Source organism: Thermomonospora echinospora, from assembly GCF_900108175.1.
Lineage (GTDB): Bacteria > Actinomycetota > Actinomycetes > Streptosporangiales > Streptosporangiaceae > Thermomonospora > Thermomonospora echinospora.
The window spans coordinates 57,672-115,342 of record NZ_FNVO01000021.1 but is presented as its reverse complement, the minus strand read 5'-3'; the positions used below and the strand labels follow the sequence as shown (position 1 = coordinate 115,342).

Sequence of the window (57,671 nt, the reverse complement as noted above, 5' to 3'; positions counted from 1 at the left end):
GGCCCGGCGCCGGATTGTCCGGGATCGTCCGGCGCCGCTGAGCTGAGGGCCTGGTCAGAAGACCCGTCCGATGTCCTCGCGGACGATGGTGGCCATGCTGTGCTCGGCCAGGGCGGCGATCGTCATGGACGGGTTGCAGGCACCGGTGGAGCCCGGGATGCGTGCGCCGTCCATCACGTAGAGGCCGCGGTGCCCCAGGACCCGGCCGTGCAGATCGACCGCGTCTCCCATGGGCACCCCGCCCAGGGAGTGCCAGGTCGAGGCGCCCAGGGCGTTCGTGTCGATCATCACCCCGCCGCGCACCTTGGTGAACTCCTGCACCCGGGCCTTGATGAGCTTCTGCAGGTCGGCGTCGCCGCTGGACGGCCAGGTCAGCTTGGCGTCGTCGCGGAGCACGTCGTAGGACCAGGTGCCGGCGGGCTTGTTGATCCCGAATCCGACGACGTTCATCATCGTGATGCCGCCGATCTGGATGGGCTGCCCCGCGTGGATGATGGTGTACGGGATCGGGCTGTTCGGGTCGAAGCCGCCGACGCAGGCCGGGCCGCCCTGCCGGGTCCCGAGATCGGCGTCCAGCCCGACCCACTCGTAGATCCGGTCGCCGTTGTTGCCCCACCGGGTGCCGACGGCGTCGGGCAGGTCGGGGATCAGGCGCTTGGCCCTGGCCTTGACCATGAGCCGTGTCGTACCGGGAGAGCCGGCGGCCAGGAACACCGCGTCCGCGGTGATGCGCTTCTTCTCCAGCACCTTGCCGCCGGTGTCGATGCGGTCGACGTGCAGCACCCAGCGCCCGCCCGCGCCCAGCGAGACGTCACGGACGATGTGCAGAGGCGCCACCTGGACGTTGCCGGTGCTCTCGGCGGCGGCGAGGTAGGTGACGTCGATCGAGTTCTTGCCGCCGTTGTTGACCCCGAACGCGATGTCGCTGGTGAGGTAGGTGGGCTTGTACCTGCCCTCCAGCTCACCGCGGACGAAGCTCCAGTCGATGGGCAGCGGCACCATGAACGTCTCCAGGCCCGCCTTGGGGGCGACGTCCAGGAACACCCGGGACGACTTGTACGGATCCGTGGCCAGGATGTCGTCGGGAATGGTGGACAGTCCCAGCATCCTGGCGACGGTGCGGTAGTGCGTCCGGTCCAGTTCGTCGTAGTGGTCGGCCAGCAGCGGGATCGAGGCGGCGAAGTTCGCCCGGTTCGGCTGTAGCGACATGCCGTGGTAGTTGAGCGAGCCGCCGCCGACCGCGGCGGCGCAGTTGATGGTCATGCCGTTGCCGTCGATGGCCTCGATGATGCCCGTGTAGGGCTCCCAGAACTTGATGACGCCCGGGAGGTTGCTGCGGCGGGTCAGCCAGGCGGAGCGGTTGTCGATGTTCTCGAAGCGGCAGAAGGTGTCGGCGTTGGGGCCGGTCGGCCATCGGACGCCGCGCTCCAGGACCAGCGTCCTCACCCCGGCCTGGCCCAGCCGCAGGGCGGTCACTCCCCCGCCGAAGCCGGAGCCGACGACGACGGCCCGCTCGCGCTGCTCGGTCACCGGAACCCTGGTCGGGACCGTCGTGGCCTGCGCCCTGCCGGGGCCGAGCGCGAGGCCGAGCCCGCCGAGGGCGGTCGCGCCGAGCACCTGCCGGCGGCCGACACCCGAAGCGGGCGCCGGGTCGGGGGAAGCGTTCATGGGGGGCTCCAAGTCATCCGTGGTGGGATCGGGCGGCGGCCGCGAACTCAACCGGCCGGGGCCGCCGCCCGGCGGGGCTCACCTGTGGGAGGTGGGCGCGGGGAGGGGGCGCCGGCCGAGTGCGTCGAGCAGACCGGCCATCGTGGCGACTTCCTTGTGCTGTTCGGTGGTCATGAGGGTGGCCAGCGCACGGACCTGGGGACTCGTCGCGTCGCGGGCCGCGGCGGTGGTCATGGCCAGGCCGCCCTGGTGGTGGCGGATCATGAGTTGCAGGAACCACGCGTCCGCGTCCTCGCCCGTGAGCTCGCCGAGGCGGTTCACCTCCTGCTGCGAGGCCATCCCCGGCATCACGACGTCGGCGTCGGTGGCGCGGCGGTGGCCGGAGTGACCGGCGCGGTCGGCGGCCATCCAGGTCATCGGCGGGCCGGAGGGCACCTGGGGGGCGTTCCAGAGCATCAGCCAGCCCTGCAACTGGCCGATCTCCCTGGTCTGGTTGAGCTCGATGGAGGAGGCCAGTTGGGCGACCGGCGGGCTCACCCGGCCGCGCACCGTCTGGGCCATCGTCACGGCCTGCTGGTGGTGCGCGATCATGTCCTGGCTGAACCCGACGTCGACCGGGCCGGCGGCCGGGATCGGCGCCCGGTCCGCGGCGCGGCCGGCGCCGAGCAGCAGCATCGCCGCCACGGCGCCGATCACCATGAGCCCGGCGGCCGACAGCACCCGCCCGGCGAGGTGCCGCCGGCTCATCGCAGGGGGTAGGCGTTGTTGGTGAAGCGCAGCAGCAGCGCGCCGTTGTCGTCGCACGACACCCACAGCCGGCCGCCGTCGAAGCGCGGCGGCGACATGCACCAGTCGGCGGTCATGTCCGTCTCGCCCAGGTACAGCGGCGGCTTGTCGGGATAGTCCTCGCGGATGTCGGAGAAGTGCGCGCCGAACGGGACGAACGCGTGCGCGGAGTTGACCAGGCGGCTGCGCTTGCCGACCTGGGCGGGCGGGTTGAAGTAGGCGATCTCGCGGGGCCGCTTCAGGTCGCGGATGTCGAACACCCGGATCCCCGACTGCGTCCAGCCGCAGGCCAGCGCCGTGGGGTCGGTCAGGCGGTCCAGGGAGCAGTAGTGCGCGTCGTAGCCGAAGATACCGTTGCGTTCGGTGTCGGCCCCGCGCGCCTTCCGGTGCTGGGGCCGGTTGATCTCCAGCTTGAGCTGCCGGACCGTCACCGGCCGCCGCTCGTTGGAGACGTCCAGGATCCGCACCCCGCCCGAGCCCAGCTCGTCGACCGCCACCAGGTACGGCCTGCCCCGGTCGACGAACGGGATGGCGTGCTGGGTGACCAGGCCGTCGTCCCAGCTCGTCTTGGAGATGAGGCGCAGCCGGGGGTGCGGCTTGCGGCGCTGGACGTCACTGGCGTCGTAGGTGATGATGCCGGCCGGCAGGTCGGCGACGTAGAGCCGGTTGCCGTCGCGGCTGACGCCGATGCCGTGGTTGGCTATGCCGGTCGTCCCGTTGTAGATCACCTGCGGTTTGCGCGGGTTCGTCATGTCGAGGGCGGCGATGGTGCCGCCCACCGTCCCGGTCGTCCAGTAGGTGCGCCCGTCGGGCGACCAGCCCGCCTCGTGGCCGGGGAACAGGCCCGGCATCGTCAGCTTCGTCCCGTGGATTCCGTTGAGCAGCCGGGGGCGGGCGCAGTCGGTCTTGACGTCGTACACCGAGACGAAGAACCCGCCGCTCAGCAGGCCGACCGACACCGCCGCCAGCAGCCCCCGGCCCTCGTGGACCTTGAGCGTCTCCCACGTCCCGCCGAGCGTGGCCGGGCTGACCAGGGAGTCGGTCAGCTTCGGCTTGCGCGGGTCGGACATGTCGATGACGTTGACGCCCGACCGCTTGGCCGTCACCGCGCTCGGCAGGATCGTCCCGAGGTACTGGCACTTGCCGTAGGAGGCGCCGACCGTGCCCTGGCCCTGCCCCTGGTACCGGCTGACCAGCTCCAGGTTGCACCAGTAGCCGCGCTGGCTGCGTCCGCTCTTGCGGTCGGCCAGCGGCACCTGGCCCTGCAGGCCGGTCTCCGGTGACGAGCCGGGCCCGCAGTTCGCCCGGGGCACCTTCGTGTCGACCGGTGCGACCGCCGCGGCCCGTTCGACGCCGCCGGCCACCGGGGACACGGTGACCGCGGCCACGGCCAGTGCCCCGGCCACCCGGACTCCCGTGCGCCGGCTCCACCGGGGATCTCGCTCACCGGTGCCCCGACCGCCGGCGGTGGTCGGCATTTCCGCACGGTCCACTGAGCTCATCGAACCTCCCCGAAGCCACATTTTCCGCGAGTAACATAAACGACTTATTACTTCTCGACAAGACCTTGTTCTCGAACACCCCTCCCGCCGGGACGGCTCCGGAACGACCATCGGGAGGGATGCATTAAATACACTCTGACCTGTAGAAACACGCGACCGGCCATTGCCGCCCCCAGCGGATTTCCGCAAGGGCCCACCAAGTCGCCGCTCGCCCTCACCACACCGCCCGGGGCCGTTCCCTGGGCAATGAGAAAAATGACAGCACGAAACGGCGCACGCCTTGTGGCGGCTCTCCGCCGTGGGTGAGAGCCGTCGCGGATCGGGGGTACCGATTGACGCGACTGCCGGGAGTGTAGCCGATCGGCTAGTTTCCGACTAGCCGACCAGCTAGCTCATGGCTAGCCGGTCGACTAGTTCATTTTCGGTGGCGGCGGACCTGCGCGCCTGCGGTCAGCAGTTGCCCCGGACGGGCGTGCCGGCGAAGCGGTCGGCCAGGAACCGCAGGGCGTCGGGCATGCTGCCGACCAGCCCGAGAGCGTGCTCGGCCAGCGGGTAGACCTTCCAGGTGACGTTGGCGCCCCTGGCGCACCAGTCGCGGCGCAGCCGGTCGGCCTGGGTGAGGGGGATGATCTCGTCGAAGAGCGCGTGCCCCTGGAACACCGGCACGGCGGGGGCGGCCGAACCGAGCCTGTTCTCGTTGAGCCGCCGCTGCCAGGCCGGGGTCGCCAGCGGGTCGGTGGTGGTGTAGTCGGAGATGCGCTTGAAGGCGGTCCCGAGGTAGGTGGAGATCCCGTCGGCGCTCACCAGGCACAGGCTCTGGCCCCTGGCGAGCAGCGCCCTGCCGGCGTCGTTGAGGTAGCCCGCCAGGTTCAGCTCGGGGTAGGCGGCGTCGTAGCCGACGGCGGCCGTGAAGGCCAGCCCCATGCCCAGGCCGCCGTCCAGGTAGCGCGCCACCACGATGAGGTCGGCGGGGACTCCACCGGCCGCCGCTCCCTTGAGGGACAGTTCGGGAGCGTAGGTGGGCGCGAGCTCGGCCGCCCAGCCGGTGGAGGTGCCGCCCTGGGAGTAGCCCCACAGCCCCACCGGCGTGGCGGTGGTCAGCCCAGTGCCGGGCAGCCGCTGGGCGGCGCGGGCGATGTCGAGCACCGCCTTGCCCTGGGAACGGCCCACCTCGTAGGTGTGCATTCCGGGGGTGCCCAGGCCCTCCATGTCCGTGACCGCGACGGCCCAGCCCTTCTGGAGCGCCTGGTTGATCAGTCCGCTTTCGTAGTCGAAGCCTCCGCTCAGGGTGTAGGAGGGCGCGCACTGGTCACCGATGCCGCGGGTGCCGACACCGTAGGAGACCAGCGGGCGCGGACCCGGGCCCGTCCACCGCGCGCCCGGCACCAGGACCGTCCCGGAGACCGCGATCGACGCGCCGGTGGCCGACTCGGACTTGTAGAGCACCTGCCAGGACTTCACGGTGGAGTCGGCGGAGAAGCGCGATTCCCGTGAGCGGATGACCGTGCCGGGCCCGCCCGCCGGCAGTGGCGCCGGCGGCGTGTAGAAGGGGTCTTCGGAGGGGGTGGGGGCGGCCTGCGCCGCCGTGGCGCCCGCGACGAGGCCGGTGAGCATGAGCACGGCGCTCAGCGCGGCCGCCGATGCGGCGCGCAGGGCCGGGCGCAGGCGGGAACGGCGCCGAGACGCGGTTCCGGGGGGTGGGATCTTCATTTCTCTGCGTCCCTTCCGCCGTCGTTCCTCGACGGCATGTTTCCCGCGAGTAACGTACGTTTTGATTCGGTCGCCGACAAGACCCGGATTTCATTGGGCTCGACGGCGCGGGGAAGGGACGAAAGCAGGCTCGCGCCGACCCGGAGCGCTTACCTCAGCAAGACTCTGAGCTGCTTGCACATCAAGAACAGAGAGCCCGGGCAAGGCGCGGAGCAGATTTGTTCCCGGGCAAACGAAAAACGCAGCCGATGGCTTTCCCGGGGCCTCCGCAAGACCCTTTCCACAAAGACGGCACCCGCAGAGGAACGCGGACACGCAAGAATCCGCGCGGTCCCGGGCGGCTGTCGCCCACGGCGTTCGGGAGACAGCGCCGAGGTGATCTCACGGTAGCGGGACGGCCAGCGCGCTCCTAGTAGATGGCTGACAAGTTTGCTAGCCGCTCGGCTATGTTTTCTATAGTCGAACGGCTAGCCAGGCGGGTCCCCCGGTGCACAGGCCGGCGTGCCGTCCGGGCCGCCCGCGAGAGCGTCGGTACGGGCACCGGACGTTGGTAGGGTTCCGGTGATGGTGCACCGGAAACAGCGCGCGGGAACGGCCCGGGAACGGCTGCTGACCGTCGCGCTGGACCTGTTCGCCCAGCACGGTGTCAGCGGCACCTCCCTGCAGATGATCGCCGACGAGCTCGGCGTGACCAAGGCCGCCGTCTACCACCAGTTCCGCACCAAGGACGACCTCGTCTGGGCGGTGATCGCACCGGCCCTGGACCGGCTCGCCCACATCACCGAGACGGCCGAGGGGCGGCGCCGCCGGTCCGAGCGGGTGGAGACCGTCCTGTCCGGCCTGGTCGACCTGGTCGTGGACAACCGCCGGCTGACGAGCGTCCTGCAGTCCGACCCCGCCATCATCCGGCTCGTCCGCGGCCATCCCACCCTGCAGGCGATCGAGGAGCGGATCACCCGGCTGCTGGCCGGCCCCGAGCCCGACCCCGAGGCGCTGGTCAACGCGGCCATGGTCAGCGGCCTGCTGATCATGGGCACCGACCCCCGCCTGGCCGGCCTCGACGACGGCACCCTGCGCCGCCACCTGCTCGGCACGGCCCGCCGCATCCTCCGCCTCAGAGCACCGGCGTCCGCACACCCGTGAGGAACCGGCCGTTCCCCCCGTGGAGGGAACGGCCGGTCGGTGCGGTGTGGCGGGGCCGTCAGGCGGGCTGGTCGGCCTCCTTGGGCTGCGGGCGCCAGAACGTCGCGAGCAGGCCGGCCGTTGCCACTACAGCCACGCCGAGCGCGATGCCGCCGCCCGCCCAGCCGGTCACGTCGATCCCGGCGGCGTCGTCCACCGACAGCTTCCCCGGCCCCAGCATCGCCAGCGCCAGCGAGGTCACCGCGAGCACGAGGACGTACTCGTAGCCGTCTTTGAAGACGAAGAACCCGTTCGGCCGGTGCGCGAGCAGGCCCGCGACCAGCATCACGGAGATGACCGCGGCACAGGCCAGCGGCGTGAGCAGGCCGATGATCAGCAGGGCGCCCGCGCCGATCTCGGTGACCACGCTCATCCACGCCTGCAGCTTCCCGTGCCGCAGGCCGAGCCCGCCGAACCAGCGGGCGGTGCCCTCGATGCGGCCACCACCCCGCCAGTGGTTGAGCCCGTGCGCGATCATGGTGATGCCCACGACCAGCCGTACGAGCAGCAGCGCGACGACATCGGCGTCCGCCATATCACTCTCCCGCCAATTCGATCGCCGGTGCGGGCACGTTCCCGCCGTGGCGGGTCCGTGGCAACGCGCGCCCGGGCCTCATGTGTCCGTCCTGAACAGGATCGCCCCGCTGGGGGTGAGGCCGCCACTGCTGACCACGGCGACCCGGGCGCCCGGCACCTGCCGCTCGCCGCCCTCGCCGCGCAACTGGACGATCGCCTCGTGGATCAGCCCCATGCCGTGGGTGCGCCCGTGGGAGAGCTGGCCGCCGTGGGTGTTCAGCGGCAGCAGGCCGTCGCGGGCGATGTTCTTGCCGCCGTCGAGGAAGTCCTTGGCCTCGCCGATGCCGCAGAAGCCCAGCGCCTCGATCCACGACAGGCAGTTGAAGGAGAAGCCGTCGTAGAGCTCGGCCACGTCCACGTCGGAGGGGCGCAGCGACGTGCGCGACCACAGGTGGGCGGCCTGCCCGAGGACCTGCGGCTCGTGGGTGGAGGTGCTCTGGTCCCACTCGATCCGCTCGATGATCTGGGTGCCGACCGCTTCCACCAGGACGGGCGGCTTGGCCAGGTCCCGCGCGGCGTCCACGGCCGACACGATCACGGCGATGGCCCCGTCGCAGGGCACGTCGCAGTCGTAGAGCCCGAACGGCGTGGTGATGGTCCTGGCGTTCAGGTAGTCGTCCATCGTCATCGGGTCGCGGTAGATCGCCGTCGGGTTCAGCGCCGCGTTCGCGCGCTGGTTCAGCGCGATCCAGCCCAGCGTCTCGCGGGTGGTGCCGTACCGGTGGAAGTGCCGCTGGGCGTTCATGGCCAGGGTGTGCGCCGCCGACGTCGCCCCGAAGGGCATCATCCAGCTCGGCGTACGGCCGGTGCCCGGGGTGATCTTGCCGCGCCGTATCAGCTCGCCGTGCGTGGCCTCCCACAGGGTCCGGAAGCAGAGCACGTGCCGGGCCAGCCCGCCGGCGACCGCCAGCATCGCCGCGATCAGCGAGCCGCCCGGGCCGAACGTCTCGCCGCCGCCGTTGTGCCAGGTCGGCCGGATGCCCAGGGCGGCCTCCAGCGCGGTCACTCCCCCTTCGGCGAACCCGCCGAACTGCCCGGCCCCCGGGTACGTCGCCAGGCCGTCGATGTCGTCCATGGTCAGGCCGGCGTCGGCGATCGCACGCTCGCACGCCTGCACGGTCAGCGACAGCGGCGGGACCATCAGGCGGCGCCCGAGCTGCGACATCCCGATACCGGTGACGGCGACCTTGTCCTCGAACTTGTCCGGCGTGGCCATCGGGCGCACGTGGCGCCGCATCTGGTCCGGCTCGACCTCGTCCGGCGGCAGCCCGGCCCGCTCTCCCGGTTCGCCCTGCTCGTCCTGCTCGGCGGCGGGGCGGAACAGCGGCAGCCACACGTCCTCGACCTGCTCGAAGACGACCTCCATCCGCATGCCCAGTTCGAGCCGCTCGGGGTCGCATTCGACGGCGTTGGTGGTGAGCCTGACGCGGGGGTCCTCCTCGATGGCGACCTGTGCCACGACGTAGGGCGCCGGCAGCCCGGGCAGGCTGAACCGGTGGTTGACGGTGAAGCCGACGAGCGTCGCGTATCCGGAGACGACGCGCACCCCGATCCGGGTGCCCCGGCAGTACCGGCAGACCGGCTGCGGCGGGTGGATCAGCGCCGCGCACGACTCGCACTCCTGGAAGCGCAACCGGCCGTCCGCCCCGGAGGTCCAGAAGAACTCGTTCTCCTGTGTGAGCAGCGGCAGGGGGCGTCCCGGGGGTCCGGCCACGTCGTCTCCTCGCTCCACGCCGCCGCCATGCCGGCCGGACGTGATGAGATAGTGAACCGCAGTTCAATTTTTCTAGCGTCGTTCAGTGTACTGATGGAGGGTATCCCTGTGAACAGTGAGGGGCCCGAGGCGGGACGGGCGGCGCCGAGAGCCGGGTGCGCGCGCCCTGCCGGAGTCGATCCCGAGAGGTCAGGCCCATGAGATCAATGCAGAACGTCGTCGTGGTGGGCGGCGGGGCGGCCGGTGTCGCCGCCGTGGAGTCCCTGCGCCGCGAGGGGTACGGCGACTCCCTGGTGCTGCTCGGTGAGGAGCCGGCGCTGCCCTATGACCGTCCCCCGCTGTCCAAGCAGGTCCTCACCGGCGCCTGGGACGACGAACGGACCCGGCTGCGCGAGGAGGGGCACTACGCCGACCTGGACGTCCGCCTGCTCCACGGCCGGGCCTGCGCTCTGGACGCCGAGCGTCGCCTGGTGCGCCTGGACGACGGGTCCGACCTCGCCTTCGACGGCCTGGTCATCGCCACCGGCGTGCAGCCCCGCCGCCTTCCGGAGGGGCACCGCCTGGCCGGGGTGCACGTTCTGCGCAGCCATCCGGACCTGGTCGAGCTGCGCACCGCCTTCCGGGCCTGCCGCAGGGTCGTCATCGTCGGCGCGGGGTTCCTCGGCATGGAGGTGGCGGCCTCCGCCCGCGGCATGGGGCTGGACGTCACCGTCGTCGATCCCCTCCCCCAGCCCATGATCCGCCAGGTCGGCCCCGAGGTCGCCGCCGCCGTCGCCGGGCTGCACCGCGACCGCGGCGTGGACGTACGCACCGGTGCCGGCGTCGGCGGGTTGCAAGGCGAGGACGGCCAGGTCACGGCCGTCGCCCTGTCCGACGGCACCGTCCTGCCGGCCGACTGCGTACTGGTGGCCATCGGGGCGGTGCCCGCGGTGGAGTGGCTGAGCGGCTCCGGGCTGCCGCTCGGCGACGGCGTCGAATGCGACGAGTACTGCCGGGCCGCGCCCGGCATCTACGCGGCGGGCGACGTCGCCTCCTGGATCAACCCCCGGTACGGGCGCCGGATGCGGCTGGAGCACCGGATGAACGCCACCGAGCAGGGGGCCGCCGCGGCGCACAACCTGCTGCACGGCGACGTGAAGCCGTTCTCTCCGCTGCCGTACTTCTGGACCGACCAGTACGAGGTCAAGATCCAGGCCCACGGAATCCTGCCCGAGGGCAGCGAGGTGACCGTCGAGGAGGGCTCGGTGGACGGCGGCAAGTTCGTCGCCGTGTACCGCACGGACGGCGAGATCACCGGCGTTCTCGGCTGGAACGCGCCGACGCTCATCCTCCCCTACCGCAAGCGCCTGCTCGAACAGCAGGCGGCGCAGCGCTGAGCGTCCCGTGACCGGGAGGGGACTCCCTGGCCCCCATGCGACCGGGTCCGTCGCCGGAACGTGCTCACGTCCCGGCGACGGGCCCGGTGCCCGGTCTTCCCGAGATCTCCGAGACGGATCTCAGCGCCGGTGGCCCATGAGCGCCAAGGCGGCGTCGGCGGTCTCCAGCACGGTGCCCGGCGTCGCCTTGGCCGCCTCGGCGAGATCGGCCACCAGCCGGACGTCCTTTTGCAGCAGCGGCCCGGCATGGGAGGCCATCCGCTCCAGCGTGCCGCCGGCGGCGGCGACCCGGCCCAGCGCGAAGCTCGCCCCGCTGCCGTGGGAGAGGACCTCGGCGAGGCGGCCGGGATCGACGTCGAGGTCCCGGCCGAGGGAGAGCACGCTGGCGGCGGTCGCCAGGTGAGCGGTGAACAGCAGGTTGTTGAGCACCTTGGTGAGCTGCCCGGATCCCAGATCGCCGAGGTGGACGACGGGATCGGCGTAGGTGGCGAACACCGGACGGCACCGCTCGACGGTCTCGGCGTCGCCCCCCGCCATCACCAGCAGACGGCCCTCGGCCGCCGCCGGGCCGCCGCCGCTCACCGGCGCGTCGATCAGGGAGACGCCGTGGGCGGCGGCCTGCTCGGCCAGGCTGCGGCAGGTGTCGGGGTGCACGGTGCTGTGCACGGCGATCACACCGCCCTCCCGCAGCCCGGCCAGCACGCCCCGCTCGCCGGTGACGACCTCCTGCACGTCGGCGTCGTTGACCACGCAGACGCACACGAGGTCGCTGGCGGCGGCCAGTTCGGCAGGTGAGGCGGCGACGTCCGCGGAGGTGTCGGCGAACGGTTCGAGCGAGGCGGGCCGCCGCGCCCACAACGTCATCGGGTAGCCCGCGTCGATGATCCGGCGCGCCATGGGGGCGCCCTGGCTGCCCAGGCCGATGAAACCGACGCGCATCAGCGGCCTCCCTGCCCGAGCGCCCTGCGCACGGTGACGGCCGGGGTGCCGCCGTTGGGATCGAAGGGTCCGTTCATGTCCGGTCCGCTCATGGGTCCTCCTTCTGGCGTGGGTGAACGCGAGAGCCCCGGCCCGGGGATGCGCCTCCCACGTGCCCAGCCGGCGGTACCGCGCATCGGATGGGCCGGGACATGGCTGCTACGTCGTCGGGGGATCGTGCCACGTCAGCCCCGCACCGGTGGCCGGCACACGGCGAAGGAAACCAGGTGCCGCGTCATGGAGTCAAGCAGCCCGAACCCGGCCAGGGCGCTCCTGAGGCGGCGCATCGGGCACCGTGGTCCCCACCGAACGAGCGAATCATGGTTCGATTTTATGAACAATGGTTCATTCCAATGAATGATTGCCTAAACGACTGAGTATGCGTAGCATCGCGCTGTGACCTGGGTCTCCCGGAAGGGCGAACCACCAGGTCGTCGACGTTTTTCGCGTCGCCGAGGGGGCCGGGCCGGGCCCGCACCGGGTGGGCCGGAGTGGTCGCGCGGAGTGCGAGGCGGCGGCCGCTCATGAGGAGGAATCGTGATGCGCCTCGGATTCATCGGGGCCGGGCGGATGGGCCGCCCGATGGTGCACCGGCTCATCGAGGCGGGCCACGAGGTCCGCGTGCTGGGCCGGTCGGCCGAGACGCGCGCGGCGCTCGCCCAGGAGGGCGTCCAGGCCCTCGCCGGGGTCACCGAGGTCGCCGGCGGGGCCGACGCCGTAGTGGTGTGCGTCTTCACCGACGAGCAGGTGCGGGAAGTCTGCCTCGACGGCGGGCTGCTCACCGCGATGCCGGAGGGGTCGGTCCTCGTCGTGCACACCACCGGCAGCCCCGGCACGGCCGAGACCCTCGCGGCCCGTGCCGCCTCACGCGGGGTCCACGTGGTCGACTCTCCGGTCAGCGGCGGGCCGCACGACATCGCGGCAGGCCGGCTGACCCTCTTCGTGGGGGGCGCCGACGACGCCGTGGCCAGGGTCCGGCCCGCGTTGCGCAGCTACGGCGACCCGGTGCTGCACGTCGGCCCGACGGGCGCCGGCCAGCGGGTGAAGCTGGTCAACAACGCGCTGTTCGCGGCGCAACTCGGGCTGCTGGCCGACGCGGTCCGGCTCGGCGCGCAACTGGGCGTGGATGAGGCGGCCCTCCTCGGCGCGCTCCCCCATGGCAGCTCCGCGAGCCGCGCGCTGGCCGGTGTCGCGGCAAGGGGTTCGGTCGCGGCGTTCGCCGCGGCGGTGGGCGACTTCGTCGGCAAGGACGTGGAGGTCGCCAGGAAGGTCGCCGCCGAGCTCGGCGGCGACCTCGGCGTCCTGGACGAGGCGCTCGGCACTCTGGCAGATGCGGTGCGGCCCGCCGGACGGTCCGTCCCTCAGGAAGGGACGGACCGGTGAACGCGGGCCGAGCGGCAGATCGACAGGAAAGGACATCACTGATGGGACGTGTTGCGGGAAAGGTCGCGTTCATCACGGGCGCGGGACGCGGCCAGGGCCGTAGCCACGCGGTGCGGCTGGCCGAGGAGGGCGCCGACATCATCGCGGTCGACATCTGCCAGGACTTCGAGACGGTGGGCTACCCGATGGCCACGCCCGATGACCTCAAGGAGACGGTCCGGCTGGTCGAGGAGCAGGGTCGGCGGATCGTGGCGGTGCAGGCCGACGTGCGCGACGCCGCCCAGCTACGCCAGGCGCTGGAGCAGGGCGTGCGGGAGCTGGGCAGGCTCGACATCGTGGTGGCGCAGGCCGGGATCGCCACGCTCAAGGGCCAGCCGCCGATGCAGGCCTGGTGCGATGTGATCGACGTCAACCTGATCGGGTCGATCAACGCCGTGCAGGCCGCGCTGCCGCACCTGTCGGAGGGCGCCTCGATCATCGTGACCGCCTCGGCCGCGGCGCTGATGGACCACGGCATCGTGCAGACGCCGGGCTCGGACCCCGGCGGCGCCGGCTACGCGTTCTCCAAGCGGGCGCTGGCGGACTACGCGCACGAGATCGCGCGCAACCTCGCCCCCCGGGGCATCCGGGTGAACGTGGTGCACCCGACGAACTGCAACACGCCGATGCTGCAGAGCGAGCCGATGTACCGCTCCTTCCGCCCGGACCTGGAGAAGCCGACCCGCCAGGACGCCGAGCCGGCCTTCTACGTGCAGCAGGCCATGCCGGTCCCCTACATCGAGCCGGTCGAGGTCAGCAACGCCATCGTCTTCCTCGCCTCGGAGGAGGCCCGGTACGTGACCGGCATGCAGATGCGGGTGGACGCCGGCGGCTACCTGAAGTGGCACGACTTCCACAAGTAGTCCGCAAGGAGCCCACCAGGAGCACGCGGTCGCCGCGCCGCCCGCCGCGACGGGGAGGCGGGCGGCGGGCGCGGTCCGTGCGAAGAGTTCTTCGAGACAGGAGGCAACCAGTGAAGGTGCGGGTCGATTCCGAGCGCTGCCAAGGGCACACGCTGTGCGCGATGATCGCTCCAGAGGTCTTCCGGCTGCGTGAGATCGACGGCCATTCCGAGGTCATCGACGAAGAGGTGCCCGCCGGCCAGGAGACGCAGGTCATCGAGGCCGTCAACTCCTGCCCGGAACGGGCGATCTCCACCATCGACTGAGGCGCCGGAGTCCGCGTCCTTTCCTCCGTCCGCCGACAGGAAGGCATTGCCCGTGAGCACGGAAGACGTCGTGAACGACGACGAGCGCAAGAGCAACCGCTACCACTTCGACCGGCACACGCCCGAGTACCGCCGGAAGTTCGAGGAGATCACCGAGGAGATGCAGGGCCGGTGTCCGGTCGCGTGGTCGGACACCTACGGCGGCCACTGGGTCGCCTCCGGGCACCGTGAGGTCTTCGACCTGGCCCGCTCCGCCGAGTACCTGTCCAACGACAACGACCTCAAGGGCGAGCGGCGCGGTTACAAGGGCATCTCCATCCCCACGCCGGAGCGGATGTCGACCGTTCGCGGCGGTTTCCTGGAGATGGACCCGCCCGAGCAGCGCTACTGGCGCCAGGCCCTCAACCCGTACCTGTCGCCGGCCGCGGTCAGCCGGTGGATCCCGGTGATCGACGAGGTGACGCGGGCCTGCCTGGACGAGCGGATCGAGTCCGGGCGCATCGACTTCGTCGACGACCTGGCCAACATCGTGCCCGCCGTGCTGACCCTGGCGATGATGGGCATCCCGGTCAAGGACTGGACCGTCTACAACGAGCCGGTGCACGCCGCCGTCTACACGCGGCCGAACACCCCCGAGGCGGTGCGGGTCGCGCAGCTGCACCAGGAGATGGGACGGCACCTGTACGGCCAGATGGCGGAGATCCGGGCCAACCCCCGGCCCGGGCTGGTGAACGCCGTGGTCACCACGGAGATCAACGGCCAGATCGCCGACGACATGGAGCTCCTGGGCATCCTGTCCCTGATCATCGGCGGCGGCTTCGACACCACGACGGCGCTCACCGCGCGCTCGCTGGAATGGCTGTCGGACAACCCCGCCGAACGCGAGCACCTGAGCCGGGAGCGGGACACGCTGCTGAACCCGGCGACCGAGGAGTTCCTGCGGTTCTTCACTCCGGCCGTGGGCGACGGGCGCACCATCTCCGCCGACTGTGAGATCGCCGGGACGCGGTTCAAGGAGGGCGAGCGGCTGTGGCTGTCGTGGGCGATGGCCAACCGCGACCCCTCGGTGTTCCCCGACCCCAACAAGGTCGACCTGGCCCGCAAGGGCAACCGGCACGCCAGCTTCGGGCTGGGCATCCACCGCTGCATCGGCTCCAACGTCGCGCGCACGGTGTTCAAGCGGATGGTCGTCCAGGTGCTCGACCGGATGCCGGACTACAAGTGCGATCCCGAGGGCACCGTGCACTACGACACGGTGGGCGTCATCAACGGGATGCGCCATCTCCCGGCGACCTTCACCCCGGGGCCCAGGCTCGGCGCCGGGTTGGAGGAGACCTTGGAGAAGGTCCAGCAGATCTGCGACGAGCAGCGGCTCGCCGAGCCGGTCACGGTCCGCAAGGCGCAGGCGAAGATCTCCGGCTGATCCCCGTCTCCGGGATCGGCCGAAGGGGCCGCCCGCCTCCGGGGCGGGCGGCCCCTTCCGCGGGAACCGTCAGGTCAGGGACGCGGCCTTCGGCTCGGCGGGGGCGACCTGCCGGGACGCGGAGGCAGCCGGGCGGACCGGGATGGCCAGGGTGATCAGCGCGGCGAGGAACGCGACGCCGCAGCCGATCAGCATGCCGGCGCGGAAGCCGTCCTCCGACGGCAGGGTGTACCCGCCCAGCGTGGTGGTCATCTGGGCCAGCACCACCCCGACCACCGCGGCCGACACCGCGGTGCCGATGGAGCGCATCAGGGTGTTGAAGCCGTTGGCCGCGGCGGTCTCCGAGGGCGGCACCGCGCTCATGATCAGGGCGGGCATCGTCCCGTAGGCCAGCGCGACGCCCACGCTGCAGATGCAGGTGACGATCATCAGGCCCCACGCCGACCCCATCAGGACCGTCGAGGACCCGTACCCCAGCGCGATGACCAGGCTGCCGGCGCACAGGGTGACCTTGGGGCCGCGGGCGGCCGACAGTCGCGCGCCCAGCGGCGAGACCGCCATCATCATCAGGCCCGACGGGGCCATCCACAGACCGGCGGCCAGCATCGACTGCCCCAGGCCGTACCCGGTGGCCTCGGGGAGCTGCAGCAGCTGCGGCACGATCAGCGCCTGGGCGTACATCGCAAAGCCGACCACCACCGAGGCCGCGTTGGTCAGCAGCACCTGCGGCCGTGCGGTGACGCGCAGGTCGACCAGCGGGTCGCCGGAGCGCAGCTCCCACCAGCCCCACACCATTAGGACGAGCAGCGCGGCCGCCAGCAGCCCCAGGGTGGTGCCGCTCGTCCAGCCCCAGTCGGCGCCCTTGGACACGCCCAGCAGCAGGCACACCAGCCCGGTGCCCAGGCCGAGCGCACCGACGAGGTCGAAGCGTCCGCTGGCCTGGGCGGGCGTGGGCGGCACCAGCTTCCAGATCAGCACGGCCACCAGCGCGCTCAGCGCGGCCGAGCCCCAGAACAGCGCCCGCCAGCTCGCGTTCTCGGCGACCGCCGCCGCGACCGGCAGGCCGAGCGCCCCGCCGATGCCCATGGAGGAGCTGATCAGCGCGATCGCCGAGCCCAGCCGCTGAGGCGGCAGCAGTTCTCGCAGCGCGCTGATGCCCAGCGGGACCATGCCCATGCCCACGCCCTGCAGACCACGCCCGACGATCATGGGGATCACCGAGCCGGCCAGCGCACAGACCACCGAGCCCGCGATGAGCGGCACTGAGCAGACCAGCAGCATGCGGCGCTTGCCGTAGAGGTCGCCGAGCCGCCCGATCACCGGGGTGGCGACCGCCCCTGCCAGCAGTGTGGCGGTGACCGTCCAGGACGCGTTGGAGGCGCTGGTGTGCAGCAGCCGCGGCAGTTCGCCGATCAACGGCACCACCAGCGTCTGCATGAGCGCGGCTACGATGCCGGCCACCGCCAGCACGCCGACGATTCTGCCGGAGTGCGCGGCGGACGTGGAATCCTCCACGTGGTCCCCCTCATTCTCACCGAACGAAACAACATGCATCATGCATGGCATGTGCATCATACACATCATGTGCATGATGCACATTCCCTGTGGTAAACCTGGGGTGAACGCGCAGGACGGCACGCCGGGCGCGGGGATCCGGGAGGAGGCCGGGCATGGACAAGCCCATGCACCTGATCGAGTTCGAGACCATGCTGATCGGGCGGCATCGCGACACGACCATGGTCCGCGCCATCCGCGGCGACCGCCATCTGGACCGCAGCGCCTACCTGCTGCTCAACCGCATCCAGCTGGAGGGCCCGATGTCCATCGGGCAGCTCAGCGAGGCGTTCGGCCTGGACGCCTCCACCCTCAACCGGCAGACCTCCGCCATGCTGCGCGCCGGGCTGGTCGAGCGCATCCCCGACCCCGAGGGCGGCATCGCCCGCAAGTTCCACATCACCGAGGAGGGCAGGCACCGCCTCGACAGCGAGCGCGCCGGCAACATCCGGGGCCTGGAGAAGGTGCTGGCCGACTGGGCCCCCGAGGACGCCGCCGCCTTCGCCGCCTACCTCAGGCGGTTCAACATCGACATCGAGCGCCTCACCGGGAAGCCCTGGCCCCGCCCCTGACCGCCCCACGTCCACGCCCTCCCCCACGTCCGTACGACCTGCCGTACGTCAGGGCGGTGGCCACCCGCGGTCCTCCCGGGCGAAGGGCCCGGCGCCCCAGGGCATCGTTCCGGCACCGTGCGGCCGTCAGATCAGCTACCCGGTGCCGAGGTGACGGACGATTTCCTCCCTCAGGAGGGGTACGGCGGCCTGGAGCGGATATCGACCGGGGGATCGGGGGAAGTCATGGAGCTCACGGCCACAACGACCATCCGCAAGCCCGCCGCGGAGGTGTACGCCTTCTGGCTGCGCCTGGAGAACCTGCCGATGTTCATGGCGCACCTGGAGGAGGTGCGGTCAACGGGCGACCGGACCAGCCACTGGAAGGCGAGCGCCCCGTTCGGCAGCGCGATCGAGTGGGACGCGGAGGTCATCGAGGAGGTGCCGGACGAGCTGGTCGCCTGGCGCTCGTCCGCCGACGCCGACGTGCCCAACACCGGCCGGGTGCGCCTCGTCCCGGCCCCGGACGGGGTGAGCACCGAGGTGCATGTGCTGCTGAGCTACGACATTCCAGGCGGTGACCTGGGCAAGGCGGTGGCCGAGTACTTCGGCGAGGAACCGCACCAGCAGCTCGACGACGACCTGCGGCGCCTCAAGCAGGTGATGGAGATCGGCGAGGTGATGCGCTCCGAGGGCGCCCCCTGGGGCAAACGCGCCCGCAAGGAGTTCCCGCAGCGGCCGGCGCAGCCGCTGCCGCCCGACGAGCTGGCACAGGAGGCGCGGACATGAAGGCCACCACCTGGGCCGGGCGCAACAAGGTCGAGGTCCGCGACGTGCCCGACCCCAGCATCCTCAACAGCCGGGACGCGATCGTGCGGATCACCTCGACCGCGATCTGCGGCTCGGACCTGCACCTGCTCGACGGGTACGTGCCGACGATGCAGGACGGCGACGTCATGGGTCACGAGTTCATGGGCGAGGTCGTCGAGGTCGGCCCCGGCGTGGAAGCGGGCCGGCTGCGGGTCGGCGACCGGGTGGTGGTGCCGTTCCCGATCGCCTGCGGCGTCTGCGCGGCCTGCGCCGCAGAACTGTACTCCTGCTGCGAGAACAGCAACCCCAACGCCGGTGTCGCGGAGAAGATGTTCGGCCACCCGACCGCGGGGATCTTCGGCTACTCCCATCTGACCGGCGGTTTCGCCGGAGGCCAGGCCGAGTACGCGCGGGTGCCGTTCGCCGACTTCGGCCCGCTCAAGGTCGACGGGGACCTCTCCGACGAGCAGGTCCTCTTCCTGTCCGACATCCTGCCCACCGGCTACATGGGCGCGCAGATGTGCGACATCCGGCCCACCGACGTGGTGGCGGTCTGGGGCGCCGGCCCGGTCGGGCAGTTGGCCATGGACAGCGCCCGGCTGCTGGGCGCCGCCCAGGTCATCGCGATCGACAGGGAGCCCTACCGGCTGCGCATGGCCGAAGATGCCGGCCACACCACGGTCGACTTCAGCGAGGTCGACATCCGCTCGGCGCTGCTGGAGCTGACCGGCGGGCGCGGGCCGGACAAGTGCATCGACGCGGTCGGGCTGGAGGCCACCCACGGCAGCGCCCACATCCATGTCTACGACCGGATCAAGCAGGCCGTGCGCGCGGAGACCGACCGCCCGCACGCCCTGCGGCAGGCGATCCTGGCGTGCCGCAACGGCGGGGTGGTCTCGGTCATCGGCGTGTACACCGGCCTGGTCGACAAGTTCCCGGCGGGGGCGTGGATGAACCGCTCGCTGACCCTGCGCACCGGGCAGTGCCACGTACAGCGGTACATGAAGCCGCTGCTGAAGCGCATCGAGCGGAGGGAGCTCGACCCGACCCGGATCATCACCCACACCCTGCCGCTGGACGAGGCGCCGCACGGCTACAACATCTTCAAGCGCAAGCGGGACAACTGCGAGAAGATCGTCCTCAAGCCCTGACACCAGGCACGGGTACTCCCGGGCTTTCGCCGCGTGCCGGAGACCGCCGGCACCGGCGGCCGTCTCCACGGCCGAGACCGCCTTCGCCCGTACCCCTCCGGCCACCGAGACGTGCGGCTCCCCCGCGTTTCCGGCGGCGGACCCTGTCCGGGGTCTGCCGTTTCCGGTGAATCCGTTGTGTGAGGGCCGCCGGCCCGTCACAGTCGGATCGGAGCGATGACCCGAGCGCAGGGGTCCCTGATGGACGCGCAGCCAGTACCCGAGCCGCGGTCGGCGGTGGAGCCGGACGCCACGCGGGCGGGGGAGCCGCCTGATCTACTCAGCCGCCTGCGGGCCGCCGACCGGCGGGCCGTGCCCGAGGCGGCCGACGACTGCGGCCACCAGTTGCGCGGCTTCGTGGCGCGCGGGCGTTCCCGGGTGCTGGTCGTCGTGCTGGCCCGGCTGGTCGCGGGCGGGCTGCCCGGCCCCGTGAACTGGGCGGCGGCCACGGTCTCGGTACTGGTCATGGGGGCGTGGCCGTACCTGCTCGCGCTGCTGTCGTGGGCCGTCCAAGGCACCGATCCGCTGCACGGCGGCACCGGCCACCTGTTCGCCCTGGCCACCACGCTGACCTGCGTGGCCATGCTCGCCCTGGGCTGGACGGCCTGGCAGTGGGCCCCTTCCCTGGCCGACTGCACGGCCCAGTTGCTCGCGCCCTCGCCCCAGCGGGACGACTTCATCGGCTGGCTGCGCGGCAGACTCCGGCTCCTGCCCCAGTTGTCGGCCTGCGGAGCCGGCGCCGGGGCGGCCGCCCTGCTGGTGTTCGCCCTCTCCCACCAGCACGGCGACGCGCTGCCGGCCGGCGTGTGGACCTACCTCATCGCGGCGTGGACGGGCCTGATGGGCGGCGAGGTCGTGTACTGGCTGTACACCATCGCCGAGGTCCCGTTGCGCCTGTACCGCTGCGAGGGCCTCCAGATGACCTGGATCGACCCGGCGCACACCCCGGCGGTGGTGCAGCTGTGCCGGGTCTACGCCCGGGTCGCCGTCTGCATGGCGCTCGGCGTGCTCCTGGTCGAACTGTCGACCCTGGCCGTCACCGGCGACCGGCCGGGGCCGCTGATGCAGGGCTTCGCCATCGGCCTGCCCGTCTTCGCCGCCGTCACCGCCATCCATGTCGGGATCCAGCCGTACGTCACGCTGTCCCGGCTCGTCCGCCGGCACATCGACCACATCGTCAACCCGCTGATGGCGCAGGTGACCCACCCGCCCGGCGACCTGCTGCCGCACCCGGAGCTCGACCGGGCCTTCGCGGTGTACGCCCACTTCCGCGCACTGCGCCACCTGCCGATCCGCACCGCCACCCTGCTGCAGTACGTCACCGGCATCCTCGCCTCGCTCATCGTCTTCTTCGTCCAGCGCCTGCTCGCCTGAGCCCGGACCGGAGAGGGAACATCCGTCCTGGGGACCTTCGCCCCTGCCGTCGCGATCTACCCGGCTGATGTCGTGGAGGCGGCAACGGTCCGAGACCTCGGGCCGCCTTCGCGCCCTTGGAGGCAGATGATGTCGGCTCCCATGACCGACGCCGGTGAGCACGCACTGCTGCGGGACGGCTCGATGGTCCACATCCGCCCGCTGGCGCGGTCGGATCGCACGGCGTTGCACGGTCTGGTGGACCGGCTCTCCGACCAGTCGGCGTACCTGCGTTTCTTCACCGGCGGCCTGCGCACCCCGCACGCCTACATCGACCGGCTCACCGGCGACGGCTGGCCGGGGCACGCGTTGGTCGCCCTCGTGGGAGGCCAGATGATGGGCCTGGCGGAGCTGATCCCCGCCGGCGGCGGCACCAGCGCGGAGATCGGGGTCCTGGTCGACGACCGGATGCACGGGCGGGGCCTGGGCACGCTGCTGCTGGAGCAGCTGGCGATCGAGGCGTCCGCCCACGGGATCACCGAGTTCACCGCCACGGTGCTGGCGGAGAACACGGCGATGACGACCCTGCTGGCCACGGCCGGGTTCCAGGTGCGGCGGTCCGGGAGCCGCGAGTACGACATCCGCTTCCCGCTGGCGTGCACCGGCGAGCTCACCGCCGCGATCGAGGCGCGCGAGCACACCGCCGGGGCGGCGTCGCTGCGCCGGGTGATGCGGCCGGGCTCGGTGGCGGTCATCGGCGCCGGGCGCGACCCGCGGAACGTGGGGCACCGGATCCTGCGCAACCTGCTGAACGGCGGCTACCGTGGGCCGATCTACCCGGTCAACCCGTACGCCGACAAGATCCTCGGTCTTCCCGCCTTCCCCAGTGTGTCGGCGATCCCCGGTGAGGTGGGCCTGGCGGTCGTGGCGACGCCCGCCGAGGCGGTGCCGGAGGTGGCCCGCCAATGCGCCGAGCACGGGGTGCAGGCCCTGGTCGTGGTGACCGCCGGGTTCGCCGAGACCGGCGGGGAGGGCGCCCGGCGGGAGGCCGAGCTGCTGGCCATCTGCCGCGACGCGGGCATGCGCCTGGTCGGCCCCAACTGCCTGGGCATCGTCAACACCGCCGAGGGCCTGAACGCCAGCTTCCTGCCCGCCATGCCGACGCGCGGGCGACTGGCGGTGATGTCGCAGTCGGGGGCGGTCGGCCTGGCGCTGCTGGAGCAGGCGGGCGCGACCGGTCTGGGCGTCTCCGGCTTCGTGTCCGCCGGCAACAAGGCCGACATCAGCGGCAACGATCTCCTGCAGTACTGGGAGGACGACCCCGATACCTCCGTCATCGCGCTGTACCTGGAGTCGTTCGGCAACCCGCGCAAGTTCGCCACGCTGGCCCGCCGGGTCGGCGCCCGCAAGCCCGTCGTCACGCTCAAGAGCGGCCGGTCGGACGCGGGCGGCCGTGCCGTACGGTCGCACACCGCGGCCGCGGCCACCTCCGACATCGCCGTGGACGCGCTGCTGCGCCGCGCCGGGGTGGTGCGCGCCGAGACGGTGCGGGACCTGCTCGACACCGCCCGCCTGCTGGCGCACCAGCCGCTCCCGCGGGGACGGCGGGTGGCCGTGGTGGGCAACTCCGGGGGGCCGGGCGTGCTGGCGGCCGACGCCTGCGCCGCGCTCGGCCTGGAGGTTCCCGAGCTGGCCGAGCCGATCCGGCGCGCGCTGCGCGAGGCCCTGGGCCCGTCCGCGGCGGTCGCCAACCCGGTGGACCTGACCGCCGACGGCGGCGCGGCCCAGCTCACCGAGGCGTTGCGGGTCGTGCTCGACGACCCGGGGATCGACGCGGTCATCGCCGTCTACACCCCGCCGTTCGGTTCCGGCGCCGAGGCCTCCAAGGCGGCGATCGCCGCGGCGGCGCGTGGATCGGGTAAGCCGGTGCTGGCCTGCGTCGTCGGCGAGGACTCCCTGATCGACGACGGTACCGTCCAGGTGCCCGCCTACGCCTACCCCGAGCAGGCGGTCACGGCGCTGCGGCACGCGGTGGACCAGGCCGAATGGCGGAGCCGGCCCACGGCCCCGGCGGCCGAGCCGGACGGCGTACGGCGGCGGCAGGCCCGCTCCCTCATCGAGGCGGAGCTGCGGTTCGCCCCGGCGGGCCGCTGGCTGGACCCGGAGACGACCCACCGGCTGCTGGATCACTACGGCATCACCATGGTCGAAACGATCAGCGTGGACGGGGCGGAGTGCGCCGTCGAGGCCGCCGCGCTGACCGGCTGCCCGGTCGCGCTCAAGGCCACCGGCCCGGCCCTGGTCCACAAGAGCGACGTCGGCGGCGTGCGGCTGGGCCTGCAGACGCCCGAGCAGGTCCGGGACGCCTATCGGAGCATGGCCGCCGCCCTCGGCGAGGCGATGACCGGTGCCGTCGTGCAGCGCATGGCCGGCGAGGGCGTCGAGGTCATCGTCGGCGCGCTGGAGGACCCCGCGTTCGGCCCGCTGATCATGGTGGGCATGGGCGGCACGGCGGCGGACCTGCTGGGCGACCGGGTGTTCCGCGCGGCGCCGCTCCACGCGGGAGAGGCGGGCGAAATGATCCGTTCGCTGCGCTGCGCCCCGCTGCTGTCGGGCTATCGGGGCCGTCCGCCCGCCGCCGTGTCCGCCCTGGAGGACCAGGTGACGCGGGTGGCCTGGCTGGTCGCCGACAACCCCGAGATCGCCGAACTCGACCTCAACCCGGTGATTGTCACGACCGGCGGCACGGTGACCGTCGACGCGCGCATCCGCCTCGCTCCTCCCCCACCGGCGCCATCGCCGATCGACCGTGCCCTCGGCTGAGATGTCCGCCGTCGCGGGTCTGCTCGGCTCAAGTCCGGTGCAGGGGATGCACCACGGCGACCGTGCAGGGCGAGAGCTGGAGCATCGCAAGCGTGGTCGCGCCCAGAAGCTGGGGGTGCAGGCCGCCTTCGCCGCGGTCGCCCACGACGATCAGGTCGGCGCCCTCGGCGGCGTCCAGGAGCGCCCTGCGCGGCTCCTCCATGGGCATGAACGTGCGTACGCTCACCTGCGGGCACTTCACCAGCCAGGGGGCGACGGCGCGTTGCAGCCTGGCGCCGCACACGTGCTCCAGCGTGACCTTGTCGGCGAACAGCGCTATCTCGCTGTCGGCGACGCTCGCGGGTTCCCAGCATCCGTGGACGGCGTCGAGCCGCCATCCGCGCAGCGCGGCCTCCTCGAAGGCGAACTCCAGGGCCGCCTCGCCGCCGGCCGAGCCGTCCACCCCGGCCACGACGCGCCCTTCGGTCGCCTGCGCCGGGTCGCGGACCACCATGACCGGGCAGCGGGCCCGCGCCGGTATCTGCAGGGCCGAGGACCCCACGGGCAGCTCGCTCTGCTCGTGGGAGCCGATGACGATGAGCCCGTCATCGGCGTGGTGCAGCAGCGCGGACGCGGTGGGCCCGTCCATCAGGCGGTGGCGCACCGGCACGCCCGGGGCCAGGTTTTGGGCCAGGGCCGTTCCGTGACGCAGCAGGTTCTCCCCCATCCGCTTGATGATCGCGGCGCCCTCGTAGTCGATGTAGCTGATCGGATAGGGCCAGCGCCAGGCATGGCACACGGTCAGGGGCAGCCGTCGCCGCCTGGCCTCCTCCACCGCCCACCTGAGGGCCCGCTCGCTCTCCTTCGTGCCGTCGTAGCCGACGAGCACCTGTGAATAGCGGCCCATCGCGGCCTCCTCTGTCCGCCCGTTCCCCGTCAGGCCACTCCATGCCCCGGATCGGGCGTCGCTCTTCGGGCCGTTGGCCTCCTACCTGCGGGTCTTCCGGCCCGGCAACGGGACCTCGGGCCGGGCGGCGCGCCCCGGCGGCAGCCACCACCGGCACGGTGGCCGGGCAGGACTCACACCGCTTCAGGGTCTTTGGTCTCTGCATTGGACGGTGATCCTGGGTAAGGCTCGGACGGTGAGCATGATCGCACCGAGATCCGACGCCCCGTACCGGCGGGCGGCCGCCGAGATCGTCGAGGAACTGGGCGGTGACGCCGAGCGGGGGCTGGGCGACGCGCAGGCCGCCGACCGGCTGGCCCGGCTGGGGCCCAACGAGCTGCCCGCCGCCCGGCGGCGCGGGCCGCTGCTGCGGTTCCTGCTGCAGTTCCACAATCCGCTGATCTACGTGCTGCTGGTGTCGGCGCTGGTGACGGCGCTGCTCGGGGAGCACGTCGACGCGGTGGTGATCCTCGGTGTCGTCCTGGCGAACGCCGTCGTCGGCTTCGCGCAGGAGTCACGGGCCGAGCAGGCGCTGGCCGCGCTGGCGGCGATGGCCCGGACGTCGGCCACGGTGGTCCGGGACGGCCGCCGCCTCCGGGTGCCCTCCGCCGACATCGTCGTGGGCGATCTGGTGGTGGTGGAGGCAGGCGACAAAGTGCCCGCCGACCTGCGGCTGGTGGCCGTGTCGGAGCTGCGGGTGGACGAGTCGGCGCTGACCGGCGAGTCGGCCCCGGTCGCCAAGGATCCGGCGCCGCTGGAAGAGGTGGGGCTGGCCGACCGCCGCAACATGGCCTACTCGGGGACGTTCGCCACCGCCGGGCAGGGCAGCGGGATCGTCGTCGCGGTGGGCGGGCGGACCGAGCTGGGTCTGATCCACCGGCTGGTCGGGCGGACGGCGGGCGTGCAGACCCCGCTGACCCGCAAGATCGCCCGGTTCGGCCGGGTGGTGACCGTGGCGATCCTGGCGCTGGCCGCGCTGACCTTCCTGATCGGGGTGCTGCGGGGGCGGCCGGTCGCCGAGATGCTGACCGCCGCGGTCGCGCTGGCGGTCGGGGCGATCCCCGAGGGGCTGCCGGCCGTGGTGACCGTCACGCTGGCGCTGGGCGTGGCCCGGATGGTGCGGCGCCACTCCATCGTCCGCAGGCTGCCCGCCGTGGAGACGCTCGGCAGCACCACGGTGATCTGCACCGACAAGACCGGCACCCTCACCCACAACGAGATGACCGTCACCCAGGTGGCCGCCGACGGCCGCGTCTACGAGGTCACCGGCACCGGGTACGCGCCCGAAGGCTCGATCGCCCACGCCGGAGGACCGGCCCGCCCCGGCGACCACCCGGTGCTCCACGCGTGCCTGACCGCCGGGCTGGCCTGCAACGACGCCCAGATCGTACGGGAGGGCGACCGCTGGGGCCCCGTCGGCGACCCCACGGAGGCGGCCCTGGTCGCCAGCGCCGCCAAGGCCGGGATCGACACCGTCCCCGAACGGGTCGACACGATCACGTTCACCTCCGAACGGCAGTACATGGCCACCCTGCACGCCGACGGCACCGTCTACGTCAAGGGCTCGATGGAACGCGTGTTGCGGATGTGCGGCGACCGGCTCACCGGTGACGGCGGCCGGGAGCCGATCGACCACGGCGAGCTCACCGCCCTGGCCGAGGGGCTCGCTGAGCAGGGGTTGCGGGTGCTCGCCTTCGCCCGGGCCGAGCTGGATCCCGGCACCGCCCGGTTCGATGCGGAGCCGCCCGCCCTGACCTTCCTGGGACTGCAGGCCATGCACGACCCGCCCCGCCAGGCCGCCGCCGACGCCGTGCGCGCCTGCCGGACCGCCGGGATCCAGGTCAAGATGATCACAGGCGACCATGCGGCGACCGCGCGGGCCATCGGGGAGCGGATCGGCCTGGGCGGCCCCGAACCCCTGCGGGTCATGACCGGCGCGGAGCTGGCCGCCACCGGCGACGAGGAGCTCCCGGCCGCGGCCGAGCGCGCCGAGGTGTTCGCCCGCGTCTCACCGGAACAGAAGCTCCGGCTGGTCAAGGCCCTGCAGAGCCGCTCCCACGTGGTGGCGATGACCGGCGACGGGGTCAACGACGCGCCGGCCCTCAAGCAGGCCGACATCGGCGTGGCCATGGGCCGCTCCGGCACCGAGGTCGCCAAGGAGGCGGCCGACATGATCCTGACCGACGACGACTTCGCCTCCATCGAGGCGGCCGTCGAGGAGGGCCGCGGCGTCTTCGACAACCTGGTCAAGTTCATCGTGTGGGCGCTGCCGGCCAACGTCGGGCTCGGCCTGCTCCTGATGGCGGCCGTCGTCACCGGCGGGCAACTGCCGATCCTGCCGGTCCAGGTGCTGTGGCTGAACATGACCGCGGTGCTGATCCTCGGCCTGCCGTTCGCCGTCGAGCCCCGCGACCCCGACATCATGCGCCGCCCGCCCCGCGACCCGTCCCTGCCGCTGATCACCCGGATGCGGGCGGCGCAGATCCTGCTGGTCTCGGCGATCCTGCTGGCGGGCGCGTACGGGCTGTTCCACTACGAGCACGGCGTCGCCTCCGAGGCGGTGGCCAGGACGGTGGTGGTGAACGTCTTCGCGCTGACGCTGATGACGTACATGTTCAACTGCCTGTCCCTGGACAGGCCGATACTGCTGCGCGGTGTCCGACGCAACCCGTGGGTGGCCGTCGGCGCGGTCGCGCTGATCGGCGTGCAGCTCTGCTACACGTACGCCCCGGTGATGCATGAGGTGTTCGGCTCGGCCCCGCTCGGCGGCACCGCCTGGCTCCGGGCAATCGCCGTGGCGTTGATCTCCTACGTGCTGGTCGAACTGTTCAAGGCGGCGTACCGCGATTCGACCGGCGCGGTTTCACGCACAAGAAGACCTACTCTCCCATGACGTTCGTTTGCCGATCGTGGGCTGCGCGGTGACATAGCGTCTCCGGTATGCGATGTGGCTCCCCCCAGGGTCGTTTCCGTCCGTCCGGCCGGACCGGGCTCGCATGCGGAGGACCAGATGATTTCGAGACGGGACTTCATAAAGAATTGGGCCGTATGCGGGGCGGGGGCCTTTCTGTTCACCGAGGCGACTCCGCGGCTCCGGGCGGTGCCGGCGGAGGGGATCCTGGATCCGGCGAGGATAAGGAAGTACGTCACCGAGTTGGTCGTTCCGTCCGTCATGCCGAGGGACGGCCGGGACAAGGACGTCGACCACTACACGATCGGCGTCCGGCAGTTCCGGCAGCAGGTCCTCCCTCCCGGCCTGCCGGCCACGACCGTCTGGGGCTACGGAGCCGTCACGGATCGGGGCACCTTCGGTTATCCCGCCCGCACCATCGAAGCCGAACACGGCTGGCCGGTGCGCGTGAGGTGGGTGAATCAACTGCTCGATCGAAGGGGCAGGTACCTGCCGCATCTGCTGCCCGTGGACCCCACGCTGCACTGGGCGAATCCCCCGGGCGGGGCATCGGGCAGGGACATGTGCCCCATGTTCACCTCCACGCCCGGCCCTTATACGGGCCCGGTCCCCATCGTGACCCACCTGCACGGCGGCCACAACACGGAGGAAAGCGACGGGTACGCAGAGGCGTGGTATCTGCCCGACGCACTCGACGTCCCACGGCAGCACGCCGTTGCAGGGTCCTTCTACGACGAGTTCAAGAACATATTCGAAAAGCGGTTCGGCGAGCACTGGGGGCGGGGGGACGCCGTGTTCCAGTACGCCAACGGCGACCGGGCGACGACGATGTGGTACCACGACCACGCGCTCGGCATCACCCGGTTGAACGTCTACGCCGGCATGGCGGGCTTCTACCTGCTGCGCGGGGGTCCCGCGGACTTCCCGGACGGGGTGCTTCCCGGGCCCGCGCCAAGGCCCGGCGACCCTCCCGGGAAGAGGTACTACGAGATTCCCATCCTCATCCAGGACCGGTCGTTCAAGACCGACGGAAGCCTCTTCTACCCGGCGGGCCGCACGTTCTTCGACGGGTTCAAGGGGCCGTACATCCCCCGCAGCGACATCCCGCCGATCTGGAATCCGGAGTTCTTCGGCAAAGTGATGGTGACCAACGGCAGGACCTGGCCGGTCCTGCACGTCGAGCCGCGCCGCTACCGGTTCCGGTTCCTCAACGGCTGCAACTCCCGCTTCCTGGTCCTGAAGATCGTCGCCGATCCGGCGGCCCGCAGACCGGCCGCTCCGGCGCTCGCCTTCTGGCAGCTCGGCAGCGACGGCGGTTTCCTGCCGGACCCCGTCCAGCGCGACCAGGTGCTCGCCGCGCCGGCCGAACGCGCCGACGTCATCGTCGACTTCGGCGCGGTACCGGTGGGGACCGAGCTGTACCTCATCAACGAGGGGCCCGACGCCCCGTTCCGCGGCGGAACGGCGGGCCGGGACTTCGCGCCGGCCGACCCGAAGACCAGCGGGCAGGTCATGAAGTTCGTGGTCGGCCCCCTCCGCACGGCGGACACCACGACATCGCCCGGGAGTCTCACGCTCCCCGCGTTCACGCCGCTGGGTGCGGCGACCCGCACGCGACAGGTCTCCTTGAACGAGGAGATGTCGGCCCGCCTATCGGGCGTCGGACCCAGCGCAGCGCTGCTCGGCACGCTGGACCAGAACGGAAAGCCGGTCCCGCTGCGATGGGGCGACCCCGTCACCGAGGATCCGAAGCTGAAGGCGACCGAGATCTGGGAGATCCGCAACACCACGAAGGACGCCCACCCCATCCACATTCACGAGGTGCAGTTCCAGGTCGTCGGGCGGCAGCGAGCCGGACAGACCACCCGGCCGCCCGAACCGGGTGAGAACGGCTTCAAGGACACCGTGATCGCCTACCCGAACGACATCACCAGGGTCGAGATGACGTTCGGGCAGGCGGGCCGGTACCTGTGGCACTGCCACATCCTCGAACACGAGGACAACGAGATGATGCGCCCCTACCGCGTCGTCCCCTCGTGAACCCGATCACGAGGGCGGCGCCGCCGGCCTGATCCTCGGGGAGCAGGGTGCCCCGGCCGGGCGGCCGGGGCGCGGACCGTCAGTGGGCCAGGTAGGTGCGCAGGTGCCGGGCGGTCAGGGTGTCGCCGTGGGCGACGAGGTCGTGGGGGGTGCCGGTGAAGACGATCCGGCCGCCGTCGTGACCGGCGCCCGGGCCCAGGTCGATGATCCAGTCGGCGTGGGCCATCACCGCCTGGTGGTGCTCGATGACGATCACGGTGTTGCCGTCGTCGACGAGCCGGTCCAGCAGGGCCAGAAGCTGGTCCACGTCGGCCAGGTGCAGGCCGGTGGTCGGTTCGTCCAGGATGTAGGTGGTGCCCTTGTCGGCCATCCGGATGGCCAGCTTGAGGCGCTGGCGCTCACCGCCGGACAGCGTGGTCAGCGGCTGGCCCAGGCTGAGGTAGCCCAGGCCCACGTCGTACAGCCGGTCGAGGATGTCGCGGGCCTGGCGTTCGGTGAAGAACCCGCGGGCCTCGTCCACCGGCATGGCCAGCACCTGGCTGATGTCCTTGCCGCGCAGCTTGTACGTCAGCACCTGCGGGGTGAACCGCCGGCCCTCGCACTGCTCGCAGACGGAGGCGACCCCGGCCATCATCGCCAGGTCGGTGTAGACCAGGCCGATGCCCCGGCAGCCGGGGCAGGCGCCCTCCGAATTGGCGCTGAACAACGCGGCCTTGACCCCGTTGGCCTTGGCGAAGGCGGTCCGGATCGGGTCCAGCAGCCCGGTGTAGGTGGCCGGGTTGCTGCGGCGGGAGCCGCGGATCGGCGACTGGTCGACCACCACCACGCCGTCCCGGCCGGTCAGCGAGCCGTGGATCAGTGAGCTCTTGCCGGATCCGGCGACGCCGGTGACCACCGTCAGCACGCCGAGTGGGACGTCGACGCTGACGTTGCGGAGGTTGTGCCGGTCGGCGTCCTTGATCGGCAGTTGCCCGCGGTGCGGGCGCACCCGGGGACGCAGCCCGGCCCGGTGGTCCAGGTGCCGTCCGGTGAGGGTGTCCGAGCCGCGCAGTCCCGCGACGTCGCCGGTGTAACAGATGTGCCCGCCGGCCGTGCCGGCGCCCGGCCCCAGGTCGACCACGTGGTCGGCGATCGCGATCGTCTCGGGTTTGTGCTCGACGACCAGGACCGTGTTGCCCTTGTCGCGCAGCCGCAGCAGCAGGTCGTTCATCCGCTGGATGTCGTGCGGGTGCAGCCCGGCGGTCGGCTCGTCGAAGACGTAGGTGACGTCGGTCAGGCTGGAGCCCAGATGCCGGACCATCTTCACCCGCTGCGCCTCGCCGCCGGACAGGGTGCCGGACTCGCGGTCCAGGCTCAGGTAGCCCAGCCCGATCTCGACCAGCGAGTCCAGGGTGGTGCTCAGGGTGGCCACCAGCGGCGCCACCTGCGGGTCGTCGATACCGCGGACGAACTTGGCCAGGTCGCTGATCTGCATGGCCGCGCACTCGGCGATGTTGTGGCCGTTGACCCGGGCGGCCAGCGCGGCCGGGTTCAGCCGGGCGCCGCCGCAGTCCGGGCAGGCGGCGAACACCACGGCCCGGTCCACGAACGCCCGGATGTGGGGCTGCATGGACTCGCGGTCCTTGGACAGGAACAGCCGCCGCACCTTGACCACGAGGCCTTCGTAGGTGGTGTTCATGCCGGCCAGCTTCATCTTGGTGGCGGGCTTGTGGAGGAAGTCCTGCCACTGCTGGTCGGTGTAGTCCCTGAGCTTGACGTCGGGGTCGACGAAGCCGGAGTCGGCCAGGCTCTTCCAGTACCACGAGCCCACGGCGAAGTTGGGGACGGTGATCGCGCCCTCGTTCAGTGACAGCTCTCGGTCCACGAACTGGTCGATGTCGATATCGGCCACCTTGCCGAGCCCCTCGCACCGCGGGCACATGCCCTCGGCGCTGTTGAAGCTGAAGGCGGTCGAGGTGCCCACGTGCGGGGTGCCGAGCCGGCTGAAGATGATGCGCAGCATCGTATGAGCGTCGGTCGCGGTGCCGACCGTGGAGCGGGAGTTGGCGCCCATCCGCTCCTGGTCGACGATGATCGCCGCGCTCAGGTTGCGCAGCGCGTCCACCTCCGGCCGACCGAGGCCGGGCATGAACGACTGGACGAACGCGGTGTAGGTCTCGTCGATCAGCCGCCGTGACTCCGCCGCGATGGTCCCGAAGACCAGGGAGGACTTGCCCGACCCCGACACTCCGGTGAACACGGTGAGCCGGCGTTTGGGGAGGTCCACATCGATGTCGGCCAGGTTGTTCTCCCTGGCTCCGCGGACCTCGATGACGTCGTGGGCGTCGGCGGGATGCCGTCCGGTCTGCTGGGGGGTCATGCTGCGGCTCCGATATCCTTAGGACATAAAGAGTTGATTAGTTTACGCCATAAGGAGTTGGCCTGTGGTCGTTTTCGCCGGGCAGGGCGATCCACGCCGTTCGATGAGCCTGCTGTGGCGGGCGGAGCCGGAGCGCACCCGTCCGGGGCCCAAGCCCGCGCTCAGCGTGGCGGAGATCGTGGACGCGGCCATCGCCGTCGCCGACACCGCCGGCATTGCCGCCCTGTCCATGCGCGCGGTCGGCGAACGGCTCGGCCGGACGGCCATGGCCCTTTACACGTACGTGCCCGGCAAAGGCGAGCTGATCGACTTGATGTCCGACCGCGTCCTGGCCGAACTGCCCGCCGACTATGACCTGTCGGCGGGGTGGCGGCCCGCGGTGACCGCCTGGGCGAACGACCTGTGGGTCTGCTACCTGCGCCATCCGTGGCTGCTGCAGGTGTCGCAGGCGCGCCCGGTGCTGGGCCCCGGTGAGCACACGATGCTTGAGTCGCTGCTGCGCGTGCTGCGCCCGACCGGTGTGCCGGCCCGGACGCTGTGGCGCCTGGCCGGGACGCTGTCGTGCTTCGTGCGCGGTTCGGCCCAGGCGGTCGCGGAGACCCGGCAGGCCACGGCAACGACCGGCGTCGGCGAAGACGAATGGTGGTACACCCGCTCGGCCCTGCTGGAGGAACTCGCCCCCGACTTCGACGAGCGGTTCCCGACGCTGAGCTGGATGGCCGGCCAGGAGGCGTTCCGCAACGAGGACGAAAGCGTCCCCTACCTGGAGCAGGAGGCCCGGGAGACGTTCGAGGCCGGGCTCGGCTTCCTGCTGGACGGAATCGAGGCGACCATCGCCCCCCGGTCCTGAGGCGGTGCCGCCGAGATGCCGTCCGGCCTCATGACCATGAGGTCAGATGGAGCCTGAGAAGGTGTCGCAGGCGCCCGGGTCGCCGGTCCGGTAGCCGGTGGAGAACCACCTGTGCCGCTGCGCCGACGTGCCGTGGGTGAACGAGTCGGGGTCGACGCGACCCTGGGCGCGCTCCTGGATGCGGTCGTCGCCGACGGCCTCGGCGGCGCTGATCGCCTCCTGGATGTCGGTGTCGCTGAACGGCTTGCTGTAGAAGCCGGTGTCCACCGCGTGCTTGGCCCAGACGCCGGCGTGGCAGTCGGCCTGGAGCTCCAGCCGTACGGAGCCGCTGGTGGCGCCCTTGGGGTCGGCCTGGGCCCTGGCCATGGTGCCGAGCAGGTTCTGCACGTGGTGCCCGTACTCGTGGGCGATGACGTACGCCTGCGCGAACGGGCCGCCCTCGGCGCCGAAGTCCCGCTGGAGCCGGCCGAAGAAGGTCAGGTCCAGGTAGACCCTCTGGTCCGCCGGGCAGTAGAACGGCCCCACGTCGGACGTCGCGTAGCCGCACGCCGTCTGGGTGGCCTGGCTGAACAACCGGGTCCGCGCGGGAACGTAGTCCCGGCCGTTGCGCTCGAAGACCTCGCTCCAGTACCGCTGGATGCTGTTGACCACGCCGACGACCCGGCAGTCCTCGGACTGGTCCGCGTCGCTGCCCGTACGGCACTGCGCGCTCAGGTTGCCGGCGGGCTGCGCCTGCCGCTGTGGCCCGCCGCCCCCGCCGCCGGTGATGTCCACACCGAACAACAGGGTCAGCACCAACCCGATGATGCCGACGGCGCCACCGCCGATGACGAGTCCCCCACCGGGAAAACCGCCTCCACGGGCGTCCTCGACCTGTGACGCGTCAAGCCGTGCGTTGTCTTCGAAATCCATCCGGCACTCCCTACGGCCCTTGCCGAACGGCGTGTTCCCTCCGGCTCGTTCTCTAATCACCGGGCCGCGGGGGTGGCCCGGCTCATGAGGTCGGGGGCGGTGTGGCGGGCGCGCCCGTTGCGGCGTCGGCATAGCGGCGGGCCAGGCGCGCGAAGGCATGTTTGAGCTCGGCCGGGCCGACGACCTCGATGTCGGCGTCGAACCTGCCGATGGCGGCGGCCAGACTGGGCCATGACCACGAGCCCAGGACGAGCCGGCAGCGGTTCGGGCCGAGTTCCTCGACGACTCCGTCGCGAGTGTGGCCGGACACGACGGCCGCGGGCAGGTCGAGGATCACCTCACCGCGACAGGGCCAGTCGCCGGAGCCGTCGGAGCCCCGGAACCTGCCGACCACAAAGGCGGCCACCTCACCGCCGGGCAGCTCGCGCGGGGTGAAGCGGGGCCCTGTGGGAGTGCGCGGGACGATCCGGTCGGCACGGAAGATCCGCCAGTCCTCGCGGTCGAGGTCCCAGGCGACGAGATACCAGCGCCCGCCCCAGGTGAGGAGGTGATGGGGCTGCACCCGGCGCGGTGGGCGCGGCGCGTCGTCGTCCGTCTGTGGCAGGTATGCGGGGGTGTAGTCGAAACGCAACACCTCACGGGCGTGGACGGCGGCGCTGAGCGCCATGAGCACGCTGCCGTCGGCCTGCGGGGCCGGCCGGGCCTCGGGCCGCTCGACGACGGTGACCTGGAGGGTGTCGATCCGGCTGCGCAGCCGTGCGGGCATGACCTGCCGGACGGTGTGCAACGCGCGCGCCGCGGCCTCCTCGATGCCGGCACCGGCGGTGGTGGCGATCTGGAGTGCGATGGCCAGGGCGACGGCCTGCTCATCGTCGAACAGCAACGGGGGCAGCCGAGTGCCGGCCGCAAGCCGGTACCCGCCGTCGGGCCCTTTGCAGGCCACGATGGGATAGCCGAGCTCGCGCAGGCGCTCGACATCACGGCGCACAGTGCGCGGGCTGACCTCCAGCCGCTCGGCCAGCAGCGCCCCCGGCCAGTCCCGGCGCGTCTGGAGCAACGAGAGCAACGCCAGCAGCCGTGCTGAAGTCTTCGGCATGAGCCCATAGTGCCCCGAGAAGCGGCCACTCCCTGGCCGCTTCCCCTGCGACTGTGGCTACCAAGCAGGGCCGCACGAGCCGGCCCTCGTGGTCATCACCTCATGGTCATCAAAGGAGCCAGCATGTCCATCAACGCCGTGACCCACCTGAACTTCCGGGGCGACGCCCGCGCGGCGCTCACGTTCTACCAGTCCGTGTTCGGCGGGGACGTGGTCATGGTCACCTACAAGGATGCCGGGAACGTCCAGGATCCGTCCGAGGCCGACCAGGTGATGTGGGGCCAGGTGACCGCTGCCAGCGGTTTCCGCGTGATGGCCTACGACGTGCCCTCGCGCACGCCGTGGAGCCAGGGAGAGAACGCGTTCTTCGTCTCGCTCCGCGGCGAAGCGGCCGAGGAGGTCACCTCGTACTGGGAGAGGCTCAGCGACGGCGCGACCGTCCTGCAGCCGCTGGGGCCCGCGCAGTGGGCGCCCCTGTACGGGATGCTGAAGGACCGGTTCGGCGTCACCTGGGTCGTGGACGTCGTCAGCGAGTACTCCGCGGCGTGAGCCGATGACCGTTCTCAGCATCCAGGCGCTCAACCGCGCGACGCTCGCCCGGCAGTTGCTGCTCGATCGCGCGGACATGCCGGTCCGCGACGCCATCGCGCACCTGTGCGGCCTGCAGGCGCAGGAACCGCAGGAACCGTTCGTCGGGCTCTGGTCGCGGCTGCGCGCATTCGACCCGGCGGTGCTCTCGGACCTGCTCGTCGGGCGGAGCGTGGTGCGGACCCATCTCATGCGCCGCACCGTCCACCTCCTCACCGCCGACGACGTCCTGGCCTGGCGGGCCCGCCACGACGCCATGCTGCGTCAACGGGTCCTGGGGACCTACCGCCACGAACTCGCCGGGATAGACCTCGACGAGCTCGCGGCGGCGGGCCGGGCGGTGATGGCCGACGGCCGGCCCCGCTCGATGGCCGAACTCGCGCGGGCGCTGACCGAACGCTGGCCGACGTCGGAGCCGCGGGCGCTGGGCGAGATGCTGATCGCCGCCCTCCTCCCGATGGTGCAGCTGCCGCCGCGCGGGCTGTGGCGCACAAGGGCGGGAGTGCGCAACATGCTGCTGTCCTCGTGGCTGGGGCGCGAGATCGACCCACCGTCCCCGGACGGCTCCGATCCAGTCGGTCAGGCGCTGGTACGCCGCTATCTGGCCGCGTTCGGCCCCGCCGCCACGGCCGACCTGCGCGCCTGGTGCGGCCTGGCCGGGCTGCCCGCCGCGGTGACCGCGATACGCCAGGAGCTGGTCACCTTCCGCGACGAGCGGGGCCGGGAGCTGCTGGACCTTCCCGACGCGCCGCGCCCCGACCCCGACACACCCGCCCCGGTACGGTTCCTGCCGGCGTTCGACAACGCGATCCTCGGCTACCACGACCGCAGCCGGATCATCGACGACGCCCACCGTGGCCTGTCGGTCGCCGGCGCCCGCGTCGTCCTGGTCGAGGGCCGGGTTTCCGCGACCTGGATCGTCCAGGCCGGCACCGTGGTCGTCACCCCGCTGCGTCGCTTCTCCCGAGCCGACTGCACCGCCGTGGCCGAGCAGGGGCGGGCGCTGGCGTCGTTCCTGTCCGACGACGACAGCGACCGCGTACGGATCGCCACCTCTCCTCAATGAGCGGCCCGGACGCGGGCCTGGTGGCGGGCCGCCGCGGAGAGGCCCTCACGTGGGCCTCTCCGCGGCGGGGACACCTTCCCAAGCAGGCGGGAGCCGCAGCGACAGGGCGCTGCGGCTCCCTGGACCGCACCCTTGGGTCGTCCGACTCCATTGGACAGGAACAAGGGTGCGGCCGAGCGACGGGCTACGAGGAGACGTCGCCCAGTCGGGTGGGCAACACGGCCCAGGCGCGGGTGAACAGTGATGGGATGCGCGGCAGCGTGGCCAGGTCTTCGGCCGGCTTGAGGGCGGGGCGGTCGCGGAACAGCTGGTGCAGGGTGATCTCGGCTTCCAGGCGGGCCAGGTGCGGGCCCACGCACACGTGCGGGCCGTCGCCGAAGGCCAGATGCTTGGCCTGGGGGGTGCGGGTGATGTCGAAGCGGTCGGCGTCGGGGCCGTGCTGGACGGGGTCGCGGTTGGCGGCGGCGTAGGAGATGAGGATGGCCTCTCCCGCCGGGACGGTGACGCCGTCGAGGTCGAGGTCCTGGCGGGGGTAGCGGCCGATGAAGTTGGTGATCGGCGGGTCCCAGCGCAGCGTCTCCTCCACCACCGACTTCCAGACGGCCGGATCCTCGGCGGCGAGGGCGAGGGCGAGCTGGTCGGGGTGGGCCAGCAGGGCGTGGACGGCGTTGCCGATCAGGCCGACGGTGGTCTCGTGGCCGGCGGTCAGCAGCACCCACAGCGTTCCGGCCAGTTCGCCCTCCGACAGCGAGCTGTCGCCCCGGGCACGGTCGGCGATCATGGCACTGGTCAGGTCGTCACCCGGCTCGCGGGTCCGCCAGGCGACCAGTTCGGCCAGGAAGTGCGGGATCTCGGCCTGGGTGGCGGCGACCTGCTGCGGGGTGGTGTCGGTGCGGAAGATGCTGTCGACCAGATGCCGCAGCCGTGGCCGCAGTTCGCCGGGCACACCGAGGAGTTCGCAGATGACCTGGACCGGTACCTCCACCGCCAGGTCCCGGCGCAGGTCCACCACGTCGGACTGGTCGGCGTGGTCGGGCAGCCGTGCCAGGGTGGTGGTCACGATCTGCCGGATGCGGCCGGTCAGGTCCTGCACACGGCGGTGGGTGAAGGTCTGGATGACCGGACGCCGCAGCCGCTGATGCTCGGCGCCGTCGGCGACCACCATGTTGGGCGGCACCTTGACCATCCCCACCATCGGGTTGTCGTCGGCGAGCCGCCCGTCGACGGCCGCCGTCCAGTGCCGCCAGTCCTTGCTGAGCGTCCGGTCCTGCAGCACGCGGACGGCCAGGTCATGGGTGGTGACGGCGAACGCCGGGATGTCGCCGGGCAACAGCACCCGCGCCACCGGCCCGGCGGCGCGCAGCCGGGCGACCTCGCCGTGGTGGTCGGCGCCGGTGGGGTCGAGGCGGACGAGGGGGACGTCGGCCTGGTCGAGGGTCATCGGGCTTCTCCAGGGATGCGCGGACGGGAGGGGACGGTGCTGAACGTGGTGGCGGCCAGGCCCGGATCAGGGGACGGCCGTCGCAGGTGGCCCGGGCGGTACGGCGGCAGTCCGGAGCCGGTCGGCGGCCGGGAAGACGACGTGCAGGTGGGCGGGGTGGCGGGTCCAGGGCGAGGGGATCAGCGGCACCGGCGCCTGCGGGTCGGCCAGGGTGACGCCGGGGAGTTCGTGCAGCGCGGTCTCGACGGCGACCCGGGTGATCAGCCGGGCCGGGATCTTGGCGGGGCAGGTGTGGGATCCGGCGCTGAAACCCAGGTGGGAGCGGTTGTCGATCTCCTGCCACCAGTCACCGGTATGGATGCGGGGGTCGAAGCCGGCGGCGGCCAGGCCGAGGATCAACGCGTCCCCCCGTTCGATCCGCCGGCCGTCGATCTGGCAGTCGGCCAGCGGGAACCGGGCGGGCATGTGCGTCATGGGCGGATCGAGTCTCAGCACTTCGTCGAGGGCCTCGTTGACGCCGAGGGTGCCGCCGCGGATGTTGCCCGAAAAGCGGGGATCACCGAGCATCAACAGCAGCGTCCGGGCGATCCAGATGGCAGTGGTCTCATAGCCCGCGGAGATCATCAACAGCATCTCCTGCATGACCTCGGTGTCGTTGCGCAGGTTGGGGTGGTGCAGGAACGCGGTGGTCAGGTCACCCGCGGGTGCGGCTTTGCGGGCGTGCAGGACCTCCCCCAGGATCTGCTGGACGTCCCGGTAGCCGTCCTGGGAGTCGGTGCCGGAGCCGAACAGCGCCAGCAGGCCGTCGCGGAGCCGGCGGCCGTGGTCGAGGTCGATGCCGAACATGGTGCCGGCCACGGTCAGCATCGGGATGTAGGAGGCGTACTCGGCGATCAGGTCGGCGTGCCCGCGGCCGACGAAACCGCGGGTCAGCTCGGTGCAGATGGCACGGATCCGCCGCTGCATCGCGTGCTGGTCCAGCTCGCGCAGACCCTCGTCGAGGGGGGCGCGCAGCCGCCGGTGGGTGTCCCCGTCGGCGAAGTAGGCGTTGTCGCGGGGGAACATCATCGGCCCCAGCCCGGAGTCCGGGTCGACGAGACCCTGGGCGTAGTCGCGCCAGTGGTTCGGGTCGCGGGCGAAGCGCCGTTCGTCCTGTACGACGTCCAGGATCTCCCGGTGCCCCAGCAGCAGCCAGCCGTTGATCTCACGCTGGCGGCCCTTTTCCAGCAGCACCGGCGCGACCTGGCCGTACTGCCGCCGCAGCCGCGCGTAGGCGGCGGGCAGGTCGCGGCTGGCGGTGATGTCGGCCAGGGGCGTCAGTCCGGTCATGTCCGCCAAGCGGCCGGCCGAGCGGGTCATGGGGTCCTGCCTTCCGCGGTGAGGTCGAGGGCATGCCGGACCAGGGCGATCAGGGCCTGCTTGGCCGAGTCCCGATCGATGGCGACACATGTGGTGACGGGGGTGTGCGCCGGCAGGTCCAGCTTGCTGTGCACCGTGCCCAGGTCGTGGTCGGCGGAGTCGGGAAACAGGTTCACCGCCACGACGGTCGGCAGGTGCGGGGCGCGCGTCTCCAACTGGTCGAGCACCTCGAAGCTGTCGTCCAGGCGCCGGGTGTCCACCAGCACCAGCGCACCGGCCGCGCCGGCCGCCAGCCCGTACCCCTCCCACACGTTCCAGAAGCGCTGCTGTCCCGGAGTGCCGAACAGGTACAGCGCCAGTGGCGGGGCCTTGCGGGGGGTCAAGGTGATGCGGCCGAAGTCCATCGCGACCGTGGTGGTGCTCTTGTGGTCCAGCCCGTCCAGGCGGTCGGTGCCCTTACCGAGGGTGGTCATGAGGGCCTCGGTGCACAGCGGGGGGATCTCGCTGAGCCGGGAGATGAAGGTGGTCTTGCCGACCCCGAGGGATCCGGCGACCAGCAGTTTCACCGACTGCTCGACCGTGTCGTCGATGTAGGCCGGGCGAGCGGGCGCCGGGGCGGGCGGGTGGGTGTCAGAGCTGTTGGAGACCATCGAGAAGCGCTCGCAGGAGGTGGTGGTCGGGCGATGAGGGCGACGCAGGCTGCGCGGCGGGCCGGGCGCGGACGGTCAAGTGGCCGGCGTCGATGAGGTCACTGGCCAGCACGGCGGCCACGCTGATCGGCTGGTGCAGGGCCTGGGCGGCCTCGGCCAGCGACAGCAGCCCCCGGCAGATGTCCAGGAAGGCCCGCTCCTCCCGGGTGGCCGACGGCGGCGGCCGCCGGTCCGGGTCGGTGACGATAAGCAGCGTCTCGGGCCGCAGGGTGTTGCGGGAAGGCTGCGACCGGCCACGGGTCATCACATAGGCCCGCACCGGCTGGCGGGGCGCCTCCCCGGGCGTCCCGCCGGTGCGGGGTGCACCGCCCGGGGAGGTCATGACCGGCCGGTACGGGCCGGGGCGTTCATCCCCCGCCCGATCCAGTCGACCTGCCTTTGCATCTGCCGGGCGACCAGGGCCGGGTCGATGCTCTTGTCGGCCCACACCGCCAGCACGGTGTTGTGGGCGGCGCCGCGCACGAACAGGACCGCATCCGGGTACTTCATGAACTGCTCCTGCACGGACTCCACCGGAACGGCCTGTCCGCCCGCGGCCTCGGCCGGCGCGTCGGCGGCCCGGGAGCCCGAGGCGCCGGTGAGCGCGGCCGCGAGCCCGTCCCCGAGCTGGGCGAAACCCGCGCAGGCCGCCGACAGGTGCTCGGCCTGCCAGCGTTCGGTGGAGGCCGACCAGGCCAGGGGGAGGCCGTCGCGGGAGCACACCACGGCGTGCCGGACGCCCGGCAGTTCCAGCCCCTCGAGCATCCAGCCGTTGTCCTCCGGCGCCCTGCCGATGCCCCCGCCCGTCCGGCTGCTGATCTCGGTCATCATCGCTCCTTGTGCTCGGGTGAATCGGCATCCGCATCCGTATCCGCATCGGCATCGGCGCCGCCGACGCCGGTGTCGAGGTCGCTGGGGTCGAGGTCGCCGGTGTCGAGGTCGCCGGTCGCCCCGAAGTACCGGCCGGCCCACTCGGCCGCCTCGTCAGGGGTCTCCCGCGAAACGGCCCCGGTGGCATGAGGCAGGAGGCCGGGTCCGGGACCGGACGGTGCGGACCTGTGGCGCCGGGCCCGGCGTTGCGGCAGCTCCTCGCGGGCAGGTCGTGCCGGACCGGATGTCCTGGCCGACGGGTCGCCGGGGGCCTGATTGCCTCGTTCCAACACCGGCCCGTGCTCGTCTGCCCCCGGACGGTCCGGGTACGGCGGCCGAGCCGGGGCCGGATCGCCCAGGGCGGCGGCCGGGTCGACGGTGACGGTCAGCTCGCCGGGCACCCACACCACCGCCTGGATCCCGCGGAACATCGACTCGCGCAGCTCGACCCCGAATCCATGCCGGCGGGCGTACTCCCCCACCACGGCCAGGCCCCGTTGCGGGGTCGCTCCCAGGTCCGCCAGGCCGACCGGGCGGCGGCCGGAGGCGATCTCGCGTTGCAGCATGAGCGTGTGGGGGTCCATGCCCAACCCGCAGTCGTCGATCTCCACCACCGCGCCGTCACGCACTCCCCGCACCCGCACGTCCACCATGTCGGCGGGTGTGGAGCTCTGGGTGGCGTTGGCCAGCAGCTCGGCCAGCAGATGGATCAGCGCTTCGGCGGCCACCGAGGCGATCCCCAGCAGCGGATCGCCGACGACGTGGACCCGCTCGAACGCCACGATGCGTCCCTGCGCCGCCCGTACGGCCTCCACCAGCGGCAGGTCCGGCCATTGCTGACCCGGATGCCGTCCGCACAGCACCGCCAGGCCCTGCGCCATCCGCTGCAGTTGCGCCGCGGCGTGATCGACCTTGTTGCCGGTGTCCAGCACGTCGGGGTCGGCCGAATGCCTCCGTTGCATCGCGGCGGCCTCCGCCTGCACCCGCAGCGCCCCCGCCATCAGGTCCTGTGTCGTCGCTACCACGGCGCCGGTGATGGCATCGACGCGGTTCAGCTCGCGGGTGCGCTGCCGTTCCGCCTCCGCCGCCACGAGCCGGACGACGTGTTCGAGCTGGTCCGCCAACTGCGGCTCCAGACCGGTCTCCCCCGGCGGCGGCGCCTGCTGTCCTTGCAGCACCGCTTCCAGCCGCCCGGCGAGCTGGTCCAGTGCCGCGGCGACCGTCTGCATGCGCTCCTCGTGGAAGGCCCGCCACCGGGCGTCGCGGTCACCGATCGCGGCGCTGAGCCGGGCGTCCCTCGCGTTGTGCCGCAGTATCAGCCACCAGCCCCCCACCGCGGCCACGGCCATCAGGGCCAAAGCCGCCGGCACCACCCAGCCGGCCCGCCGGTACAGGGCCGCCATCGCGGCGGCGAGCGCCAGCACACCGCCGGCCGCGAGCAGGCCGGTCGGCCGCGGCCGCCTTGTGGACGGTGGAGGTGATTCCTCTGCCGGGGGTGAGGCGCTGGCCGGGGAGGGGAGGTCCATGGTCACTTTCATGCCGAGAGAAGCCTGACTGGGGGACGAGGCGGCGCGGGCCGCAGGCGGGGGGCTGTGCCGTACGCGCCTGGGACGCGGACGTCACGATCCGCGAAAGGTCCGGTGGCGCAGCCCGTGCCGGGTCGGCCTGTGCCCGCCCAGGTTCATGTCCCCGGGCCTCGCCAGGGGCAGTCGGTGGACGACGCCGGGTGTGCAACGCCGGGGACTGGCCGAAACTCATAGTCCTCTCCACAGGAAAGCCGGTCTGCGGCTCGCATCGCGGTCAAGACCATAAATAGCAGCTTGGGGATCACGGAGGAGGGCTTATGGACTGTCCAAACCAACCGTCTTCCCGTTCGCTCTGAAGGCCCCGCCTCCGGCGCCGAAAGCCCACCGGTCACCCGCCGCGGTGATTCCGACGACAGCATCAAGATCATGAACCACTCTCCCGCGGAAGGGGCCATAACGAGATAAAGAGTCCGTCCCCTGGCGGGCCCGTCGGCGCTGGTCATCGGCGTTCTCGCTGATACGGCCGGCTTCGGCCGGCCGTCGATGGCCGCTTGCGGCCAGGCCCTGTGATATGGGCCACTGTCACGGCTTCGGCCCAGCGAGATCCCTTCGTCTCGCCCCTTCCGAAAACAAGGCGTCCACGCACCCCTTGCCAATGCAGTGGGCGTGATGGTCGGACACATTGCCGAATTACGAGGCATTGACCGTCGAACGCTGTTGTGCACATGACGGCAGGCGTCATCGATCGGCTCGCCGGCGGTCCTGCGCCACCAGTAGGCAGCCGTGGTATTGCATGACGACGGGCAGCAGGCCATAAGTTGGCGCGCACGGTTCTGAGGACCCCGGTGCGGCGATGCACCGGAGCCCCTCGGCGAGAAGACCTCCTACGAGATCAAGGCGCCGGCTCCGGCCGGTCCGGGACGTTGCACTGCAAGCGAATGTGTGGCAAGTCAGCGCACGACGCGGTACCAGTGCGCGGACTCGTCGGCCAGTGGCTCCAGCCGGACGCGCCTGCCGCCGGGGCTGTCGAACAGGCGCACTCCGTCGCCCAGGAGCACCGGGGCGATGAAGACCAGCACCTCGTCAAGAAGCCCCGCTTCGACGCACTGCCTGGCGACGTTGGCGCCCAGCAGGTTGACGTAGCGGTCCCCGGCGGCGGCCTTGGCCTTGGCGACCGCGGTCTGCAGGTCGCCGACGAACGTGACGCCCGCGACGGGCTCGGCCGGTGGCCGATGGGTCAGCACGAACACCGGCCCGTGGTACTGGCCGCCGAACGCGCCCTCCTTGTCGGTGCCCTTGTTGGGGTCATCGCCTCCGAAGGTGACGTTCCCGGCGAGGACGGCTCCGACCCGCGTGACCAGGCGGGCGGCCGTCGGGTTCGGGGTGCCCAGGTGTTCGGTCAGCCAGGACATGTCCCCGCCGGGCCCGGCGATGTAGCCGTCCAGCGACATCGTCGCCGAGTACAGAAGCTTTGCCACAGACCTTCCTTCCGTCGTCCTCGGCAAGCAAGACCGCTCCTGGAGCGGAAACTCATCGCACCACCGGAGTCGGTCCCGCCTCGGGCGGCGGGTTCACCACGATGACCTGTCCGCCCCGGCGCCCTCGAAGCTGGACGGTCGTGAGCAACGCCCGCCCGCCTATCGATCGCGGAATCCTGAGGTTACGGCGAGGGGCGCGGTGGCTCGGTGAGCGATGTGGAAGGCGGTGACTGCCCTTCCGGCTCGGCGACGATGAGGGGTCGCAGGGTGCTCGCGGCGATCCGCATGCCCTGCAGGGTCTTGTCGAGGGTGCCGCCCCATACGGGGTCTTCGTGCTCGACGGCAATGTCGCCGTCGTATCCGGCTGCGTAGAGCGCGTCGATGATCCGGTTCCAGTCGAGCTGCCCGCGACCGGGAACGCGGTAGCGCCACCACCCGACGTCGGTGGGCGAGGCTCGTCCGGCCGTCTTGCCGAAGACTCCGTAGCGAGTGCGTGCCCGTTCATCGATCTGGATGTCCTTGGCCTGGACGTGCCCGACGATGCCGGCCTGCAGGGCGTGGTCAAGGGCATCGAGCGGGTCGATGCCGAGCCAGGGCAGGTGAGAAGGGTCGTAGGTGAGGCCGAAGCCGAGGCCGGCCATCCAGTCCCACAGCTCGGGCGAGTAGGCGAGGTTGGCCGGGTAGCCGTCGGGATGCCAGCCTTCCATCGGGCAGTTCTCGGCGAGCAGCCGCACGCCGCGGTCGGCCGCGTACCGGGCCAGCGGGGGCAGGTGCCGCTCGGCCTGCTTGAGATTGTCGGCCACCGGCAGGTCGATGTCCCGGCCGATGAAGGTGGTGACATGCCGGACGCCCAGGGCCGCCGCCGCGTCGACGCAGGCTCGCAGGTGCCGGTGGATGCGGTCGCGTTCGGCGGGATCGCCGTGCAGGTTGTTGCCGCAGTAGGTCACCGCGGAGATGGTCAGGCCGTAACGGTCCATCAGGTCCCTGACACGGTCGGCGTCGCCGGCGGTGAAGCCGGCCACGTCGAGGTGAGCCGCCTGATGGATGTGCTCGCTGCCGACCGGCCAGGCCGCCACCTCCAGCGCCTCGTACCCGGCCTGGCAGGTCCAGGCGGCGACCTGTTCCAGTGACATCCGGCCGAGAGCGGCCGTCAGGAGGCCGAGCTTCATTCTCACCTCACCACCTGTTCGGGAGCCGGTCGAGCGTCCGGCGATGTGCCGCTCCGGCGCGACAACGGGATGGTCCGGCTCTGTCCTTCGCCTGTGTTCGGGAGCCGCCCCAGGTCGGGGATGTGCCCGCGGGAACGTGCCCGCTCTTGGAGACGGAAGAGCCCGTGGAGCCATGCGGTCGTGTCACGGCTCAGGGGATGGACCGGGCCGTGTCTTTCATCCTGGATGCGCAAGATCTGCACGAGGTCGTTGATCGCGTGGTGCAGAACGCGGTCGTCGCGCGGCTCCATCTGCACACGGGCCAGGTGAAGGTACTTCAGGGTCTCCAGCGTGTCGGGATGGCGATCCCCCTGGACACGCGCGCGGTCATCCGCCAGGGCTTGCAGAAGGGTGACCGCCTGTGCCCCCTCTTCGGCGAGTACGAGCATCTTCCCCTTGGAATGCCGCGCGTCAAGAGCGTCGGCGTGGTCAGCGCCCAGCTCATGGGACCGGTCGATGATGACGTCGTCATAGCCCCGCACCGATTCGTTCACCCATCCCTGTTGCCCCAGGAGCCAGGAGTATCTGCACCGGAGATGCCACAGCATCGGTGTAACGGTGCCTCGGGGCTGGGCCAGGCGGGCCTCCAGCGAGCGGAATCCCCCCTCGGCCTCCTGCGACCGGCCGCTGCCGACGAGCGTCCAGAGCAGCAGCAGCGCCGTACGCGGGTCACCAGAGCCGAACACCCGCTCTTCGTCCTCGCTCAGCCGGCGCAGCAGCTTCTCGGCCCGCCGGTACAGGCCGAGCTCGGACAGGGCCTCGGCCCGGACACGCCGCACCTCCAACACGGCCGGATGGCGGCGGCCCAGGAACTCCAGATGCGGGAACGCAGCCCGGATCAGGCGCAAAGCAGCACGCTCGTCCCGATCCGTGATCAAAGCCTGCGCCAACGCGGCCACCGCTGCCAGGACCACCGCCGAACCTTCCGCGCCCAACGCCCCGGCAGGGCATCTGCTCAGCAGTTCCTGCAGTTCCACGACCACGGCCCTGGTCTCCTCCCGGTCCCCGGGACTCGCCATCCGCAGGTCACGAGCAGACATCGCCTGCGATTCCGCGGCCTCCACGGCGCTGGTCGCGGCGCGGCCGACATCCCGGCTCTGGGCGAGAGATGCCCCGGCGCGGCAGGGAAGGACAGTGTCGGGGGGCGATGCGGGGGCGGGCGAGGCGTCGCCGCGCGACCGGCCGGCGCCGTGGGTACGGGCGGCCTCGACGATCTGCCGCCACTGCCACTCCAGCCGTTCCGGGGTGAAGTAGCGGCTGATCATGTGGTCGATGGTGTCCAGGTCGTCGACGGGCTCGTGGAGGTTGATGTCCCGTCCGGGCTCGCCGGGCAGGTCGGAGGTCTGACGGGACTCGTTCACCGGGCATCCTTCTGATCGATCTGTGACACGTCCGATCCCGCATCGCCCCGTGCGGCGACCTGGTACTCCTGTCCGACCAGGGGTCGGAGGCGCCGGCGGGCGAGCTGGTGGTTCTTGCGGACCGTGGCCGGGGTCTTGCCGAGCAGATCAGCGATCTCCCGGCCGCTGAGCCCGTCCAGGACGCACCGCATGACCTTCTGCTGGGCGGGTGGGCAGTGGGCGAGCAGCTGATCCACCCACTGCCGGCCCTCCCACTCCTCCAGCCGGAGGTCCTGCCAGGCTTCCGGGAGCGCGTATCCGCCCTTGACGGCCAGTTCGTGGCCGCGTCTGTCGCGCCTGCGGACGTCGGCGAAACGGTTGAGCACCGACTTGCGCGCGTACGGACGAGGGGAACGGATCCTCTCCCCGTCCATGACACGGCGCAGCATCTCGACGAAGGTGTCCTGAGCGGCGTCTTCGGCCTCCTGCAACGTCCCGCCCGCCGCCATCACCACCCTGGCCAGCACCCGGAACTCGGCTTTGCAGAACGGCTCGAACCAGGCGGGCAGCTCACCCGGAGACCGTGGAGAAGGCGCCGTCACCACTCCCCCTGTGGCCGTTTCCCGAGATGCCACCGGCGCTCTCCGATCGGTTGAGCCGTCCTGCCCGTTTCCCTGGAGACCGCCGAGGCGGCCCGGGTGTGAAACCGGAACCGGAGAAAGTTTTCCGGCCCCTCGCCGAGGGCGAGCGCGGGCCTGCCCTTCCCGGGACATGTCACCGCCTCCCCCCGATCAACACGCCGATCAGCCCGCCGACCAGCAGGGCGACCAGCACGGCCGCGGCACCGGCGATCGCGGTGGCCACGACGGAACGGGTGGCCGTGTAGGCGTCGGCGATGGCGGCGATGGCGGCGATCACCCCGTTGAGCAGGACCAGCGGGGCACCCGCGTCCCAGGTCGGACAGGGCCGCCGCGGGGGCTCGGCCTCGATTGGCTGATCGATTTCGTTGGCGGTCAAAGCGCGGGTCCCCCTCGTGGAATGGACGGCTGGGTTACCGTCACTGGGGAGACCCCCGACCCGGCACAAATGTGAAAATCGCAGGTCACAAGGTGAATGCGCACAAGGCGGCGGCGCGCCGCCGCTTCGCGAGGAGTTCGCGAGGAGTGTGCGAGGAGATTGTCCAGCCGTAGCGGACGCTCAAGGCAGAAGATCGAGGCAAACGATCGCAAACGATCAAGGCGCGACCGAAGCGGAGGAGAGCACCCACTCCTCTCCATTCTCAAGGTATAGCGCACCCGGGGGCTTGTGGCAAGACCCGGGTCATGCCGCAGAATCGTCGGCCGAGGCCAGCACCTACGGAAGATGGGAACCCTTGACTACCAGCGCATTCGACCTCCCCGACCACCTCGCCCCCAAGGCCGACCCGGCGCTGATCGCCGACGACGAGCGACACTTCGCGGCCATCGCGGAGAACCTCGGGCAGTCGATCGCCGCCCTGTCCGACCGCCTCGACGCCGAGCGCAGGGCGCCCGGCGGCATCGGCCAGGCGGCGATGGACCGGGACGCGGAGATCCACCGGCTGACCGCTCGACTGCGCATCCTGCGCCGCTTCGGTCTGGACCTGTGCCTCGGACGCATGGTCGTCGCAGACCACCCCGAGCCCGTGTACGTCGGACGGCTCGGCCTCACCGACAGCACGGGTCGCCGGCTACTGCTCGACTGGCGCTCCCCCGCGGCCGAACCGTTCTTCGGCGCGACCCACGCCAACCCGATGGGTCTGACAAGCCGCCGCAGGTATCGCTGGACCCGCGGCCGGATCAGCGACTACTGGGACGAGGTGTTCACCTCGGACGGGTTGGAGGGGCACGCCGCGCTCGACGACCAGTCCGCCTTCATCGCCAGCCTGGGCGGACACCGGTCGACCCGGATGCGGGACGTGCTCGGCACCATCCAGGCCGACCAGGACGCCATCATCCGCGCGGGGTCCCGCGGCGCCCTCGTCGTCGACGGCGGTCCGGGCACGGGGAAGACCGTCGTCGCCCTGCACCGCGCCGCCTACCTCCTCTACTCCGACCCTCGCCTCAGCCACCACCGAGGCGGCGTGCTGTTCGTCGGTCCGCACCAGCCCTACCTGGCCTATGTCTCCGACGTCCTGCCCAGCCTCGGAGAGGAGGGCGTGCAGACCTGCACGCTGCGGGACCTCGTCGACGAGGGCGCCACGGCGGCGATGGAGACCGACCCGGACGTGGCCCGCCTGAAGTCGTCCGCGGACATGGTGAAGGCGATCGACAAGGCCGTCAGGTTCTACGAGAATCCGCCCACCAAGGGGATGACGGTCACGACCCACTGGTCCGACGTCTGGCTCAGCCCCGAGGACTGGGCCGAGGCGTTCGAGGCACCAGAACCCGGTACCCCGCACAACGAGGCGCGTGACCAGATCCTGGAGGAGCTGGTCACGATCCTGCTGGACAAGCACGACGAGGACGTACCGGCTGCCCCGCTCCGCAAGTCGCTGCTGCAGAGCCGGGAACTGCTCATGACCCTCAACAGGGCGTGGCCGCTGCTCGAAGCGGCCGATCTCGTCGGGGACCTGTGGTCGGTGCCCGCCTACCTGCGGATGTGCGCTCCCTGGCTCGGCCCCGACGACGTTCGGAAGCTGCAGCGCGAGGACGCGCAGGCCTGGACGGTGTCCGACCTGCCGCTCCTGGACGCGGCGCGGCAGCGGCTCGGCGACCCGGAGGCGTCACGGCGCAAGCGTCGCCATGAGGCCTCCGTCGCCGCCGAACGCGAGCGCATGACCAGGGTCGTGGACGACCTCATCGCGGTCGCCGACGACGAGTACGGCACGGGCCTGGTCACGATGCTGCGCGGCGAGGACTTCCACGACGCCCTGGTCGACGAGAGCGCACTGTCCAGCGCCGCCCCGGACCTGCTCGCCGGCCCGTTCGCGCACATCATCGTGGACGAGGCCCAGGAGCTGACCGACGCGGAGTGGCAGATGCTGCTGCTGCGCTGCCCGTCCCGGAGCTTCACCATCGTCGGGGACCGTGCCCAGGCCAGGCACGGGTTCACCGAGTCGTGGCGGGAACGGCTGGAGCGGATCGGGCTCGACCGGATCAGCCTGGCCTCCCTGAGCATCAACTACCGGACGCCGGAAGAGGTCATGGCGGAAGCCGAGCCGGTCATCCGGGCCGTGCTCCCGGACGCCAACGTGCCGACCTCCATCCGCAGCGGCGGCGTCCCCGTCGTGCACGGATCGGCCTCGGAGCTGGGCTCGATCCTCGACGGCTGGCTCGCCGAGCACGCCGACGGGGTCGCCTGCGTCATCGGCGATCCCACGTTCCGGTCGACGTCCCGCGTCCGGTCGCTGACCCCGGAGCTGGCGAAGGGGCTCGAGTTCGACCTGGTCGTCCTCGTCGACCCGGAGGCGTTCGGCCAGGGCATCGAAGGAGCGGTCGACCGCTATGTCGCGATGACCCGAGCGACCCAGCGACTGGTCATCCTCACGAGCTCCTGACGTCGGCCTCTGCGGACCGGAACGGTGGCCGGCGGTACCGCGGAGGGCGCTTCGGCCGCTCCATGTACCGCGTTCGAGCTCTGGTCCGGGCCTGGGCATGCGGCCAGGGCGCATCGCCCGCCCAGGTGATCCCAGGTCATCAAATCCTCCAGCGGGGGTAAGAGCCGCAGGGCAGCCACGACCATGGGAGGAAGAATGGTGGGCGAACCATCAGTACGGGCAGTGGGCTGGGCGCGTTCCCTGCCGATGACCAGCAGGGTGAAGGACGCCAGGGACTGGGCGCGTGAGCACCTGGACTCACTGGGATGGACCACCACCGCGCCGCAGACGGTGGATGCGGTGCTGCTGACCGTCTCGGAGCTGGTCACCAACGCCCACGTGCACGCGCACAGCAACGCGCAACTGGTGCTGACCTGGGACAGCCGATGCCTGCATGTGAGCGTGCACGACTCCTCCACCGACCTGCCCGTCCCCCGTCCGGCGAGCACCGAACACGTCGGTGGCCGCGGCATGTTCCTGGTCGACGCGCTGGCCGACACCTGGCAGGCCCATCCCTGCCCGGACGGCAAAACCGTCACCGCCTGTTTCCGCCCGTCCGCCGACTCCGCCGGTTCCGACGACGCCACATGACCCTGCCGCCCCGTTCGCGCGGCAGGCTCTGGTGAGCCTGACCGGCCGGGGAAGGCCGTAGGGCGGCTCACCTGAGGGACGGCGCCTGGGCGATCTCGGTGATCGGATATTTCACCGGCCGGTACCGGTGACACGATCCGGGCGCGGTTTGGGGCGGTAACAACGTGAATGGTCTTGTCCGGCTTCGGCCACCTGGATGTCGGATCAAGGGCTTTGTCCTGGTCGGGTTGTTGTTCAGGATGAGGGCGCGGCGCGGTACGGCCTGAGGGGGCGGAGGTCGGTTCATGCCGACGTCGCCTCGGGCGCAGACCGCGAGCCGAGGGTGGACAGGTATCGGGTCACGGGCGGACCGCGCGACCGAGTTGCGGCGGAAGGCCGGAAGGGCGAGAGCCGGTGAGCGTTCCGCGCGATGACGGGATGAAGACGCGATGACCCCACCGGCGCCGCCGGACCGGCCCGACTGGAGCCTCGCCAACCGCCTTGAGGGCCTCCCCCTGGTGCTCGCCGGGCCGATCGTACGGGAGGTGACCGAGCAGTCCGTCACGGTCTGGGTGGCGATGAAGGCCGCCTATACCGCGGTGCGCCTGTCGGTGTACGAGGACCCCGAAGGCAAGAGGGCCCCTGTCGCGGCCGGTGGGCGCGACCCGGTCCGGTTGGGCGAGAACCTCTATCTGGTCGCGGTCACCGCGGCGGCCTCGCAACCGCTGCAGGCCGGCACGGTCTACTACTACGACCTCGATTTCGGCGGACGGACGCTGACGACCCGGGGCGTGGTCTCCAACGCCTCCGACCCGGCGGCCCGGTCCGCGGTCCTCGCCTACGGCGGGGACAAGCTGCCGAGCTTCGCCCTGCCGCCGGCCGATCTGGCACGGCTACGCGTCCTGCACGGATCCTGCCGCAAGACGCACGGCCCCGGGTTCGACGCGATGCCGACCGTCGACCACCTGATCGGCCGGTCGCGTGGGGATGTCACCTCGGGCAACCCGTGGGCGCTGATCCGACCGCATCTGCTCCTGCTCACCGGCGACCAGATCTACGCCGACGACGTCTCCGACGTGATGCTCGCCCTGGCCACCGACGCGGGTGACGTGCTGCTCGGCAAGGACTGGGTGGAACGGCTGCCGGGCGCGGCCGGCAACCGCAGGCCGGCGGAACTGGCGCCCGGCTCCAGGGCGCAGCTGACCCTGGACGCCGGGTTCACCTCCGGCGTTCCCAACGCCGACACGGCCAAGAGCCACCTGCTGGGCTTCGGAGAGTTCGCCGCAACGTACCTCTTCGGCTGGTCGGACACGCTGTGGCCGGCCACCGCCCCTGGGATCGGCCCGGTGGAGGAGAGGGAGTCCACCTGGCACATGCGCGGCGCGGTGGACCGGGTGCGCCGGGCGCTCGCCAACGTGATCGTCTACACCGCGCACGACGACCACGAGGTCACCGACGACTGGAACCTGAACCGCGAGTGGTGCTACCGCGTGTACGGCGACGGCGGCGCGCGCAAGCCCAGTGAACTCGCCCTACGCGTCCTCACCAACGCGATGTCGGCGATGGCGGTCTTCCAGTCGTGGGGCAACGTGCCGGGCCGCTTCGCCGCCGACCAGCCCGGCGGGCTGCTGCTCGCCGCGATGGTCGAACGCGCCGCCGCCCCGTCCGACAAGACGGCGATCGACAAGGTGGCGCGGCTGGCGGGCGTGCCGCTGGGTCCGCCGCCGGTCCCCTCCGGCGGCCGCGCGGTGGCCGCCGAGCTGCCCCGGGACCCACGGGCGCTGCGTCATGACTACGTGCTGACCTGGCCGGGTCGTCCCTTCGAGGTGATCGTCCTGGATCCGCGGACCCGGCGCGGGTTCGAGGCCGGCCCGCTCGCCCCGCCCGCGGTGCTCAGCGACGCGGCGATCGAGGAGCAGATCCCGGGTGGCGTGGGCCCGCATGTGACCTTCGTCGTCCTCGGCGGGCCGCTGCTCGGCGTGCCGTGGATCGAGGAGCAGCAGGCGGCCCGTGCGGACGCGGACGCCGTCTGGCAGGACGACGTGGAGGCGCCGGGGCTCCGGCCGCGGACCTTCCACCGGCTGCTGGGCCGGCTGGCCAAACGGTCCCACCGGATCATCGTGCTGTCCGGCGACGTGCACTACGGCTTCGGCATCCTGGCCTCCCTCTGGATCAATCGGCCGTTCGGAGATCCGGCCTCGCTGCCCGCGCCGCGCCGGGTCGACCTCGTCCAGTTCACCGCCAGCTCCTTCAAGCACCAGGGTCAGGGGTGGAGGTCGACGGCCAGCCTGCATCAGGACGGCTACGAGCCGTCCCCCACCCTGGGGCTGGAGCTGGGACACAACCCCTGGGACTGGGCCGGCTGGAGCGAACGGCTGTACGGCCAGGACTTCAGCACGGGGAAGCCGGGCAGCGTGTGGCAGTCGTCGCTGCACGAGGCCGCGCCCGCCCGGGCGGATGTCACCGACCGGGGGACGCTCCTGAGGATCTATCGCCCGGAGGACTGGCGTTACCGGCTCCACTACCTGCCCGGCGCCAGGTCGGAACCGCCGATCACGATCACGCCGCTCCAGCGACCGCCCACCGACGCGCCCCCCGAAGAGCAGCTCAGGTACCAGCGGGCGGCGGGCCGGGCGGTCGACACCAACGCGCGCAACAGGACCGGCAAGCAGATCGTCGGGGTCAACAACCTCGGCGAGATCAGCTTCGCCCCGGGCAGCGACCCGGCCGACATCCCGCTGCAGGTCTCCCAGCGGCTCTACTGGGCCGTCGACGCGACGGGCGTCCCCGCACAGCAGACGGTCTACGCGGTCACGCTGGACCCGACCGACGACTCCACCGTACCCGGCCAGGTCTGGGAGGCCCGCAAGTGACCGATCACGATGCCGGGAGAGTGCTCGCGACGGAGCTCGGCGTCCTGCTGGAGCCCGTCATCTCGGCGGTGGAGGACCCCGACCGGCTCCGCACGCTGCTCCACGGGATCGGCTGGGACCTGGACGCGCTGACCGGCTTCCCGGTCTCCCGGATCACCGCTCTGCTGGCTGCGGTCGAGTCGGCCCACGGGCAACTGGCCGCCGCGGTCGCGCAGCCGCCCGACGATCTGGACGGCGCACGGGCGCTGCTGCCCGCGCTCGCCCGCTGCTTCACCGCCGTCCGGGCGCTGGGCACCGCGTTCGACGACTGGACCGGGCCCAGGCCGCACGGCTTCGCCGACCTCGGCCGCGACCTTCTCGAACTGCTGGTCGTCCGGTACCTGCGTGAGCGCAGGCCGCTGCCTGGCGCGGTGCTTCAGGCGCTCGGCCTGATCGAGCCGCGGACCCCCGAGGAGCTGCCGCCGCTGGTGCTCGACGGTGCCAGCGGGCTTCCCGTGCGGTTCCCGGCCGGTCCGCACCGGATCAGGCTGGACCGGCTGCCACGGCTCGTGGGCGCTCCGTTGCCGGCGCTGCGCGAGATCTACCTCGGCCCGGACGGGCTCGGTACCCGAGACGCCGCCGATGCGGCCGCCGACCTGATCTTCCCCGCCGTCGCGGCGATCCTGCACCGGCTCGGCCTCGACGCACGCCACGGGCGTCCGGTGGACGCCTCGGCCGGGGCCGATCTCCAGCGCTCCCTCGCCCACATGCTGCACGTACGGCTGCCGCTTCCGGAGCGGTCCACCGACCCGGCCGACCTGACCAGCGCTCTCAGCATGGCGTTCGCGCTGGCCGGCGCGCAGGACGGCAGGCTCGGCCTGGTCGTCATCCCGCACACGGCGGCGGCGCTGTCCCGCCGGTTCGGCGCCTGGCAGGCCGACCTGACCGCCGACCTGGACGGCACCGGCGTCTTCGCCGTGGGCCCCCAGAAGATCTTCACCGACTCGGCCAAGGGGCAGGCGGCACGGATCCAGGCCATGCTGAGCCTGGTGCGGCAGGCCGGCGGGGAACAGCCGGTGCTGCGGGTCGGCGGCACGAGCGGCACCCGGTTCGAGGTCGCCGGGCCGGTCGCGTTCACGGCGCTGGCCGACCTGTCGGCGGACCGGCAGGAGTACGGAGGGGAGTTCACGACCGGCGGTGCGGCGCTGATCGTCTCCACCGGCGACGGCGACGGCTTCCTGCAGAAGATGCTGAGCGGCCGGCATCGCCTGGACTTCGCCTTCGGCCTCGGGTGGTCGCGGCAGCGCGGGCTGTTCCTGAGCGGTGGCGCGGCCCTGGAGGCCGAGTACGCGGTCGGCGCGGGGATCGGCGGCCCGGCCCGGCTGGACCGGGTGACGTTGTCGGTACGGCCGTCGACGGACCCCGACGCGCAGGCCGTCGACCTGATCGCCGCCGCGTCGGGCCGGGTGCGGCTCGGCCCGGTCGCGATCGACGTCCGGCGGATCGGGCTGCGCGGCCGGCTGGCCTTCCCGCCCGAGGGCGGCAACCTCGGCCCGGCAGACCTCGACCTGGCCTTCCAGCCGCCGAGCGGCATCGCGCTGAAGGTGGACGCCGGCGCGGTCACCGGGGCCGGGTTCCTGTCCTTCGACCCGGCGGCGGCACGCTACTCCGGTGGCGTCGACCTGGACTTCGCGTCCTTCCGGCTCGCCGCGATGGGCCTGCTCACCACCCGGCTGCCGGGCGGCAGGCCGGGTTTCTCGCTGCTGGTCGTCATCAACGCCAGGTTCCCGCAGCCGATCCCGCTCGGGTTCGGGTTCAACCTCGCCGCGGTCGGCGGGCTGCTCGGCGTCAACCGGGCGGCCGACGTGGCGCGGCTGCGGGCCGGGCTGCGCAACGGCGCGCTGACCGCGCTGCTGTCCCCCGGCGACGCGGTCGGCGACGAGCGCCGGCTGATCGACGACCTCGACTCACTGTTCCCGGCCACCGCGGACCGGCATGTCTTCGGGCCGACGGCCCGGCTCACCTGGGGCGTGCCGACGGTCGTCACGATCGACCTCGGGCTGGCCCTGGAACTGCCCAAGCCGCTGCGGTTCATCGCCGCCGGCCGGATCAGGCTGCTGCTGCCCGACGAGCGCGCGCCGATCGCCGACCTGAAGATGGACGCGCTGGGAGTCCTCGACATCGGCGAGGGCACCCTGGCGATGGACGCCGTCCTGTACGACTCCCAGATCGCCGGCTGGCGGCTGTCGGGCGACATGGCACTGCGCGCCCGGTGGACCGGCAGGACCGACTTCGTGATGAGCGCCGGCGGGTTCCACCCCAGGTTCCGGCCCCCGCCCGGTTTTCCCGCGCTGCGCCGCATGACGATGGCGATCGGCGGCGAGGACGTACGGATCCGGCTGCAGGCCTATCTCGCGCTCACCGCGGCGACCCTGCAGATGGGTTCGGCGGTCGAGGTGTATGCCAGGGCCGGGGACGTGACCGCCACCGGCCACTTCACCTTCGATGCGCTCGTCCGGTTCGACCCGTTCGGTTTCGAGATCGACGTGGCCCTGGCCCTGAGCGTGCGGTGGAAGGACAAACTGCTGCTCGGTGTGTACGCCGAACTGCACCTCACCGGCCCGGGCCGCTGGCACGTCCTCGGCCGGGCCGAGATCCACCTGCTGTTCTTGAAGATCCGGGTGTCCTTCGAGGGCTACTTCGGCGACGAGCCGCCCCAGCCGGCGCTGCCGCCGGAGAACGCCGCCGACCGGGTCCGCGCCGCGCTCGGGCAGCGCGGCGCCTGGCAGGTCGACGAACCGGCCGGCCGCCCGCCCGCGCTGACCATGCGCGCCGACCTTCCCCGGGACCTGCTGCTGGTCTCGCCCGCGGCGCGGGTGACGGTGCGGCAGGCCGTCGCGCCCGTCGGGGGCGTGCGCCTGGACCGGCTCGGCCGGGCCCGGCTGACTGGCGACCGCGAGATCCGGATCGAGGCGGCCTCGCTCGGCGGCGACTCCTGCCCGACCGTCGATGTCGAGGACCCGTTCGCCCCGGACCAGTACTTCGACCGCAGCGACGAGGACAAGCTCACCCTTCCCTCGTTCGACCGATTGCCGTCCGGGGTGTCGTTCACCGCCACCGACACCATCGACTACGACCGCTCCGGCCCGCCCGGCATCCCCATCACCTACACGACCCTGGTCGTGGACGCGCCCGACACGGCCGCGGCGAGCACGCTCTCCCCCGCCATGTCCTCCCTCGGCTCCGCCGGACCGGGCAGGCCGCTGCCGGGCGGGCCCCGGCGGGCGCCCGACTGGACACTCGGCGGCGCCGAGCTGGCGGTGCTGGCCAAGACCGGTGCGGCGGCACACGCCGAGACCCGCACCGGCGGCCTGAACCGCTTCGACGCCCCCGGCCTCGACCTGTCCGTCCATGACACCGCCTACGAGGTCGTGTCGGTGCACACCCTCACCCCGGCCGGCCCACGCCCGGCCGGCGGCGAGCGCTGGAGTCGTACCGAGGCCGCCGACCGGCTGCGTCGGTGGCTCGCCGACCACCCGGCCGACACCGGGCGGCTCACGATCGTCCCGGTGCACGAGGCGGGCACGGCCGCCGTGTCGCGCCGGCGCCTGCGGACCCGCCGGGAAGGCGTGGTGTCGTCATGACCGCTTCGAGCCCGGCCGCCGGCGGGGCGCAGCGACGGCTGTTGTCCTGGGTGCGCGACGGCGTGGCCGCCCGTGCGGGGACCGCCGATCCCGGACACGGCCCGTTGCCCGCCCGGCTGAGCCTCACCACGGGCCTGACCGTCAACGGCGTCGCCGTGGCCGGGCCGACCCTGACCCTGCACGGACCCGGCGACGTCACGGCCGTCGACCCGCGCCAGGTCGTCCGCACCGACCCGGTCCCCGGGTCGTCGTCCTTCGAGCCGGACCACCTGGCGCTGGTGGAGTTCGACGATCCCGGGCTGCCGTGGCGGCTGACCCCCGCGGCTCCCCACCCGGTCCACGGCCTGCGGCCGTGGCTGGTGCTCGTCGTGGTCGATGCAACCGTGGCGGGCGTCTCGCTGACGACCGGACCCGGAGACCGGCTGCCGGTGCTGACCGCGCCGCTCGGCGAACTGCCCGACCTGGCGTACTCGGCCGCGTGGGCGCACGCCGAAGTGACCATGGCCGACGGGGAGGACCTGGCCACGCTGCTGCGGGACGCGCCCGAGCGCAGCGTGTCGCGGCTGATCGCCCCGCGGCTGCTGACCGCCGGCGGCTCCTACCTC

The 57,671-nt window shown here is 71.9% G+C and carries 44 protein-coding genes (1 of these 44 only partly in view); 21 read left to right on the top strand and 23 right to left on the bottom strand.

Annotated elements, in window-relative coordinates; translation table 11 throughout:
- Positions 1–54: 54 nt before the first annotated feature.
- The 4 genes from C4U03_RS32430 to C4U03_RS32415 all read right to left on the bottom strand — a co-directional run bounded on the left by C4U03_RS32430 (position 55) and on the right by C4U03_RS32415 (position 5,666).
- The gene (locus C4U03_RS32430; RefSeq protein WP_103943405.1) at positions 55–1,668 is read right to left on the bottom strand and encodes a GMC oxidoreductase; all 1,614 of its coding nucleotides are present in this window, start codon (positions 1,666–1,668) and stop codon (positions 55–57) included.
- A 78-nt stretch (positions 1,669–1,746) separates the two neighbouring features.
- Positions 1,747–2,415: a DUF305 domain-containing protein gene (locus C4U03_RS32425; RefSeq protein WP_103943403.1), complete on the bottom strand. Its 669-nt coding sequence runs from the start codon at positions 2,413–2,415 to the stop codon at positions 1,747–1,749.
- The gene (locus C4U03_RS32420) at positions 2,412–3,956 is read right to left on the bottom strand and encodes an LVIVD repeat-containing protein (RefSeq protein ID WP_200827621.1); all 1,545 of its coding nucleotides are present in this window, start codon (positions 3,954–3,956) and stop codon (positions 2,412–2,414) included. Before C4U03_RS32420 ends, C4U03_RS32425 begins: the two co-directional genes overlap by 4 nt.
- 450 nt (positions 3,957–4,406) lie before the next feature.
- Positions 4,407–5,666 carry a lipase family protein gene (locus C4U03_RS32415; protein WP_235018284.1) on the bottom strand — a complete coding sequence of 420 codons (1,260 nt, stop codon included), beginning with the start codon at positions 5,664–5,666 and terminating at the stop codon, positions 4,407–4,409.
- 564 nt (positions 5,667–6,230) lie between these two features.
- Between C4U03_RS32415 and C4U03_RS32410 the strand changes: the two genes are divergently transcribed.
- Complete coding sequence (locus C4U03_RS32410) at positions 6,231–6,809, top strand: TetR/AcrR family transcriptional regulator (RefSeq protein WP_103943397.1); 579 nt, start codon at positions 6,231–6,233, stop codon at positions 6,807–6,809.
- A 58-nt stretch (positions 6,810–6,867) separates the two neighbouring features.
- Here C4U03_RS32410 and C4U03_RS32405 read toward each other — a convergent pair whose 3' ends face one another.
- The gene (locus tag C4U03_RS32405) at positions 6,868–7,383 is read right to left on the bottom strand and encodes a DoxX family protein (protein ID WP_103943395.1); all 516 of its coding nucleotides are present in this window, start codon (positions 7,381–7,383) and stop codon (positions 6,868–6,870) included.
- A gap of 78 nt (positions 7,384–7,461) precedes the next feature.
- Complete coding sequence (locus C4U03_RS32400) at positions 7,462–9,138, bottom strand: thiolase C-terminal domain-containing protein (RefSeq protein ID WP_103943393.1); 1,677 nt, start codon at positions 9,136–9,138, stop codon at positions 7,462–7,464.
- A 197-nt stretch (positions 9,139–9,335) separates the two neighbouring features.
- On the opposite strand from C4U03_RS32400, the gene C4U03_RS32395 reads away from it, so the two are divergent.
- Positions 9,336–10,514, top strand: coding sequence for an NAD(P)/FAD-dependent oxidoreductase (locus tag C4U03_RS32395; RefSeq protein ID WP_200827620.1), 1,179 nt, complete (start codon positions 9,336–9,338; stop codon positions 10,512–10,514).
- A gap of 120 nt (positions 10,515–10,634) precedes the next feature.
- On the opposite strand, the gene C4U03_RS32390 is transcribed toward C4U03_RS32395, so the two are convergent.
- Positions 10,635–11,453 carry an NAD(P)-dependent oxidoreductase gene (locus C4U03_RS32390; protein WP_103943389.1) on the bottom strand — a complete coding sequence of 273 codons (819 nt, stop codon included), beginning with the start codon at positions 11,451–11,453 and terminating at the stop codon, positions 10,635–10,637.
- Between the two features lie 579 nt (positions 11,454–12,032).
- Between C4U03_RS32390 and C4U03_RS32385 the strand changes: the two genes are divergently transcribed.
- From C4U03_RS32385 to C4U03_RS32370, 4 genes are read left to right on the top strand one after another with little or no spacing between them, the layout of a single operon-like run.
- On the top strand, positions 12,033–12,875 hold the full coding sequence (locus tag C4U03_RS32385; protein ID WP_103943387.1) for an NAD(P)-dependent oxidoreductase: 843 nt from the start codon (positions 12,033–12,035) through the stop codon (positions 12,873–12,875).
- Positions 12,876–12,916: 41 nt separating this feature from the next.
- Positions 12,917–13,777 (top strand): mycofactocin-coupled SDR family oxidoreductase, encoded by an 861-nt coding sequence (locus C4U03_RS32380; protein WP_103943385.1) that lies wholly within the window; start codon positions 12,917–12,919, stop codon positions 13,775–13,777.
- A complete protein-coding gene (locus C4U03_RS42900; RefSeq protein ID WP_327374088.1) occupies positions 13,756–14,082 on the top strand; it encodes a ferredoxin in 327 nt (108 codons plus the stop codon). The genes C4U03_RS32380 and C4U03_RS42900 overlap by 22 nt, the downstream gene beginning before the upstream one ends.
- 52 nt (positions 14,083–14,134) lie before the next feature.
- Positions 14,135–15,505 carry a cytochrome P450 gene (locus tag C4U03_RS32370; protein ID WP_103943382.1) on the top strand — a complete coding sequence of 457 codons (1,371 nt, stop codon included), beginning with the start codon at positions 14,135–14,137 and terminating at the stop codon, positions 15,503–15,505.
- A 69-nt stretch (positions 15,506–15,574) separates the two neighbouring features.
- Here C4U03_RS32370 and C4U03_RS32365 read toward each other — a convergent pair whose 3' ends face one another.
- The gene (locus tag C4U03_RS32365) at positions 15,575–17,020 is read right to left on the bottom strand and encodes an MFS transporter (RefSeq protein WP_407701464.1); all 1,446 of its coding nucleotides are present in this window, start codon (positions 17,018–17,020) and stop codon (positions 15,575–15,577) included.
- Between the two features lie 155 nt (positions 17,021–17,175).
- Here C4U03_RS32365 and C4U03_RS32360 point away from each other — a divergent pair, with 155 nt between their 5' ends.
- From C4U03_RS32360 to C4U03_RS32340, 5 genes are all read left to right on the top strand, one after another.
- Positions 17,176–17,631 carry a MarR family winged helix-turn-helix transcriptional regulator gene (locus tag C4U03_RS32360; RefSeq protein ID WP_103943380.1) on the top strand — a complete coding sequence of 152 codons (456 nt, stop codon included), beginning with the start codon at positions 17,176–17,178 and terminating at the stop codon, positions 17,629–17,631.
- A 225-nt stretch (positions 17,632–17,856) separates the two neighbouring features.
- On the top strand, positions 17,857–18,399 hold the full coding sequence (locus C4U03_RS32355; RefSeq protein ID WP_103943379.1) for an SRPBCC family protein: 543 nt from the start codon (positions 17,857–17,859) through the stop codon (positions 18,397–18,399).
- A complete protein-coding gene (locus C4U03_RS32350; RefSeq protein WP_103943377.1) occupies positions 18,396–19,571 on the top strand; it encodes a zinc-dependent alcohol dehydrogenase in 1,176 nt (391 codons plus the stop codon). Before C4U03_RS32355 ends, C4U03_RS32350 begins: the two co-directional genes overlap by 4 nt.
- A gap of 216 nt (positions 19,572–19,787) precedes the next feature.
- Positions 19,788–20,984, top strand: a complete 1,197-nt coding sequence (locus tag C4U03_RS32345; protein WP_146087598.1) for a hypothetical protein — start codon at positions 19,788–19,790, stop codon at positions 20,982–20,984.
- Between the two features lie 141 nt (positions 20,985–21,125).
- Positions 21,126–23,786, top strand: a complete 2,661-nt coding sequence (locus tag C4U03_RS32340; protein WP_103943373.1) for a bifunctional acetate--CoA ligase family protein/GNAT family N-acetyltransferase — start codon at positions 21,126–21,128, stop codon at positions 23,784–23,786.
- 28 nt (positions 23,787–23,814) lie between these two features.
- On the opposite strand, the gene C4U03_RS32335 is transcribed toward C4U03_RS32340, so the two are convergent.
- Complete coding sequence (locus C4U03_RS32335) at positions 23,815–24,672, bottom strand: universal stress protein (protein ID WP_103943371.1); 858 nt, start codon at positions 24,670–24,672, stop codon at positions 23,815–23,817.
- Positions 24,673–24,913: 241 nt separating this feature from the next.
- On the opposite strand from C4U03_RS32335, the gene C4U03_RS32330 reads away from it, so the two are divergent.
- Both C4U03_RS32330 and C4U03_RS32325 read left to right on the top strand, forming a co-directional pair.
- Complete coding sequence (locus C4U03_RS32330; protein WP_103943369.1) at positions 24,914–27,604, top strand: HAD-IC family P-type ATPase; 2,691 nt, start codon at positions 24,914–24,916, stop codon at positions 27,602–27,604.
- A 261-nt stretch (positions 27,605–27,865) separates the two neighbouring features.
- Entirely contained in the window at positions 27,866–29,662 is a 1,797-nt protein-coding gene (locus C4U03_RS32325; protein ID WP_235018282.1) for a multicopper oxidase family protein, read from the top strand.
- A gap of 79 nt (positions 29,663–29,741) precedes the next feature.
- Here the strand turns inward: C4U03_RS32325 and C4U03_RS32320 are convergent, their stop codons facing one another.
- The gene (locus C4U03_RS32320; protein ID WP_103943365.1) at positions 29,742–32,021 is read right to left on the bottom strand and encodes an ATP-binding cassette domain-containing protein; all 2,280 of its coding nucleotides are present in this window, start codon (positions 32,019–32,021) and stop codon (positions 29,742–29,744) included.
- Positions 32,022–32,085: 64 nt separating this feature from the next.
- Between C4U03_RS32320 and C4U03_RS32315 the strand changes: the two genes are divergently transcribed.
- Complete coding sequence (locus C4U03_RS32315) at positions 32,086–32,871, top strand: TetR/AcrR family transcriptional regulator (protein WP_103943363.1); 786 nt, start codon at positions 32,086–32,088, stop codon at positions 32,869–32,871.
- Positions 32,872–32,913: 42 nt separating this feature from the next.
- On the opposite strand, the gene ypfJ is transcribed toward C4U03_RS32315, so the two are convergent.
- Together ypfJ and C4U03_RS32305 are read right to left on the bottom strand one after the other, a co-directional pair.
- Entirely contained in the window at positions 32,914–33,783 is an 870-nt protein-coding gene (gene ypfJ / locus C4U03_RS32310) for a KPN_02809 family neutral zinc metallopeptidase (protein WP_103943361.1), read from the bottom strand.
- An 82-nt stretch (positions 33,784–33,865) separates the two neighbouring features.
- Complete coding sequence (locus C4U03_RS32305; RefSeq protein WP_103943359.1) at positions 33,866–34,879, bottom strand: helix-turn-helix transcriptional regulator; 1,014 nt, start codon at positions 34,877–34,879, stop codon at positions 33,866–33,868.
- Positions 34,880–35,002: 123 nt separating this feature from the next.
- On the opposite strand from C4U03_RS32305, the gene C4U03_RS32300 reads away from it, so the two are divergent.
- Entirely contained in the window at positions 35,003–35,428 is a 426-nt protein-coding gene (locus tag C4U03_RS32300; RefSeq protein ID WP_103943357.1) for a VOC family protein, read from the top strand.
- Positions 35,429–35,432: 4 nt separating this feature from the next.
- Entirely contained in the window at positions 35,433–36,533 is a 1,101-nt protein-coding gene (locus C4U03_RS32295; protein ID WP_103943355.1) for a winged helix DNA-binding domain-containing protein, read from the top strand.
- A 184-nt stretch (positions 36,534–36,717) separates the two neighbouring features.
- On the opposite strand, the gene C4U03_RS32290 is transcribed toward C4U03_RS32295, so the two are convergent.
- The 11 genes from C4U03_RS32290 to C4U03_RS32235 all read right to left on the bottom strand — a co-directional run bounded on the left by C4U03_RS32290 (position 36,718) and on the right by C4U03_RS32235 (position 47,461).
- Positions 36,718–37,974 (bottom strand): cytochrome P450 family protein, encoded by a 1,257-nt coding sequence (locus C4U03_RS32290; RefSeq protein WP_103943354.1) that lies wholly within the window; start codon positions 37,972–37,974, stop codon positions 36,718–36,720.
- A gap of 66 nt (positions 37,975–38,040) precedes the next feature.
- The gene (locus tag C4U03_RS32285) at positions 38,041–39,303 is read right to left on the bottom strand and encodes a cytochrome P450 (RefSeq protein WP_235018281.1); all 1,263 of its coding nucleotides are present in this window, start codon (positions 39,301–39,303) and stop codon (positions 38,041–38,043) included.
- Positions 39,304–39,329: 26 nt separating this feature from the next.
- On the bottom strand, positions 39,330–39,983 hold the full coding sequence (locus C4U03_RS32280; RefSeq protein WP_103943350.1) for a GTP-binding protein: 654 nt from the start codon (positions 39,981–39,983) through the stop codon (positions 39,330–39,332).
- The gene (locus C4U03_RS32275; protein WP_103943349.1) at positions 39,964–40,365 is read right to left on the bottom strand and encodes a DUF742 domain-containing protein; all 402 of its coding nucleotides are present in this window, start codon (positions 40,363–40,365) and stop codon (positions 39,964–39,966) included. Before C4U03_RS32275 ends, C4U03_RS32280 begins: the two co-directional genes overlap by 20 nt.
- Entirely contained in the window at positions 40,362–40,850 is a 489-nt protein-coding gene (locus tag C4U03_RS32270; protein ID WP_160147169.1) for a roadblock/LC7 domain-containing protein, read from the bottom strand. The genes C4U03_RS32275 and C4U03_RS32270 overlap by 4 nt, the downstream gene beginning before the upstream one ends.
- Entirely contained in the window at positions 40,850–42,430 is a 1,581-nt protein-coding gene (locus tag C4U03_RS32265; protein WP_146087597.1) for an ATP-binding protein, read from the bottom strand. Before C4U03_RS32265 ends, C4U03_RS32270 begins: the two co-directional genes overlap by 1 nt.
- A 938-nt stretch (positions 42,431–43,368) precedes the next feature.
- Complete coding sequence (locus C4U03_RS32260; RefSeq protein ID WP_103943343.1) at positions 43,369–43,896, bottom strand: dihydrofolate reductase family protein; 528 nt, start codon at positions 43,894–43,896, stop codon at positions 43,369–43,371.
- A gap of 182 nt (positions 43,897–44,078) precedes the next feature.
- Positions 44,079–45,065 carry a sugar phosphate isomerase/epimerase family protein gene (locus C4U03_RS32255; protein WP_103943341.1) on the bottom strand — a complete coding sequence of 329 codons (987 nt, stop codon included), beginning with the start codon at positions 45,063–45,065 and terminating at the stop codon, positions 44,079–44,081.
- Positions 45,066–45,067: 2 nt separating this feature from the next.
- Positions 45,068–46,369 (bottom strand): hypothetical protein, encoded by a 1,302-nt coding sequence (locus C4U03_RS40100; RefSeq protein WP_235018280.1) that lies wholly within the window; start codon positions 46,367–46,369, stop codon positions 45,068–45,070.
- A gap of 92 nt (positions 46,370–46,461) precedes the next feature.
- Entirely contained in the window at positions 46,462–47,046 is a 585-nt protein-coding gene (locus tag C4U03_RS32240) for an RNA polymerase sigma factor (RefSeq protein ID WP_160147168.1), read from the bottom strand.
- Positions 47,047–47,218: 172 nt separating this feature from the next.
- Positions 47,219–47,461 carry a hypothetical protein gene (locus C4U03_RS32235; RefSeq protein ID WP_103943336.1) on the bottom strand — a complete coding sequence of 81 codons (243 nt, stop codon included), beginning with the start codon at positions 47,459–47,461 and terminating at the stop codon, positions 47,219–47,221.
- A 355-nt stretch (positions 47,462–47,816) separates the two neighbouring features.
- Here C4U03_RS32235 and helR point away from each other — a divergent pair, with 355 nt between their 5' ends.
- The 5 genes from helR to C4U03_RS32210 all read left to right on the top strand — a co-directional run.
- Entirely contained in the window at positions 47,817–49,961 is a 2,145-nt protein-coding gene (gene helR / locus C4U03_RS32230) for an RNA polymerase recycling motor ATPase HelR (RefSeq protein WP_103943334.1), read from the top strand.
- 198 nt (positions 49,962–50,159) lie between these two features.
- On the top strand, positions 50,160–50,591 hold the full coding sequence (locus C4U03_RS32225) for an ATP-binding protein (protein WP_103943426.1): 432 nt from the start codon (positions 50,160–50,162) through the stop codon (positions 50,589–50,591).
- A gap of 428 nt (positions 50,592–51,019) precedes the next feature.
- Complete coding sequence (locus C4U03_RS32220; RefSeq protein ID WP_103943333.1) at positions 51,020–53,443, top strand: metallophosphoesterase family protein; 2,424 nt, start codon at positions 51,020–51,022, stop codon at positions 53,441–53,443.
- The gene (locus C4U03_RS32215; protein WP_146087595.1) at positions 53,440–57,066 is read left to right on the top strand and encodes a DUF6603 domain-containing protein; all 3,627 of its coding nucleotides are present in this window, start codon (positions 53,440–53,442) and stop codon (positions 57,064–57,066) included. Before C4U03_RS32220 ends, C4U03_RS32215 begins: the two co-directional genes overlap by 4 nt.
- Positions 57,063–57,671, top strand: partial view of a serine/threonine-protein kinase gene (locus C4U03_RS32210; protein ID WP_103943329.1) — the 5' end (the start) only. Its footprint extends 3,189 nt past the window's final position; only the first 609 of its 3,798 coding nucleotides appear in the window; the start codon lies at positions 57,063–57,065; its stop codon lies beyond the right edge, outside the window. Before C4U03_RS32215 ends, C4U03_RS32210 begins: the two co-directional genes overlap by 4 nt.

Excerpts from the sequence above, each read along its gene's own strand:
- C4U03_RS32430 (WP_103943405.1), bottom strand. The coding sequence starts at position 1,668 with ATGAACGCTTCCCCCGACCCGGCGCCCGCTTCGGGTGTCGGCCGCCGG.
- C4U03_RS32425 (WP_103943403.1), bottom strand. The coding sequence starts at position 2,415 with ATGAGCCGGCGGCACCTCGCCGGGCGGGTGCTGTCGGCCGCCGGGCTC.
- C4U03_RS32420 (WP_200827621.1), bottom strand. The coding sequence starts at position 3,956 with ATGAGCTCAGTGGACCGTGCGGAAATGCCGACCACCGCCGGCGGTCGG.
- C4U03_RS32415 (WP_235018284.1), bottom strand. The coding sequence starts at position 5,666 with ATGAAGATCCCACCCCCCGGAACCGCGTCTCGGCGCCGTTCCCGCCTG.
- C4U03_RS32410 (WP_103943397.1), top strand. The coding sequence starts at position 6,231 with ATGGTGCACCGGAAACAGCGCGCGGGAACGGCCCGGGAACGGCTGCTG.
- C4U03_RS32405 (WP_103943395.1), bottom strand. The coding sequence starts at position 7,383 with ATGGCGGACGCCGATGTCGTCGCGCTGCTGCTCGTACGGCTGGTCGTG.
- C4U03_RS32395 (WP_200827620.1), top strand. The coding sequence starts at position 9,336 with ATGAGATCAATGCAGAACGTCGTCGTGGTGGGCGGCGGGGCGGCCGGT.
- C4U03_RS32390 (WP_103943389.1), bottom strand. The coding sequence starts at position 11,453 with ATGCGCGTCGGTTTCATCGGCCTGGGCAGCCAGGGCGCCCCCATGGCG.
- C4U03_RS32385 (WP_103943387.1), top strand. The coding sequence starts at position 12,033 with ATGCGCCTCGGATTCATCGGGGCCGGGCGGATGGGCCGCCCGATGGTG.
- C4U03_RS32380 (WP_103943385.1), top strand. The coding sequence starts at position 12,917 with ATGGGACGTGTTGCGGGAAAGGTCGCGTTCATCACGGGCGCGGGACGC.
- C4U03_RS32360 (WP_103943380.1), top strand. The coding sequence starts at position 17,176 with ATGGACAAGCCCATGCACCTGATCGAGTTCGAGACCATGCTGATCGGG.
- C4U03_RS32355 (WP_103943379.1), top strand. The coding sequence starts at position 17,857 with ATGGAGCTCACGGCCACAACGACCATCCGCAAGCCCGCCGCGGAGGTG.
- C4U03_RS32350 (WP_103943377.1), top strand. The coding sequence starts at position 18,396 with ATGAAGGCCACCACCTGGGCCGGGCGCAACAAGGTCGAGGTCCGCGAC.
- C4U03_RS32345 (WP_146087598.1), top strand. The coding sequence starts at position 19,788 with ATGACCCGAGCGCAGGGGTCCCTGATGGACGCGCAGCCAGTACCCGAG.
- C4U03_RS32340 (WP_103943373.1), top strand. The coding sequence starts at position 21,126 with ATGACCGACGCCGGTGAGCACGCACTGCTGCGGGACGGCTCGATGGTC.
- C4U03_RS32335 (WP_103943371.1), bottom strand. The coding sequence starts at position 24,672 with ATGGGCCGCTATTCACAGGTGCTCGTCGGCTACGACGGCACGAAGGAG.
- C4U03_RS32330 (WP_103943369.1), top strand. The coding sequence starts at position 24,914 with ATGATCGCACCGAGATCCGACGCCCCGTACCGGCGGGCGGCCGCCGAG.
- C4U03_RS32320 (WP_103943365.1), bottom strand. The coding sequence starts at position 32,021 with ATGACCCCCCAGCAGACCGGACGGCATCCCGCCGACGCCCACGACGTC.
- ypfJ (WP_103943361.1), bottom strand. The coding sequence starts at position 33,783 with ATGGATTTCGAAGACAACGCACGGCTTGACGCGTCACAGGTCGAGGAC.
- C4U03_RS32305 (WP_103943359.1), bottom strand. The coding sequence starts at position 34,879 with ATGCCGAAGACTTCAGCACGGCTGCTGGCGTTGCTCTCGTTGCTCCAG.
- C4U03_RS32300 (WP_103943357.1), top strand. The coding sequence starts at position 35,003 with ATGTCCATCAACGCCGTGACCCACCTGAACTTCCGGGGCGACGCCCGC.
- C4U03_RS32295 (WP_103943355.1), top strand. The coding sequence starts at position 35,433 with ATGACCGTTCTCAGCATCCAGGCGCTCAACCGCGCGACGCTCGCCCGG.
- C4U03_RS32290 (WP_103943354.1), bottom strand. The coding sequence starts at position 37,974 with ATGACCCTCGACCAGGCCGACGTCCCCCTCGTCCGCCTCGACCCCACC.
- C4U03_RS32285 (WP_235018281.1), bottom strand. The coding sequence starts at position 39,303 with ATGACCGGACTGACGCCCCTGGCCGACATCACCGCCAGCCGCGACCTG.
- C4U03_RS32280 (WP_103943350.1), bottom strand. The coding sequence starts at position 39,983 with ATGGTCTCCAACAGCTCTGACACCCACCCGCCCGCCCCGGCGCCCGCT.
- C4U03_RS32275 (WP_103943349.1), bottom strand. The coding sequence starts at position 40,365 with ATGACCTCCCCGGGCGGTGCACCCCGCACCGGCGGGACGCCCGGGGAG.
- C4U03_RS32270 (WP_160147169.1), bottom strand. The coding sequence starts at position 40,850 with ATGACCGAGATCAGCAGCCGGACGGGCGGGGGCATCGGCAGGGCGCCG.
- C4U03_RS32265 (WP_146087597.1), bottom strand. The coding sequence starts at position 42,430 with ATGAAAGTGACCATGGACCTCCCCTCCCCGGCCAGCGCCTCACCCCCG.
- C4U03_RS32255 (WP_103943341.1), bottom strand. The coding sequence starts at position 45,065 with ATGAAGCTCGGCCTCCTGACGGCCGCTCTCGGCCGGATGTCACTGGAA.
- C4U03_RS40100 (WP_235018280.1), bottom strand. The coding sequence starts at position 46,369 with ATGATCAGCCGCTACTTCACCCCGGAACGGCTGGAGTGGCAGTGGCGG.
- C4U03_RS32220 (WP_103943333.1), top strand. The coding sequence starts at position 51,020 with ATGACCCCACCGGCGCCGCCGGACCGGCCCGACTGGAGCCTCGCCAAC.